The following is a 56,690-nucleotide window of genomic DNA, read 5'->3' on the forward strand; positions in this document are numbered from 1 at the left end:
CGTCGGAGATATCGGTTGGATATGGCTTACGAGGCTTCATCCGTATACGTTATCGTGACAAGGGCAAAGTTCATAACACGCTCTAGAGCAGGTCCATCGGCAACCATTAATACCTGAGCGTTGACCACAGCGCCGGGCAGTCGAATGTCACCCGTTGGTCGAGGGCGCGATGCCCTCACCATTGCGCGCTTACTTGCGCGCTGCATCGCTCTTGTCACGGATCGCCTTGAACTCCGAGCCGTCCTGCCAGCTCGGCCACTGCCGGCCATTGGCCAGCGCCACGCCCACGTCGTAGACCAGCGTGGTGTCGGCCGCGTGGCCGCTGGCATCCCACTGCGGGGTCCAGCGATCGCAGGGCTGGTGATAGCACTCGGCAAAGTATTTATCGCGCAGCGCCTTGCCGGCCGCCACACCGCCTTCGAGCATGTCCAGACCGGGGCCTGCAGTAATCGCCGGCACACCCATGCGTGCGAACGCGAAATGATCGGCGCGGTAGAAGAAACCCGCTTCCAGATTCGGATCCGGCGAATAGCTGCGTCCACGCGCCTTGGCGGCCTGTTCCAACTCGCCTTCCAGCGAGACGCGTCCACGTCCCCACGAGGCGATATCGCGGGTGAGGCCATCCGGGCTGAACATCTCCATGTTGAGCACGGCCACGGTCTTGTCCAACGGCGCCAGCGGATGCGCGGCGTAATAGTTGGCGCCAAGCAGGCCCTTTTCTTCCGCTGTCAACGCGATGAAATACAGCGTGCGCTGCGGCTGGGGGCCGGCCGCGAACACGCGTGCCAGTTCCAGCACGCTGGCCACGCCGGTGGCGTTGTCCACTGCGCCACGACGCACGGTGTCGCCGCCGGCATCGGCCTTGCCCACACCGAAGGCATCCCAGTGCGCGGAGAAGATCACCGTCTCGTCCGGATGCTGGCTGCCGGTGAGCTTGGCCACCACGTTATGGGTGACCACGCGCTCGCGCTTGAGCTTGAAGTCCACCGACAGCTTGGCATCGCCCAACACGATCGGCGCGAAATCGCGCTGCTGCGCACGCTGCTTGGCCTGCGCAAAATCCAGCCCGACGCGCTGGAACAGCGACACCGCCAACGCCTGCTGCATCCAGCCGCGCACCGGCACATGCTGCGCCTTCGCATCGGCATCGCTGCGTTCGATATCGAACAACGGCGACAGGCCCGAACTCTGCACCGTCGCCCAGCCATACGCGGCCGGCGCGGTCTCGTGCACGATCAACACACCGGCAGCGCCGCGGCGCGCAGCTTCTTCGTACTTGTAGGTCCAGCGGCCGTAGTAGGTGACCGCCTTGCCATCGAATGCGCCAGGCTGCAGTGCTTCGAAGTCGGCATCGTTGATCAGCACCACCGCGATCTTGCCGTGCAGGTCCACGCCCTTGTAGTCGTCCCACTGCCGCTCCGGGGCGCTGATGCCGTAGCCGACGAACACCAGCGGTGCATTTTTCAAGGCCACCGCATCCAGCGGACGCAGACTTTGCAAGGTCACATCGGTGCCATTGACCAGGGTCTGGGTCTTGCCGCCGACACGCAAGCTGGCGCGCACCGGGCCATCCACCTGCGCGCGTACCAACGGTACTGCCTGGGTCCAACCGCCCTGCTCGCCGCCCGGCTGCAGGCCTGCCGTCTTGAACTGCTCGACCAGGTAATCCACGGTGCGCTGCTCACCGGCACTGGCCGGCGCGCGCCCTTCGAATTCATCCGATGCCAGCAGGCGCACATGCCGCGACAGCGCCTCGGCATCGATGCCGCCGCCGGGCAGATCGTTGGCGGCCTGCGCCACGCCTCCCACAAACAGGCAGGCGGACAACAACAGGATGCGCATCGGATTCACGGGGTGGCCTTGCAACAGATAGATGACACACAGTTTACAAGCGTGCGGCCGACACCGGAGCGCTAGGACACGAGAATGCATTCGATCGCATGGACTGCATGCCTTGCTAAAGCGCGGGAGGCGTTTTTTCATTGAAGCCAGCGCGCAGGCAGCGTTATCGAGAATGTCTCATTGCGCCAGACGCCGATGAAACAGATCACGCGCAACATTTTTTCCTACGGTGTGGATGCGTCGTGGGCAGAGCGGCTGAGCTGCGGCTTGGCTGCAGGGCCCTTGCCCGCCCACCATCGCAGGACACGCCGCAAGTACATCCATGTAGGCTCTTACGCGGCATCCATGCCGCGTAAGGTCCCGCGACGGTGGGCAGGCAAGGACCAGTCGAGATGGTCGGTATGCATGGCTATTCGAAATCCCGCTTATCGTGGGAGTGATTGGACACTGCGGATAGAGCAGTTGCAGAGCGATTGATCTGCCGCTTTGCTGCAGGGCCCTTGCCCGCCCACCATCGCAGGACACGCCGCAAGTACGTCCATGTAGGCTCTTACGCGGCATCCATGCCGCGTAAGGTCCCGCGACGGTGGGCAGGCAAGGACCAGTCGAGATGGTCGGTGTGCATGGCTGTTCGAAATCCCGCTTATCGTGGAAGTGATTGGACACTGCGGATAGAGCAGTTGCAGAGCCATTGATCTGCCGCTTTGCTGCAGGGCCCTTGCCCGCCTACCATCGCGGGACACGCCGCAAGTACGTCCGTGTAGGCTCTTACGCGGCATCCATGCCGCGTAAGGTCCCGCGACGGTGGGCGGGCAAGGACCCGTCGAGATGGTCGGTGCGCATGGTTGCAAGCAACGCATGACGTGTGTTTTCGGATAACGCCGCGGCGATCAGCTTCGCAACGCAATACGCAACGCGATCACAGGCAGGCTTTCACCCAATCACCGACCAACTTTATGGTGCGGTGTCCTCACCGATTGCGGGACCGTGTGGCGGCATGGATGCCGCCACCGAGCCTACATGGACGTACTTGCGGCGTGTCCCGCGAGCGGTGAGGGCATCGCGCCCTCGACCAGCCAAGTTTCGGTGCATGGTTGCGAGCAGTGCGCGTTGCGCTGCGGTCTGATTGGCTCTTTTCGATGCGAGCAACGTCACTGCCGTCCCCGACATCACTTCACTTGTCAACCAAGGCGAGTGCGGCCAACACGTTGCAGCCACCGATACAGCGTTCAAGCGATTTTGTCAGCCGCTTCAAGCGCGCTAACTCGTCCGCGTTGTGCGATCCATCCAGCACGCCAGGCCCTGCGCGTTGAGTTCGATATCGGTGGCCAGCAGCTGCGCCACGCTCGCATCGTCCAGGCGGCAACCGTGCAGGCGGGCGCGCTCCAGATACAGCTCACTCAACGCCGCCACCATGCAGCGATGGCGGTCCGCACGCTGTGCGCAGCTCACTGCAATGGCGGTCATCGCATGGATCTGCTCGATCAACGCCTGCGCCAACGGCTCCGGCGATGTGACGCGCCCGTAATGGGTCAGATACATCGCGGCCGGCGCGGTCTCCATCAGCCGCGCGATCGAGTGCAGCATCGCTTCCGGCTCGAACTGCACCGGTGAAGAGGTTGGCAGGATGAAGGCGCCTTGTGCGCTATCGAGCTGGCGATACGACAAGCCGAAGGTGTCGCCAGTGAACCAGCTGCGGCTGCGTGCATCCCACACGCACAGATGATGCCGCGCGTGCCCGGGCGTCTCGATCGTGCGCAGCGCGCGCTCGCCCAGCATCACGGTCTGCCCATCGGCTGCTTCCACCACCCGCTCGGCGGGCACCGGCACGATGGCGCCATAACTGCGCGCCATCTCCGCCTCGCCGTACACCGCGGTGGCACCGGCAATCAGCCGGGTGGGATCGATCATGTGCGGCGCGCCGCGCGGATGCACCAGCACGCGCGCATTGGGCAGGTGCTGCAGCAAGGCACCCGCGCCACCGGCGTGATCCAGATGCACATGGGTCAGGATCAACCACTCCACCTGCGCAGGCGTCAGCCCGGCCGAGTGCAACGCAGCCAGCATGTGCGGCACCGACAGCGAGGTACCGCAATCGACAAAGGCGCCACGTTGCGCCTCGACGATCAGGTACGCCGCATCGAACTGCACACCGCCAAAGCCGGTATCGATGGTCTGGATGCTGGAATCGGCTGTCGCTGTCATTCCTACCCCACGCCTACCCGAGAAACCACAGTGTAGGCGCAGGGCTCCATGCGTGTTGTTAGGCCTCGCGCAACACACGCATTGCGGCAAGGATCACGTCTGTATTCACCTGCGCATGCACGCCCGGCAATTGCAGATCACTGGCCTGCTCGGCCTGTTTCAAGCGTGCAATCAACTGGCCCGCATCGCGCGGCGAGGCGAAGCCATCGCTCTGCAGCAGCAACGCACCGGCGCCATCGTTCAACTTGAAGTAGAACTGCCCGTCGCTCTCGCGATATTGCTTGAACACCGGCGGGGCGACTTTTTCGTCTGCGTCCACGGACGTCGTCGCGGCCTGACTGGAGAGATCGCGCAGACCCACCGCAGCGCGCAGTTCGGCCAGAAACGGCGTGGCGTAGCGCGCGCGCAGACGTGCGCCACCGGCGCGCAGAATCGCCTCGATCTTCGCCGGCTCGGCCATCAGCGCCTCATAGCGCGTGCGCAGCGGCGTAATTTCCTGGTCGATCCGCTCGAACAGCTGCTGCTTGGCATCGCCCCAGCCGATGCCATCGGCAAAGGCCTGCGCAAATGCAGCCGTTTCCTGCGGCGTGGCGAAGGCCTGATACAACTGGAACAGGGCAGAACCCTGCGTGTCCTTGGCTTCGCCGGGCGCGCGCGAATCGGTGAGGATGGAGAACACCAGCTTGCGCAGTTCCTCGCGTGGGGCGAACAGCGGAATCGTATTGCCGTAGCTCTTGCTCATCTTGCGGCCGTCCAGGCCTGGCAACGTGGACACCTGCTCGTCGATCACCGCCTCGGGCAAGGTGAAAAAGTCGCGGCCATACACATGATTGAAGCGCTGGGCGAAATCGCGCGCCATCTCGATATGCTGGATCTGGTCGCGTCCCACCGGCACCTTGTGCGCGTTGAAGATCAGGATGTCCGCCGCCATCAGCACCGGGTACATGAACAAGCCGGCGCTCACGCCCGCGTCCTCGTCCTCGCCCTCGGCGCGGTTCTTGTCCACCGCCGCCTTGTAGGCATGCGCGCGGTTGAGGATGCCCTTGCCGGCCACGCAGGTGAGCAGCCATAGCAACTCGGTGGTCTCCGGCACATCGGACTGGCGATAGAACCACACCGTTTCCGGGTCCAGGCCGCAGGCCAGCCAGCTGGCGGCGATCTCCAGCGTGGAGCGCTGCGTCCGCGCCGGGTCCTGCGCCTTGATCAAGCTGTGCAGGTCGGCCAGGAAATAGAAGCTCTCCGCATCGGCGCCGGCGCTGGCCTGGATCGCCGGGCGGATCGCACCGACATAATTGCCCAGGTGCGGGGTGCCGGAGGTGGTGATGCCGGTAAGGACGCGAGTGGTCATCTGCATGAAGGCCAGGAAGTCAGCGCACAAGTTTAGCGGTTCCGTGCACCGGGCATGGACGCGCCGGTTTTGCATGCGTTATTCCTGGCCGCAGACGCAAAACGGGCCGCATCAGGCGGCCCGTCGTGTGCAGCTGTCGCTCACTTCATCGCATGAGCGCCCTTGCGGATGGCTCAGGTGTCGTCGCGCAGCGACTTTTCGAAGGCGCGCACTTCAGTCTGGGCGCGATCGCGATCCCAGCCGTAGCGCTCCTGAAGCTTGCCCTGCAGATACTCGGCGTTGCCTTCGGCGATCTTGAAATCGTCGTCGGTCAGGTCGCCCCACTTGGCCTGCGCCTTGCCTTTGAGTTGGGTCCACTTACCGGAAATGATGTCAGTGTTCATGCGTTGACTCCGCTTGATGCGGCCGCGATTGACCGTGGCGTCAGGTTGCCGATGGACGCGTTCGCTGCAGATCAAAAGCTGTCAAACCCAGACTCACCGCACTGAACGGTCGCTTACGCTTGCGGTGCACGCGGCGCATGTCGATACACGCAGAACTGGCGCGTCGAACGCAGCAGTTCCCGCAAACATAGGCGAAAAAAAACGGGCCGTGCGGCCCGTTTTTTAAGCATGCAGCGCTAGATCACTTGCGCGCAGCGTCTTCCACTTTCTCGCCAGCGCCCTGCACGTCCTTGCCAGCACCTGCGACGGTGTTGCAACCCGCCAGCATACCGACCGAAAACACCGACAGCACCAGCAGCATAATTGCACGCTTCATAACAAACTCCTTCGTGGGTAAACGGCGACGTGCCGCAGATCAATCAATTCGAACAACAAGATCAAACAAAACCTGGAATCAGCACTTGCCGTCGCTGCAATTATCGGTCTTCTTTTCGACCTTCTCACCTGCGCCCTGCATGTCCTTGCCGGCGCCGGCCATGGTGTTGCAGCCAGTCATCACGCCAGCCGAAAACAGGCCTAGCACCATCAGTGTCAGCAGTCGCTTCATCGGTCTTCCTCAGTTCTGCATTCGGTGCCAACGCACCGCGCTTGGCGCCAAATCTGACTGCGTGGCCGTGGATTTGATGTGAACGTGGCGCGCCGCGTTCAGCAATCGATCAATCTCGCATCAGCGTGGACTTGCCGAACAGGCTCTCCACCAGATCCACCGCCAGCTCGGCGGTCGCGTTGCGGTTGTCCAGCACCGGATTGAGTTCGACGATGTCCAGCGACCCCATACGCCCGGTGTCGGCAATCATCTCCATCACCAGCTGCGCCTCGCGGTAGTTGGGACCACCGGGCACGGTGGTGCCAACGCCCGGCGCGATGCTGGGGTCGAGGAAGTCCACATCGAAGCTCACGTGTAAATGGGTGTCCGCGCTCATGCCCTGCAAGGCGGTCTCCATGGTGCGCTTCATGCCGGCCTCGTCGATGTAGCGCATGTCGTAGACATCGATGCGGTGCTGCTTGATCAGGCGTTTCTCCTCCGGGTCCACCGAGCGGATGCCGATCTGCCGCACCTGCTCGGGCAGCAGGGCCGGCGCGCTGCCGCCCAGATGGGTCAGCGCCTGCGGGCCCAGCCCGCACAGGCAGGCCACCGGCATGCCGTGCACGTTGCCCGATGGCGTCACCTCGCTGGTATTGAAATCCGAATGCGCATCCAGCCACAGCACCCGTAGCGGGCGCCCCTGTTCGCGGCAGTACTTGGCCACCGCCGTGATCGAACCGATGCCCAGGCAGTGGTCGCCGCCGAGCATGATCGGCATGCGCCCGGCGCATAGTTCAGCGTAGCTGGCGTCCATCAGCGCCTGGTTCCAGGCCACTACTTCGTCCAGATGCCGGTAGCCGGCCTGCGGGGCCAGCCAGGGATTGCGCGGGCCATCCAGATTGCCCAGGTCGCGCACCTCCACCCCGCGGCCGATCAAGGCCTCCTGCAAGCCGGCGATGCGCAGCGCCTCAGGCCCCATCCGCGCGCCACGGTGGCCGGCGCCGATGTCGGTGGGAACGCCAATCAGGGAAACCGGCAGGTACTGCGTCGCCATGCATTGCTCCAGCATCGAGAAAGCGCTGAAGTCTAGTCGCCGGCTTGCGCACTGACGCGCGGCAGCGCAGCACAGCGCCCGGCCTGCGTCACCAATCACGCAATCGCATCTGCCACTGCAGCAATCCGAACAGCGGCCGATACACCGTAGCGGGCAAGCGTCGGGCAGATGCGGATGGCATGCGCAAAGGCTGCGGTGTCAGCGTGATCCAGCTCGGCCGGAGCATTACCGACCACCAGCCGCGTTCGCTTGTCAGCTGCGTCGAGAGGTTGATTGCTGCTTCACGTGACGTGGTTGGGCACTTTGTGGCGCATCTGTGCTTTGCGGAATGCGCCTGCCTGCCCGCACAGTTAGACCATGGCTGGAGATGCCGATGTCACTGTCTGCCCGCCAGCGCGGGTCATCAGTGCCATCGACAGGTTTTTTCATCGCGCAGCGCGTTTTGTACAGGGGAGAAGTTCATGCCGCATAACGCCGTCAACCAGGTCGTCAAGGCTGCCGTGGGCGAGGTCGCGCGGGCGTCGCATCAGTACGATCTGCAGCGCATCGGCCGCGAGTTCGCGCAGACCATCGAGCGTGAGCCGGGCATCCGTTTGCTGATGCTGTCCACCGCCGACGGGCGCGCCATTACCGAGCAATCCAGTCTGGATGTGGACGGTCGCCGTCTGGCGGCGATGGCCAATTCGTTTCTGACCCTGGGCGAGACCCTGGCGCGCGAATCCAGTCTGAGCGAGGCCGATTACGCCACCGTCAGCACCCGTGGCGGCCAGCTGGTGCTGATCCGCATTCGCGCCGACAAACCGCTGACACTCACGGCAATTGGCGGCCCACAGCTCAATGCCGCCGCACTGTTGTTCAACGCACGCGACTGCGCCGGCCGTCTGGCCAAGGCCATGGCGCAACCGGCGACCTGAGGCTTGGCATTGTTCGTGCTTGCCTTTCGCGCACCCATTACTCACCGCTTGTAAGGACGTCCCGTGGCACAACTCAATCTGGAACACCTGCATTCAATCGCCGGCTTCGTCGGTGCCGCGCTGGTCGATAGCGACAGCGGCATGGCACTGGGCATGACCGGCGGCACCGATCTCAACCTGGAACTGGCCGCCGCCGGCAATACCGAAGTGGTGCGCGCCAAGCGTCGCATCGCCGAGCAGCTCGGTCTAAACGACACCATCGAAGACATCCTGATCACCCTGGCCCGCCAGTACCACCTGCTGCGTCCGCTGGAGAGCAACGGCACGCTGTTCTTGTACGTCGTGCTGGACCGCGCGAAGGCCAATCTGGCCATGGCCCGTCACGAGCTCAAGGCGTTCGAAAAGACCCTCGACTTCGGTTGATGCCAACCTGGCGGCGCATGCGTCGCCTGTCCGGCCTGCCGGTCTGCACCGGCAGGCGTCGCACTCCAACGCGCCGATGCGGCGCCATGTCATGACCATACCCATTCACGCCCTGCGGGTCGCTACGGCCGGCCTGGACCTGCTGCACACCACGCGCCTGAAACTGGCGTGCTCGCTGCTGCTGGCCGAGCGTGTCGACGTGCAATTGGGGCAATGGCCGCAACACGCGGCCGACGTGGTGGTACTGGGTCTGGAAAGCGCCGACGGCCTGGCCGCATGGCAGGCGCTGCAAGGCCAGCCGATGCGCGTGCTGGTGGTGTCGCGGACACCGGTCGCCGGCGCATGGATCAAGCACGGCGCCACCGTGCGCGAACTCAACGAACACCTGCGCCTGCTGCTGTCCTCGCCGCATAACGTGCAGATCGCCGAACCGGCACTGCTGATCCGCCATTGCCGCGGTGAATTCGGCAACGCTGCAGTGCTGCTACGCCACGCGCAGCTGCACGTCCGTGTAGATCCGGCCAATGCCTGCGTGCAACTTGCGCCCGGCCTGGCGTTGTCCGACCTGGTGGCGGCACTGGATCGCCCCGGTTGGCAGATCGCACCTGACACAACCGATGCCGCGCTGACGCAGCGCATCTCGTTCGAAGCGCTGTATTTCGCCCTGCCCGACCACTTGCGTCCCGCGCTGCCGGCGGTGGAGCCCAGCCATGCGCTGCAGCTGCGGCAATGGCCGGAACTGAGCGCCGAAACCAGCTCGCCCGCACAGTTGCTCGCCATCGCGCATCTGCATGCGCGCCCGTGGCGCGCGCAGGCGCTGGCCAATGCTTGCAAGCTGCCGCTGCAAACGGTGGAATGCCTGTTCGCCGCTGCACTTGCCAGTGGCCTTGCCCAGACTGCGGAGATTGCCGTGCCTGCAACGCAGACTCGTCCGGACAGCAGCAACTCCCGGTTCTTCTCCTGGGTCGCACGTCGGTTCGGCCTCTCTCTCTTTCAGGCGCAGTCATGAGTCTTCCGGCCAACAAACTGGTGTTCGTTGGCGGCATGGGCGCCGGCAAGACCACGGCAGTGCGCGCCATTTCCGACGTGGAGCCGGTCAGCACCGAGATGCCGCTCAGCCAGGATGCCTACGGCGACAAGACCTACACCACGGTCGCACTGGACTACAGCTCGATCGAGCTGGAAGACGGCGAGTTGCTGCACGTGTACGGCGTGCCGGGCCAGAAATACCTGGATTTCATGTGGCCACTGGTTTGCGACGGCGCACTGGGTGTGATCGTGCTGACCAGCGCGCGCGATCCGCAGATGCGTGAGAGCACGCTGGACTTGCTGCGCGAGTTTTCGCAGATCGCACCCGAGGCCAGCCTGGCAGTCGGCATCACCATGACCGACGAAATGGAGGATTTTCTGCTGCCGCCCTTCCGCGATGCACTGGTGGCCGAAGGCTTCCGCATCCCGGTCATGCGCGTGGATGCGCGCTCGGCCACCCAGATCACCTTCCTGGTGAAATCGCTGCTGTCCTATCGCTACACCTCGGCGCACAGCTGATCGGCAGCGCCTGGCGCGCGTACCTGCGTGATCGACACGCAAGGCAAAACAAGGAATCCGGTCACGACGGTGCCTGAAAGGGCGTCACGCGGGGGATGCCGCCTCTAGGGTGGCGGCGACGCGTCCATCTTCCTTGATGCCAGACACGCGACGCGAACGTCATACATTTGAGCGCTTTGCCTGACTTGTTCAGTATGGCGCGCGATCAAAAGCCAGGACATCGGGACGTTCCCGACATCGCGCAGGACATACCCGTGATATCGCGTCGGCAATAGCGGTGGCGATGGGCAGCCAAGCCGTCGCGGCACCATGCGGCTTACGCGCGTAGTTGGGTGCCTGGCTGCCAAGTGGCGCAACCATCTGTGGTGACCGCACACCGCGTAGCCAGTAGCTAGCGACTGTCTTGCTGCTGCTGTTGCACGGCAACTCGTCGAACAGGCAGACATCAAGCAATCTCGACGCGCGCTTCGGCGCACGGCAGCGTCACTGCCCGCGGCGGCAACCTGACCCGCCAGAATCGACAACTGCAGCGCGCCGCAAAGACGCTGCCGCAGTACTGACCTATCGCCACGATCGGATAAAGTAGCGCGATGACAATCGAACTGAAGCCCGGCGGCTTGTTGATCGTGATCGAAGGCATCGACGGCGCCGGCAAGACCACCCTCGCCCGCAGCCTGGCCACCACCCTGGAAGCGGCCGGCGCCCACGTCGTATTGAGCAAGGAGCCGACCAACGGCCCCTGGGGCACCAAGTTGCGTCAGTCCGCCGCCACCGGCCGCCTGAGCGCGGACGAAGAAGCCGAGCTGCTGATCCGCGACCGCCACGAACATGTGGACACCCTCATCGCGCCCGCATTGGCGCGTGGCGAGATCGTGATCCTGGACCGCTACTTTCCGTCGATGGTTGCCTACCAGGGCGCCGCCGGCCTGCCGCTGGACGCGCTGCTGGAACGCAACGCCTTCGCACCGCGCCCGGACGTGCTGCTGCTGCTCGACCTGCCACCGCCCACCGGTTTGGCCCGCATCCGCGCCCGCGGCGACGCCCCCAATCACTTCGAAACCCAGGACAACCTGGAACGCTGCCGCGCCATCTTCAATACCCTGCAATTGCCAGGCAAACACGTGGTGGATGCCAGCGCAGATGCAGACAGCGTGCTACGCCAAGCCCACGCTATCGTCGTTGCCGCACTGGCCGAACGGCTGAGCGACGACGCCGCGCACACCGACGCAGAAAGGGCCGTCCTTGGACTGCTATCGGCCGGTCGCCCGGCCTGATTTGCTCCGCGCGCTGATGCGCAGGCAACAACAAACTGCGCAATACGATTTGCGCGCAACGCGCAACTTATCTAAAGCCCCTCTCCCTGCGGGACAGGGGTTAGGGTGAGGGTACGGCCAACCACAATTCCCGATGAAACCGCTCCTTCACAAAGCGCTTCGCCTCATAAAGGAATCAATATTCCGATAGAGGATGTCGCGTTGGCCCGCACACCCACCGTGCGTGGCAATCGGCTGCAGTGGTAATTGCAGGCGCAGAAAACGCACCCAAACGACGGCACGGCCAGAACAGGTGTGTGCACAAACTTGTGGATCGAAGATGGTGCCGGCACCCGGATTCGAACTGGGGACCTACCGCTTACAAGGCGGTTGCTCTACCAACTGAGCTATGCCGGCAAAGGCCAAGCGCATTGCGCGCCGGTGCGCATTCTAGCGCAGCGCGGAGCAATCTAGCGATCGTTGACGCGTTGCACCCGCGGCGCCCTGCAACGCAGTGGGTGCCGAGGCACTACGCACATCGATCCACCAGCGCGATTGCCCGGTGCCGCTGGGCATCAGCTGCGCGGGAAACCCCGCACTCACCAGGCTCGCCTGACGCCGCTCGGCGCGCTCGCGGCTCTGGTATTGGCCCAGCGCGACGGAGTTGTCCTCGCCTTGCGCAATCACGTAATAGTCGCCGATGCCAGCCGCAGCGATGCGCTTGACCAACGCCTGCGCCGCGGCGCGATCGCCCACGCTGGGCAGCATCACCCGGAACGTACTGACCCCGGCATCCTTGTCTTCGCGCACGCTGCTGCGCGTGGCTTGACCACGAATGCGTGCCAGCGCTGCATCGGCGTCGGCGCGTGCCGGATAGGGGCCCAGGCTGGCGCAGCGCTCTGGTGCGGGCGCGGGTGCGGGAGTCGGCACCGTTGGCGATGTCTTTGGTGCAGCCGCCAAAGCAATCTCGGCCGGTTTCGGAGCGACCTTGATTGTGGCCGGAATCTCGGACGGTACTGGCGATGTTTCAGCCCCTGCGGTGGTAGCCGCAGCTGTCGAAGCGGCCGCCGCCGCTTGTTCCGTTGATGTCTGAGCTGGTGATGTCTGAGCCGGTACTGCTGCCGGTACTGCTGCCGGTGCCGGTGCCGGTGCCGGTGCAACCGATGTTGCTGCCGGCGCAGCGTCTGGAGCTGCTGTTGCTGCCTCTCCCGATATCGCAGCCGCCGCGCCTGTTGCGATGTTCGGCAACACCTCCAACCGTGCCACACCTGCCGGCTGCGCCGGAGCGGCCAACGCGGCCGGTGCCGGCTGCAGGGCCCACCACAACGCCACGCCGGCATTGAGGACGATCAAGACAACGATGAGCGCGCGTACATACATGCAGTGGATTCTACGAGTGGCCGATAACCGCTGGCGAGCGCTCGACGACTCGGCGAGAGCGGCAGGCAGCCAGTGACCCCAGTGTACGAGCGCGACATCCCGATGCCGAGCACCGGCCGCCCGCCTGGCGGCTGCGCGTCGTTCGATCACCGCCCTCAAGGCGTAGGCGCAGACCTCGCCCAAATCGCCAACCCATCCAGCACCAGCGCAGCGCGAAACGTGGCATCGGGCAATAACGGCAGCAACGGTGGCGCGCCACCACCGTGCGCCAGCAAGCGCACCGGTACGCCCAAACTGCGTTGCGCGTGCTGCAGGCTGCGCTCGATCAGCGCCACCGCCGCACCATCGCAACCAGACGCCAGTGCATCGTCGGTGTCGTTGGCCAGCTCCGCATAATTGCCGCCGCTGGCCGGCAATTGCACCGCGCGGGCATGCAGCGCTTCGCGCATGGTGGTCGGCGAGGCGGCGATGCGCCCGCCATGATGCTGCCCATCGGCCCCAAGCAGATCGATGGTCAGCGCAGTGCCCACGCCGGCCACCAGCACCGGTGCCTCGCCACGTGCGCCGAGCAGCGCCAGAAAGCGATCCACGCCGAAGCGGCTCGGGTCCGCATATGCAATCCGGATGCCGGCGCATTCGGCCGCGGTGCGCACGATCCGCACCTGCTCGAAGCGCTCGTGCAGGCAGGCGAGCATGCGCTGCGTCAACGCCGGCGCAGCAACGCTGGCCACATGCGCGATGCGCCCGGTCGGCAGCGCCGACAGTGCGGCCGCATCCATCGCCTCGGCGCCGTGCGGCCACGCCTGCACATCGCCGGCGCGATCTCCCTGTAGCAGGGCGTACTTGAACCGCGAATTTCCCAGATCGAACAACCACTCGCTCATGCAGGTCTCACGCTCACTTCTCCGGAGTGGAACAGGCGCACCGTCTCGCCCAATTGCACCCGCAACGCGCCGTCGGCAGCCAGACCGAGCGCAACGCCGTGATGCCGGGTGCCAGCTTCTTCGACCTGTACCGCGCGGCCACACAACACGTCCAAGGCCGCATAGCGACTCAGGAACGGGGCCAGCCCCTGCGCCTCGAACAGATCCAGCGCCGGCAGCAGCCCGGACAACACCGCCGCCACCACGGTATCGCGCGAGACCGCACGGCCCGCAAGCGTATCCAGATCCACCCATGGCTGGTCGATCGCAGCAGCCGCCGCGGCCGGCATGTGCACATTCAAGCCCAGCCCGATCACCGCACGCGCATTGCCGGCCATTTCGCCGCCGCCTTCGATCAACAGGCCGCCCAGCTTGCGCTCGCGCGCCAGCAGATCGTTGGGCCACTTCAGCCCGACATCGGCAAACCCGCAACCGCGCAAGGCTTCGGCCACCGCCACACCCACCGCCAGGCTCAGCCCGGCCAGCTGGCCCAACCCACCGCTGAAACGGCGCGAGGCCGACAGATAGATATGCGCACCCAGCGGCGAGGTCCATTGCCGGCCGCGACGGCCGCGCCCACCGGTCTGACGCTCGGCCAGCAGCACCGCCACTCCCTGCTCGGGCGCCGCACGCGCCAGCAAGCTGGTGTTGGTGGATTCCAGCGTCCACGCGACATCGAGTGCAGCCAGGCCCGCCAGCGCATCGCTCGATATGGCCGCACGAATCCGCGCAGCCTCCAGCAGATCCAGCGGCGCGGCCAGCCGGTAGCCGTCGCCAGCCCGCCCCTCGATGTCGACCCCGGCTGCGCGCAAATTTTGAATGCGCTTCCACACTGCCGCACGGGTCAACCCGGCATCGCGCGCCAGCGCATCGCCGGATAGCCGGCCGCTCGCAAGTTTGGCCAGCAACGCGCGGTCATCCACGGCAAGGTCCCCAAATCGATCCGTGAAAGTATGCGCCAAGCCCACCCGGGCGCCCAGCACGGCTTGCGTGAGGGAGTGAAAAGCGCGTTATGATCGCCAACTCACGCCGCTTGCCCTGGATGTGGACGATGCGCCGAATCACGGTTTGCCTGCTCCTGTTATTGGCTCCGCTTGCCGTGCTGGCATCGGACCAACTGGTCGATGGCGACCATGAGAGCTGCGTCAGCATCAATTCGGCTGCGCGCGGCAGGACGCCCAATGGCGAGGCCGCTGCACCGGCACGCGCTCCCGCGCACAAGCCCACCCCGGCCACCGGCGGCGGCGGTAGCGATGGCGACGCGCTGTTCCCACGCATGCGCACGATGCCGCGCTGGCACAGTTTTCTGCCAGGCATGTTCCGCTGATCCAGTGGTTGTCGCGCTGGCTGCGCCGGCCGCCCATCGACATTCCTGATGCGTTATGGCTGCCGGTCTGCAGCGGCTGCGCCTGGGTCGCCGCGCTCGATCCGCCCCGCCAGCACCGCCTGCGCACCCTGGCCGCACAATTCCTGCAGCAAAAAACCATTTCCCCGGTCGATGGGTTGCAACTGCATGCGCACGATTATGTACAGCTGGCGGCCACCTGCTGCCTGCCGCTGCTGGAAATCGGTGCAGTGGGCTGGCGCGGCTGGTCGCAACTGATCGTCTACCCGGACGCGTTCCGCGTGCAGCGCACGCATGTGGATGCGGCAGGGGTGCTGCATGCCTGGGACGACACCCTGATCGGCGAATCCTGGGAGCAAGGCCCGCTGATCGTCAGCTGGGCCGACGTGCAAGCCGACCTGGACGACCCGCAGGCCGGCTTCAACGTGATCGTGCACGAGATGGCGCACAAGCTCGATGCACTCGATGGCGCCCTCGACGGCACACCGCCACTGCCGCGCGATGCACAGCGCGCCTGGGCACGCGATTTCCAGCAGGCCTTCGATGCGTTTCGCCAACGCGTGGATGCAGGCGAAGACACCGAAATCGATCCGTATGCCGCCGAAGCACCGGAAGAATTCTTCGCGGTCGTGAGCGAATATCACTTCTCGGCGCCGCAAGTGATCGCGCGCGTCATGCCGGATGTCGCCGCGCAGTTGACGCGTTTTTACGGGCCCTCGCCGTTTGCTTCTTCAGCGCAGCGCTGAGGGTGTGGTGGCACCAACGCGTTGCTTGCGATGGTTGTCATGCAACCGCTTCGCGCGCGTTGCTCGCACACGCTTGGCCGAATTGAAAACACCGCTGCGCAATGTCGTCCAAATGCCCGCTCGACACTGCTGATTTCAACAGCACGCTGCAATGCACTCACACCAGCCCAAGATCGCGCGGCCTGGCACCGGGAAACACCCGCTCCAACTGCGCTGGCGACAGCCCCCACAATCGACTCAATAGACCGCCGAACAGACTGCGGTAATTGGTAAGCACCGGGTAATCGCGATTCTGCAGCAGCTGCGTTTGTTCGACCGCGACCTGTTCGCCAGCGATACGCCCCCCCTGCACGCCGCCACCCAGCACCCAATACGTCGTGCCGTGCCCGTGATCGGTACCCTTGCTGCCGTTCTCACGAAAGGTGCGACCAAACTCGGAGAGCACCACCACCACGGTGTCCTTCCATGCCGGCCCTAAGGCATCGGCGTATGCCGCCAGCCCTTCGCCGAGATTGCGCAGATTGTTCGCCAACCCACCTTCGATACTGCCCTGGTTGGCATGCGTATCCCAGCCGCCGACATCGACGAATCCCAGCCGGTACTGGTCGCGCATCAGGCTCGCCATGCGCCGGGTTTCGTCGGCGAAGGTGCGCGCACTGGCAGCGCCGCGGCCGGCCTGCTCCATCTCTTCGCGCAGCTGCGTGGTCACCTGCTGACGCAATGCCAGGCCCTCGCGCGCGGCTGCCGCAAGCGGCGTTGCGTCGTACATCTGCGACAGGATCTGCGCCTGCCGCACATCCAGACCGCCTTTGCCGATCCCACGCAACGACACATTGGGCAATTCGCCGCCGCCTTGAAACGTCAGCGGTAGCGAATCGGTAAACGCAATCGCCGGCACCCCGCTGAGCACGCCCGACAAGCGCGCCATGAAACCGGACCGATAATCGCGGCGCTGCCTGCCGGCCTGGCCGGATTCGATATCGTCCTGGGTTTCGAAGTGGCTACGCGACAGATCGTCGGTGCCGGCAAACGGCACGAAGGCCAGCTGCTTGCGTTGCCAGAGCGGCAACAGCGCATCGCGCATCACCGGGTTGAGACCCCATTGCGTATCCAAGGCAATAGCGCTCTTTGGATTGGCAGCATCCGGCCGCGCAATCGCCAGAGTCGGGCGCGCCTGATAATAAAAATCGCTGGCATGCGGTACCAGCAGATTATTGCTGTCGTAGCCGCCACGCAGAAACACCACCAGCATGCGCGCACTGTCGCGTGGCGCGGCAAACAGACGACCGGACCACGGCAGACTCGCGGCCGCTGCAGAGGCAAGCAGAAATTGACGTCGTTGCATGGTGCACTCCTGCGGCGATAACCGTTCGGCGATTGTTGAATCAGCAGTCGTTGAATCAGCGGCCGCTAGATCAGCGATAGTTGAAGTCCGGCGATGACAGCAAAAACCCGTTCCACTCCGCCGGCGAACGCGCCTGGCCCAACGCCTCATGCGTGCCGCTGGAAAGCGACGGTGCAACCCAGCGATACGATGGACGCGTATCGATCTGCGTCAGCACAGGAATTGGCGTGTCGTTATCGCCATCGAAGCGAAACAGTTGCTTGGGTCCTGCGCCCAGCGAACGCGCCACTTCGAAGCGTCGCGCCAGTTGCCCGGAGCTGGTCCACGCCTGCGATTGCAGCGACCATCCATCGGGTGTGATGCGCCCGAACACCGGCTCGCCGAGTTGCTGCACCCAGCTCACCATCGGCGCGGCGTTGACCACCGGTTGATCTTCGTACGCCAGCCGCATCGCCGAGACCACAAACCGATTCGGATCCTTGAACTTGCGCGGCTGCGCCTGCGCAAATTCCGGCGCGTCCAGCATGGCCTGCATCACCTTGGCGATATCGCCATCACTGCGTTGGAAGGTCTTTGCCATGCGCGCGACCAGTGCGGACGGTGGCTTGTCGCTGACGAAATACTCGGCCAAGCGCTGCGACACAAACTGCGCGCACGCCGGTTGCCGTACCAACAGCTGCACTGCACGTTCGATCTCATCCAGACCGCCAGCGGCGATGCGCTGGCCCAGCAAGGTCTTGTCGCCGGGTTGATGGCGCGCAGGATTGAATTCGAACAGGCCCTTGCGCACGACCTGCGCCTGCCCCGTTGTTGCAGCGGTTGGTACTGGCGGCGCGCCTTCGGCCTTGATCGGTACCAGACCGGCGCCGGTCAGTATCAGCGCCAGTTGCTGCACATCCTGCTGGCTGTAGCCGCCATGCACGCCCAACGTGTGCAACTCCATCAATTCGCGCGCGTAGTTTTCGTTGACCTTGCCTTTGGCATTCTTGGCGTTATCCAGATATTCCAGCATCGCCGGGCTTTCCAGCGTCGCCATCACCAGGTCGGCGAACTTGCCGGTGGCGTGCGGACGAATCGCGTTTTCCATGTAGTCGGCCGCCATCCATTTCACGCGCCCCTTGTCGGCATACACGCTGAAGTGATTGAGCCAGAACCACACCAACTGCTCGCGCAGCTGCGCCGGCGCATACACCGCACGCAGCAATTGCGCCTGACGCGCCTGGGTCAGCATCTGACCGCCACGCGCCTGCCAGGCCTTGCGCAAGGCAGCCTTCTCATCGCCATCGGGCAGCGTTTGCAGACGGATCTTGTCGGCCTCGTATTGCGTCAGCAAGGTCACCAATGGCGTGTGCAGCGCATCGAACTGCTGCAGTTGTGCACGGAGCGGCGCTGGCAATGCGGCATCGTCGCTGGCTTGCAACAGCAGTGCGCCGTAGCGCTTGGGGCCGAGCCGCTGCAGCTGCGCCGCGCTATCGGCATCCACGCCGTAGGTGGCACGCTGCAACCAGCGTGTCTGTGCTGGCGTCAATGGCGCTTCGGCGGCACTGCACGACAGCACGACGACGCAGCCCGCCAACAGCAACGGCACGCGCCATCTGCGCTGTCGAGGTGTCCGGACGGAAAGTGCAGTGACCCACCGTGCCTGTGCAACGCGCTCGAACATGCAGTTCTCCATCGCAACGGCCTGCAACCGGCCCAGTATGGTCAAGTCAACGCGTGAGGCGTTAAACGGTTGTCGGAGCGTGGCGCGACATTGGCCACAGGTTCATCCCGCAACGCATGCCGGTCACAATCCCGGCGGCAAGGTCACATCGAAGCGGGCGCCGCCCAGTTCCTGCGAGCGCACCACCTGCAATTCGCCGCGGTAGGCCTTGATCAGGTCCTGCACGATCGACATGCCGATGCCGTGACCCTGCACGCGTTCGTCGCCGCGCACGCCACGTTGCAGAATCTTGGCCACATCTTCCGGCGCAATGCCGGGACCATCGTCTTCCACCGACAGGATCAATCCGGCGCGGCGGCTCCCGGTGGTGGGACCTGGCTGCGCAGTCAACAGCACGCGGCTGCGCGCCCACTTGAAGCCGTTTTCCAGCAGATTGCCAAGCAGCTCCTGCAGATCGCCCGGCTCACCATGAAAACGCGCTTCAGGCGAAATATCGAATTCGCACAGCACGCCTTTGACCGAATACACCTTCTCCAGACCGCGCACGATTTCTTCGGCGGTCGACTCGATCGGCAACGGCGCGGCAAACAGCTTGTGCCCGCTGGAAGCCGCACGTGCGAGTTGGTAAGACACCAGGTCGTTCATGCGCCGCAGCTGCACGTCCATTTCCTCGTGCAGATCGCGCTCGGACTGACCGCTGTCCAGTTGGGTGCGCAACACGGCGATCGGCGTCTTGAGGCTGTGTGCCAGATCGGCAAGCGTATTGCGCTGACGATCCAGGTTGTCGCGCTCGCTTTCGATGAAGGCGTTGATGCTTTCGGTCAGCGGCTCGAGTTCGCGCGGATGCTGCTCGCTCATGCGCTGAATTTCCCCGCGCTGCACCTTGGTCAACTCGTTGATGACCCGCCGCAGCGGTCGCAGGCTCCACTGCAGAATGAAGGCCTGCAGCACCAGCAGCACCACGCCGGCACTACCGAGATAGAACCACACCGCGCCCCGGAACACGCGCAATTGCGCGCCCATCGAGCGCGCGTCTTCCATCACGTAGATGGTGTACGGAATCTCGCCGCCGTGTTCGCGTTCGACATAGCTCACGCCCAGTCCGTAGCGGTACAACTCGCCCAGACTGCCGTCGATCTGGGTCATCTCCAGCGGGCCGATGAACTCTTCCTGGCGCGGCTCGAGCATGCGCCCGTGCGGAATGTTTGGCCCCTCGGCCGACATCGACGTCCAGCTTTCGTCCGGGCGCACGACTTCGACATACAGCCCGCCGCCGGGCACGTCGAAACGTGGATCAGGCGGTTGGCCGCCGATGTACAGCGAGCCATCGCGGACGAAATCGATATTGGCGGCATACGCCGAGGCATAGTTCTTCAGCCGCTCGCGCAGATTCTTTTCGGCAGTGTCGGCGAACGCCACATCCAGCGCGTAGCCTGCCAGCGCCAGGAAGGCCACCAGACTGAGGCTGGCAGCCAACAGCTGGCGGGCCTGCAGGGAGCGCGGCCGCCAGCGTTTGTACCACTTGGAGCGCACCGACACCCTATCTTCCTGTTTGCCGACGCGCGGACTCAGCCTTCGGTACGCGGGATGGCGAAGCGGTAGCCACGACCACGCACGGTCTCGATCGGCTTGAGCTCACCGTCGGGATCGAGCTTCTTGCGCAGGCGACCGATAAACACTTCCAGCACGTTCGAATCGCGATCGAAATCCTGCTGATAGATGTGTTCGGTCAGATCGGCCTTGGAGACCAGTTCGCCGGCATGCATCATCAGGTACTCGAGCACCTTGTATTCGTAGCTGGTCAGATCGACATTGGCGCCGTTGACGCTCACCGTCTGCGCTGCCAGATCCAAAGCGACCGGGCCGCACTCCAGGGTCGGCTTGCTCCAGCCTGCCGCGCGCCGCAGCAACGCGTTGACGCGCGCCAGTAGCTCTTCGACATGGAACGGCTTCACCAGGTAATCGTCGGCGCCCTGCTTGAGGCCTTCGACCTTGTCCTGCCAGCTCGAACGCGCGGTCAGGATCAGCACAGGGAATTTCTTGCCCTCGTCGCGCAGCGCCTTGATCAGCTCCATGCCCGACATCTTGGGCAGGCCAAGGTCGATGATGCCGACGTCGAACGGCACTTCGCGGCCCATGTACAGACCTTCTTCGCCATCTTGTGCAGCGTCGACAGCAAAGCCTTCACGCTTCAGGCGCGCGGCAAGTGTCTCGCGCAGCGGAGCTTCGTCTTCGACCAAAAGGATACGCATGCACTCTCCCTAGTTACGTTGTCGGCGGGTGCCGGGGAATTTATGAGACTGAACGCAGAACTATCTACGTTTACTGGTTATCGTCGCGTGGTGGCGCATCTGGCGGCGCCGGGCGACGCGGCGGCGGGGGCTGCATCTGTTCCGATTCGTAGACGGTGTGCACGCGCCCGTCCAACATGTACTTGACCCGGTTGAGATTGCCACCGTCGAACGGCACACGTTCGGCGCTGAGGATCTGTCCACCGGTGGACCGCTGCACCTGCCGAATGGTGTCCGACAGCGTGCGCCCGTTGCCGCGGGCTGAGGGCGGTAACGCCTCACGGCCCGAATGCCCCATCGGATAGCCCTGACACCATGCCGACGGCGCCGCCATGGCGACCCAAAGGGCAACCAGGACAACATGGCTAGCGCGGCAGAACGGCTGGGTCACAAACGAATCCTAGCGGGTTGTTCAGGAACATTCAAAATTCGTGAAACCGGCCATGCGTCACAGCGTGGTCGAGCCCGAGAATAGACCCAAATTCTTGATTTTGGGGGGTGAATCCGATCTGAACTTTTAAGCTTCGTGTTAACGCGGTTCAGTGAAATGAACGCGATTTGAGGCCGAAAGCCTTGCCTGCGCTCGCTCTCACGGTCGTGGCTGCCGCGCTGTGAGCTAACAAATGCGGCCGTTCAAGAGCTGGTTCAGGCTCTGCAAGTGCCGGACCACTCTCAGGCGACAACGCGCCAGGCGTGCGTGTCGGTACGCTGCAATGCCTGCTCGACCAGGTCCCACCCGGCGCCGGAGCGGTGTGCGCCCTCGCTCAGCACCTGGCGGAATGCGCGTCCGCCGGGCTTCCCATGGAAGAGTCCCAGAACATGTCGGGTGATGTGCTTCAGCGCCAGCCCTTGCTCCAGCTGGGACTCTACATAGGGCTGCAGCGCGCGTAGCAATGCCTCGCGCGATTGTTCCGGGCGCCGATTCAGTGCCGCGTCCAGGCAGTGCAGCACATAAGGGTCGTGGTAGGCCGCACGGCCGAGCATGACGCCGTCGGTGTGTTGCAGGTGTTCCAGCGCGGTGTCCACCGCAGCGATGCCACCGTTGATAACCACCGGCAATTGGGGGCGTTCCTGCTTGAGGCGATAGGCCCAGTCGTAGCGCAGCGGCGGCACCTCGCGGTTTTCCTTGGGCGACAGGCCCTTGAGCCAGGCGTTGCGCGCATGCACCACCACCATGGCAGCACCGGCCGCGACGACTTGATCGACAAAACTGGCGAACACCAGGTAGTCGCCATCGTCGTCCACGCCCAGGCGGCACTTGATCGTGACCGGCAGCGTCGTTGCCGCGCACATGGCGGCAACGCACTCGCCCACCAGCGCCGGCTCGCGCATCAGGCAGGCGCCAAAACGCCCGGCCTGCACGCGATCGGACGGGCAGCCGCAATTGAGGTTGATCTCGTCGTAGCCCCACTCCTGCGCGATCGCTGCAGCCTGCGCGAGCAGGGCCGGTTCACTGCCGCCCAGTTGCAGCGCAAGTGGATGCTCGACCGGATCGAAGCCGATCAGCCGCGTGCGATCGCCGTGGATCACCGCGTTGGCGTGCACCATCTCGGTATACAGCCGCGCGGAGGGCGCCAGCAGGCGATGGAAGACCCGGCAATGGCGGTCGGTCCAGTCCATCATCGGGGCGACGGACAGACGCAAGGAGGCGGCGTAACGATCGGCGGAAGCGGTCATCGACAAATTGGCCGCCGTGAGCGGCCATCGGAATGCAGAGCAGGATCAACAGCTTACACGGGCACCGATGAATCTGCCGCAGCGCATGAGCCATGCCGAAGCTCTTGGCTGTCAGATCTTGCTGGTGGATCAGCTGTTCGCAGCGTCATGCGATCGACAGCCTATCGACAGGCGAAATTCGAACACGATGCAGGTGCTATGGATTGCGCTGGAGGCGCGATTCGGCACCCAGCATCACGGCCACATCTGCCGTCGGCGCGGAGAACGACTTCGCGCTAGCGCTGTTTTTGTTCCAGCTCGCCAAATCCTAGCGCTGTCGAGCGGCATCGCTATTTGCCGGCATCGCGCCGTCTCAGCGGTGGCGTGGGCCAGTTTGGCCGGCTGAGTCTGGCCGTGGGTGTAGCGGTGGCCGAGCAGGATGCTACTGTCCCTGGCGGCGCCCGCCCCTGTCGAGCGAACGCGCTACATCATTGCTTACAAGCAGGATTTCTTGCGTCCACTGCTGGCGTCAGCGCGATTGCGCGCGTCGCCTGGACGTGAGCAACACTTACGGGTTGCGGAAACCGACGCGCTCTTCGGCAGTCAGCGGCTTGCCGAGCGCGTGGTAGGAGGCGACCAGCGTGATCAGGGCGGTACCCAGCACGGTGTAGAAGCTCCACGAGGTAGCGAGGACATGCACCTGGCCAAACACCAGCGCCACGACGGCGGTGGCGGTGCACAGCACCATGGCGAGCAGGGACATCAGGAAAGGGATGGAAGGATCGAGCTTCATGGTCCGGGGGTTCCAAGGTGCGATAGCTTCAGCATCGGCGTTGCCCGCGCTTTCTTGAACTGTTTTCTGCGGTTTTTTCCAATGAATTTCAAGCAAGTCAGCGCGCGCTCAGATTTATGTCAAAGCCTTGGCGCACAAAGGTTTCAGCGTCAGAAAATTCCTGACGTGGTGGCAGAAAAATCACCACCACCGCCAGAGTTACAACGCGCGCGCGGCAGAAAACCGGCGGCCGCGGAGAAGCTCTTTTTCGACTCTCGGCAGGCCGATGGCGACCGCGCCGATGGACCGGCCGATGTGCATATCTACGACGGGTGGCGCAGGGGCTCCTGAGAACCGGAAGATCTGGTGATCAAGACCTGACGACTGTCGGAGAGCTTGGATGATGGTCGCCGCTGCGTGCGGCTGCCTGCGTGCGCTACAACGCGCCGCAATGGGTACTGGTCCTCTCGGCGCGGAGAACAAGGCGCAGGTTTACCAGAGCGGAACTGTGCCGCCGCCGCTGAGCGCTTGCTGGGTACTACCGAAGGATTCGCCAAAGACGTCACATGCCGGGAGTGCGCGACGCTCGGGCAGCACCTGCCGGCCGAGCATGCTCAACGCTGTGCTGCCTCAACAGGTGCCGTGGGGCTGTAGGCGCTGGCTGTGCCGCACCTGCGGCAGTTCAGCAAGCAAGGCACGCGGAGCGCACCCTGGCATCACCAGTGTGCTTTCAGCGCGCCGGCGCGGTGGCGAACTCGCCGCGTTGCAGCTTGGTCACATCGTTGCCCTGCCCGTCCTTGAGGCTGAGGTCTGCGCCTTTGGCAGCCAGATCCTTGAGGACATCGGTGCGTTGAAACAGTGCCGCGTACATGGCCGCGGTCTGGCCGGCATTGTTGCGCTGGTCCGGGGCGCAATCAGCCTGCATCAACCGTTTGGCGATGCCCAGCTCGCCCTTGAAGATGGCGCCCATGAGCGCAGTGTTGCCGCGTTTGTCCTGCGCACAAGGGTCGGCGCCGGCATTGAGCAACTGCTCCACCGCCGGGCGCTGGCCGTGATAGGCGGCCAGGATCAAGGCGGTGTAGCCCTTCTCGTCGCGGGTATTGAGGTCGTAATGCGAGCGGATGAACTCGGCGAGCATGTCCTGCCGACCTTCGCGTGCCGCATCGAAAAAATACTCGCGCAACTGCAGCTTGATCTGCGCAGGATTGGTGGTCGCATTCGTGGTACTGGCAGGGACAGACGCGGGTGAAGCAGCGTTGGCAGCCGCAGACAAGGTGCCGAGCATCAGAAATAGCAGGGTGCGCATGTAGCTCTCCCGAAAACGAGGACGGCACCGCGGCACAGGCCGCGATGCCGTCGGGTGGATCACTCCTGCAGGCTGGAGGCCAACTGCTTGACGCGGGCCAGGTCACCCTTGGCAACGCGGGTCACGCCGGTGCCGTATTCGGGGTCGGCCTTGTACAGGAACGACAGCATCAGATGCTTGCTCTCGGTGTCGGTAGTGGCCAGCGACTCGCCAAAACTTTGCACCAGGTCGGCACGATCCTTCTTGCTGTAGGACCGATACAACTCGCCAGCCTGCTTGAAGTTCTGCTCGCGGGTGATCTTGGCCTGCTGAGTGGTGCCCGACAGCGGCAGCTCGCTGTAACGCGCAGCGGTGTCCTGCGGACGCGGCTCCAGGCGGCTGGGCTCGTAATTCACGCCGCTGGTGGTGTGCCCGGTGTTGGCTTCGCCGTCCTGGTTGCCGTTATTGACGGCCACACGCGGGCGGTTGACCGGCAGGCTCAGGCCGTTGGTACCGATGCGATACAGCTGGGTGTCGGCGTAGGAGAAGATACGGCCCTGCAGCAGACGGTCTTCAGACGGCTCGATACCCGGCACCAGATTTGCCGGCGCCATCGCCACCTGCTCGGTTTCCTGGAAGAAGTTGTCCACGTTCTTGTTCAACACCATCTGGCCGACCTTCTGCTCTGGCACATCCGGCCAGATCTTGGTGGCATCCAGCGGATCGAAATCGAACTTGGCCAGGTCTTCCGGCTTGAGCACCTGCACGTACAGGTCCCACTTCGGGAAGTCGCCCTTCTTGATCGCACCGACCAGATCGTTGGTCAGGTGGCTGTAGTCCTTGGACTGGACGGCAGCGACCTGCTTGGGATCGAGGTTCTTGATGCCCTGCAGCGTCTTCCAATGGAACTTGACGTAGTGCACTTCACCCTGCGCATTGACCAGCTTGTAGGCATGCACGCCGTTGCCGTCCATGAAGCGATAGCCGGCGGGCGTGCCTTCGTTGGAATACAGGAGCGTCAGCGTGCGCGTGCTTTCGGGCACGTGCGAGAAGAAATCGAAACGACGCGAATCGTCATCCAGGTTGGTGCGCGGGTCCGGCTTGAACGCGTGGACCATGTCGGGAAACTTGATCGCATCGCGAATGAAGAAGGTGGGGAAGTTGTTGCCGACCAGATCCCAGTTGCCTTCGCTTGTGTAGAACTTGGTGGCGAAGCCGTGCGGGTCGCGCAGCGTTTCCGGCGAATGGTTGCCGTGCACCACCGAGGAGAAGCGCACGAACACCGGGGTCTTTTCGCCGGCGCTGAACACCTTGGCCTTGGTCAGGCTGGACAGATCGGCAGTGGCGGTGAACTCGCCTTTGACGCCGGTGCCGCGCGCATGCACCACACGCTCCGGGATGCGCTCGCGATCGAAGCGCTGCAGCTTCTGGATCAGCTGCACGTCCTGCAGCAGAGTCGGGCCATTGGCTCCGGCGGTCTGCGAGTTCTGGTTGTCACCGACCTTGGCGCCGTTGTCGCGGGTCAGAACGGATTGGGCGAAGACCGGCGGGGCGATCAGCGTCGGGGCTAGCAGGGCTAGCACCATGAGGGATCCAGGGCGCATGGCGTCAGCTCGTTTGAAGGAACTGAATCATGGCCAGCAGGCCGAAGTGTGAGAAGTCGTTAGTTATGATCGCAGCGATAGGCGAACGTGATGATGACTGTGTAGCGTGATATGCATCGCCAAATATGCGGGCACCAGGTTGCAGATAACGGCATTGCCAATCTGATGCGTGAACTGACGAACTACGTATTGCATCACGCAAGCGCGCATGACGCTTCAAGCAATGCTGCGTCGCAAGGTTCGATTAGCCAATCAACCAATCACCCGCTTGAACGGCGGCAGCGCGTCGATAATGCGTTTGCCGTAGCGACGCGTCAGCAGGCGTGAGTCGAGGATGATCACGCGGCCGTGGTCGTTGGAACTGCGGATCAAGCGGCCGGCGAATTGCGTGAGTGTGCGCAGCGCGTGCGGGATGGCGATCAGGTTGAAGGCGTTATGACCCCGGCTTTCCAGCCATTCGCTCAAGGTCGATGTCTGCGGGTCGGTCGGCACCGCGAACGGCACCTGGGTGATGACCACGGTGGTGCAGGCGTCGCCGGGTAGATCCAACCCTTCGCCAAAAGAATTCAAACCAAACAGCACCGAGCCCTCGCCGGCGGCAATGCGGCGCATGTGTTCGGTGATCAGTTGCGACTTGTTGCCCTCGCCCTGCACCAGCACGCGGTTGCGCTGCGCCAGCGGCATCAGGTCGGCGACCTTTTCCATCTTCCAGCGCGAGGTGAACAGCACGATGCTGCCTTTGGCGGTCCAATCGAGTTCGCGCACCAGATAACGCGCGACTTCCTTCGGGTGCCCTTCGCGGTCGTCGGGGGTGACCGGGAAATTGGGCACGATCAACTCGGCCTGATTCGGCAGATCGAACGGCGAGGCCAGTGAGGCCATTTCGGCGTGATCGGGCAAGCCGTTGTCGATGGCGAAGGATTGAAAATCGCCGCCGCCGGTGAGCGTGGCCGAGGTCATCACCACCGAATCCACTTCGTTCCAGATCATGGTGCGCAACACTTGCGCAGCCGACACCGGCGAGCAATGGCAGATCAGATCGCCATCGCGCGACAGGGTGATCCAACGCGCCATCGGCGGCTGGCCTTCCTTGTCTTCGCGTCGCCAACCGCTCCACAGATTGTGTTGCTGCTCGGCCATTTCCAAGGCCATGCCGAGACTGCGCTGCAGGCGTTCGCGTGCGGAATCGTCCTGCTTGCCCTTGGCGATCGCACTGTGTGCGGCATGCACCCAGTTGAACAGCGCGCGGGTTTCTTCGCCGAGTTCTTCGATCGCCGGGCCCCACTGCGGCGGCAACTTGCCGTTGGCCGCGCGCCACAGCGGATCGCGCTCGCCGGGCTCGGGCTTCCACACATGTTCGACTTCGGTGTGGAAGGCCTTGAGCAATTTGGAGACGCGCGCGGCGACCTCGATCGCTTCGTTGGGCAGCAGGTTGCCGATCTTGTCCTTGTCCACCGCGCGGTATGCGGCGGCGATGAGAATCTGCAACCGGCCGGTGCGCCTGGCCATTTCGTCCAATGGCAGATTTGCCGCGCCCTGGTCGATTGCCACGCCGGCGATGTGATGGCCTTCGTCGAGTACCAGCAGCATATCGGCGGGCGGGGCGATCAACGGCTGGCCGTTTTCGGCATCGCCCAGCGACAGCGACGACAGCAGCAAGGCGTGGTTGGTGACCACGATCTGCGCCTCGCGCACATCGGTGCGCGCCTTGAGCACCGGGCACTGCGCGGCGTAGCTGCAGCGGCGGCCTGCACAACCGGAGGCAGGCGTGGTGATGCGCATGCGCAGCGGTACCGAGACCTGTTCGGGCGCGTCATCCAGGTCGCCGTTCCAGGTACGCGCGGCGTAGGCCTTGGCCAGACGTTTGGCCAGATCGGCATCGACGGGACTGAGCGGGCGGTCGTACAGCGCCTGCTCGTCTTCGAACATGGCGTTCTGGCTGGTGTCGCCTTCGAGTTCAGCCGCATTCCGGGTGCACAGATAGCGCGTGCGGCCCTTGGCCAGTGCCACGGTCGCTTCCAGGCCGGTGGCCTTGAGGAAGGCCGGGATATCGCGCTCCACCAGCTGCGATTGCAGCGCCACGGTGCCGGTGCTGATCACCAACTTTTTCTTGGTAGCCAGGGCGATCGGCACGCCAGCAGTGAGATAGCCCAGGCTCTTGCCGACGCCGGTGGGCGCCTCGGCAATGCCGATGCCGCCGGAGGTGGCAAGTGCGCGCGAGACCAGGCCGATCATCTGGCTCTGCGCCCGCCGCGTGGCGAAGCCGGGCGTGTTGGCCTGCAGCTTGGCGTAAGCCTCGCGGATGCTGGCCTTGACCGGATCGGTCAGGCTGCGCTGGGGAGGGACGGGCGCCGACGGCGCGGCCGGTGGGGCGACTTCACTCATCGCGCTATTTTCGCACGGACCGGCGCAGCGGCTGCGACCGGCGTGCGGAACAACTGAACGCGGTTGTCTTTACCTAAGAGTGTCCATCAAAACTACTGCGCAGTTTTGTTCGCCACTCTAGGTACGTCGCGGCCAGGCGTAGCGCGCCCACACCACGCCGATCACCACCATCGCCAGGCCCATGACCAGCATGCCGGCGCCCACACCGGTCGGCCCGAAGCGTTCGTACAAGCTGCCGCCCCGGTTGACCGCCGCCAGGTTGTCTGGATACAGCAGCATCCAGATGCCTTGGCCACTGCTGACCAGGCCGACCACGGTCAGCCCCAGGGCCTTGATCGGAATCATGGCCGCTCGCTGGCTGCGGGCGGTGAGCGTTGCAGGCTGAGCGCCAGCGTCCACACCAGCACGCCGATGCCCACGGCCTGCACGGCCATCAGCACGAAATGTGCGACACCGACCACCATGCTGATCTGGCGCACATTGCCTTGTTGCAGCAACAGCATCGGAATGGCCTGAAAGGCGACTTCAGCCAGCAAACAGCCCAGCAGCACCCACAGCGCGGCCAGCCCGGCGCGCCGCAGCGACCCGCGCTGGGCACGCCACAGCAGCACCAGCCCCAACAGCAAGGCGATCAGCAGCGGCACGCGCGACAGCAGGCTGGTGACCAGGGTCAGCAGGATATCGGTGACGGTCACGCTGCCCACCTCAGTCGGCGCTGATCAGGACAGCATCGCGTGCGCGCAGCGCGGCGTAGACCGGGTTGGTGTCCGGGCGCACGCCGTGCCATAGCGCGAAGCTTTCGGCCGCCTGCTCGACCAGCATGCCCAGGCCGTCGATGGCGTAGCGGCATTGCGCCGCACGTGCCCAGGCCAGGAAGGCGATGGCGGTTTCGCCATAGTTGAGATCGACCGCTGCGGTGAGGCTGTTGACCAGCCCCAACGGCAGCGAGAACGCACCAGCGTCGCGATCGCGCCCGGCGGCCGTGGCGTTGACGATCAGCTCGAAGTCGCCCAGATCGCGCAGGTCTTCGATATAGCGCGACATCACCCGCGCCGGTTCGCCCAGCGCATCGCACAACGCATCGGCGCGCTCGGGCGAACGATTGACCACCACCATTTCGGTGATGCCCGCTTCCAGCAATGCCGGCGCCACGCCGCGTGCGGCGCCACCGGCTCCCAGCAGCAACACGCGACGACCGCGCAGATCCAGCCCGTGGCGGTCGGTGAGATCGCGCACCAGGCCGGCGCCATCGGTGTTGTCGCCCTGCCACTGGCCGTCGTTGCGCACCAGCGTGTTGACCGCGCCAGCCAGCCGCGCGCGGTCGCTCAGGCTGGCCGACAACGCACAGGCGGCCTCTTTCAGCGGCAGCGTGACGTTGGCGCCCTTGCCGCCTGCCTCGGCGAAGCGCTCCAGCGCGGCGGTGAACTCCTCCGGCGGCGCATCGATGGCGGTGTAGTCCAGCGCAATGCCGGTCTGCTTCCCGAAGTCGGCATGGATGGCCGGCGACAGCGAATGGGCGACGGGGTGACCGAACACGGCATAACGGGATACGGGCATGAAACGTTCTCTGGTTGACTAGACTGTGCGCGACTTTAGGCAGGAACACCGCATGCAATACCGATGGACGCTGCTCGCGCTGGCGGCAAGTTTACTCTTCGTCCCGGCTGCGTCGGGGCTTGCCGAGTTCGGCATCGAAGGCATGGGCGTGGTCTCCACGCCGGCCAACGAAGCACGTGCCACGTTGAGCCCGGACGGCCAGCGCATCGTCTGGGCCAGCGACCGCGCCGGGGGGGCCGGCGGTTGGGATCTGTGGCAGGCCCAGCTGAGCGGCGGGCGTTGGCAGAACGCGCAGCCGCTGCCGATCAACACCGCGCAGGACGAGACCTCGCCATTGTTCAGTGCCGATGGCCGCTGGCTGCTGTTCGCCTCCACCCGGCTCGGCGGTGCCGGTGGCGCGGATCTGTATCGCGCGCCGGTGGATGCGCAGGGCGGGATCGGTGCAGTGCAATCGCTGGGCGCGGTGGTCAACAGCCGGGGCAACGAGCGTTCCCCGACACTGTCGCTGGACGGCACGCGCCTGCTGTTCGCCAGCGATGGGCGCGGCGGTGCCGGCGGCATGGACGTGTTCGTGGCACGTTGGGACGGGCAGGCCTTCGTTGCACCGGCGCCGTTGAGCGCCATCAACAGCGCTGCCGATGAGCTGGATGCGACCTGGCTCGGCGATGGGCGCGGGCTGGTGTGGGCGCGCGGGCAGACAGATGGGCCCAGCCAGTTATTGCTGGCGACGTGCAAGAACGGGCATTACGGCGCGGGCCAGGCGTTGCCGCTGTCGTTCAACGGTCCGCAGGAACGCACCTTCGGGGCGGTGGTGGATGCGGCCAAGCCGGGCGAGTTGCTGGTGACGGGCAGCGCGCGTGCACCGCGTGCCGGGCAACTGGATATCTACCGGATGAAGGCGCCGGCGGTGGATGGGGATGCCAGTTGCCGTTGAGGGTGCATGGATGCGGGAAGTGAGACTGAGAGCGGCTGACAAAACTTACGTCACGCCGGTCCGTTGCAGGGGGGATGATCCGGGTCTTCGCTGCAGGGTGGCTGAGCTGCGGCTTGGCTACCGATTTGCGGCAGGGTCCTTGCCGGCCTGGCATCGCTGGGCACACCGCAAGTAAGGAGCGTTTAGACAATGCAGATGGATCACTTGTAGAGCCGATGATCTTCGACTTGGCTGCAAGGCCCTTGCCCGCCCACCGTCGCGGGACACGCCGCAAGTACGTCCGTGTAGGCTCTTACGCAGCATCCATGCCGCGTAAGGTCCCGCGACGGTGGGCAGGCAAGGACCAGTCGAGATAGTCGGCACGCATGGTTGCAAGCAAGGCATGGTGTGTTGTTTGGATAACGCTGCGGCCGATTAACTTCGCAACGCAAAACGCAACGCGATCAACAGGTAGGCCTTCATCAAACTACCGACCAACTTTCTGGTGCGGTGTCCTCACCGATTGCGGGACCGTGTGGCGGCATGGATGCCGCCACCGAGCCTACACGGACGTACTTGCGTCGTGTCCCGCGAGCGGTGAGGGCATCGCGCCCTCGACTCACTAGCTTCTGACTGTATTAAATAAAATTCGGCTAGGGCTGCGATGCAGTGGTCATGACCGCGCTCAATACACATCGCGCCGATAACGCCCCGCTGCGGTCAACGACTCCAGTCGCGTTTCGCCCAAAATCTCGCGTAGCGCGGCATCGACTTCGCGCGCCATGCTGTCCAGGCTGCCGCAGACGTACATCACCGCGCCGTGATCGATCCAGTGGCGTAGTGCATCGCCGGCTTCGCGCAGTTGATGCTGCACATAGCGCTTGTGCGCCTGGTCGCGCGAGAACACCCAATCCAGTTGGTGCAGATGACCACTGCGCTGCCAGGCCTGTAGTTCGTCGGCAAACAGCCGATCGTGCGTGGCATGACGTTCGCCGAACAGCAGCCAATGCCCGTGTACGCCTGCGAGTTCAGCCTCGCGCAACAAGCCGCGCAGGCCGGCGATGCCGGTGCCATTACCGATCAACATCATCGGCGCGTGTTCGACACGATGGAAACCGGGATTGGTGCGCAGACGCGCATGCACGGGCGCGCCCACAGGCGCATGGCAGATCAGCCAACCCGAGCCCAGACCGGGGCTGCCATCGGCGCAGGTGGTCAGGCGCACCACCGTAGTCGCAGTGCCATCGGCCGGCACGCTGGCCAGTGAGTAATCGCGGGTGGGGAGCCAGGCGCAGGCATCCAGCCACGTTTGTGGATCGGGAGTGGAGGCCGGCGGCGTTGTTGGCGGTTCCGGCAACACGCGCTCGGCAGCGGCTTGCTGCAGCGGCAGCAGCTGCGCGTGCACATGCACCAGCGCATCGGGCTGCAGCCCCCATGCGGCCAGACAGGCGCACACCTGCACGTCGGCATGCGCGGGCTGCACTTCGAGGATATCGCCAGCCTGCCAGTGCACATCGGCCGGCGGATGCAGATCGATGCGCCAGATCGGCGCGCCTTCGCTGCCCGGGTTGAGGTGGGTGCGCGATGACAGTGTCCAGTGCATCAGCGTCGGCCGCGTCAATGGGACGGCGGCAACCGGTGCGCCGGCGATCTGCCCCAACTGCGCATGCCACTGCGCCAGGGCCTGCGGATCGGCGTTGTCCATTTCCACTGCGGGGAACAACGGCTGCGCGCCCTGCGTGTTCAACCATTGCTCGATGCGCCGCGAAAACCCGCAAAACTGCGCGTATTGCCGGTCGCCCAGCGCAAGCACCGCATACGCCAGCTGCGGCAACGCCAGTCGCTGACGCAGCAACTCACGCTCGAAACCGCGCGCCGCGTCCGGCGGCTCGCCATCGCCGAAGGTACTGACCACAAACAACGCATGCCGGGTGCCTTGCAGGTGCTGCGCGTCCAGCTGCGCCAGCGAGCGCACCTGCACCGGCAGACCGGCGGCCTGCAAATGCCCGGCAGCCTGCCAGGCAAGGCGCTCGGCGAATCCGCTCTGACTGGCGAATCCGATCAACCACGGCTCGGCCTGCGAGGCCGCCGGTGCACTGTGCAATACAACGCGCGCGGCGCGCAGTTCGCGCTTCTTGCGGCGGCGATCCAGGTAGAGCATCCAGCCGGTGACGAAGAACACCGACATGCCGACACTGGCCAGCATCACCACGATGCGACCCGGCAGACCGAAGAAACTCCCCGAATGCAGCGGGAACATGCTGACCAGCAACTGCTGACCGTACGGCAGCAATGCGTAGTCCTGGCATTTCAGCAGAGTGCCGCTGGCCGGATCGATTTCCAGATTGTCGTAAGCACGATCGTGGTCGGGATTGTCGGGCAGGAATCGCGCGCTCAGCGGTTGCCCGATACGAGGAGGAATACGCAGATCCAGCGCAGAAATACGCGTGGCCGGAATGGAATCCAGAGTGCGCTGCACGGCTACGAAATCCACCGTGGCCGGCCGATGATCGCGCCCGTCGCCACGCATCGCCGGCTCGGTGCCGAGCAAGGCCACCATGCCATCGCGATACCAGGTGTAGGACCAGGTCAGCCCGGTCAACGCAACCAGCAGATACACCAGCAGACACCAGGTGCCGAACACCCCGTGCAGGCTCCACAGAAAACTGCGCCCCTGCCGCCGCCATTCCACCGCCCACCAGGTGCGCAGACTCCACCAACGTCGCGGCCAACGCAGATACAGGCCCGATGCGCAGAAGAACAGCAGGATCAAGGTGCTTGCACCGGTCACTGCCTGACCGCGCTTGCCGGCAGTCAGATGACGATGCAGATCTTCGATAAATGCAAACGCACCGCTCAACCGGGGAGCGGCAACCTGTTCGCCAGTATAAGGATCGAAATACACCCGCCCGCCACCTTTGCCGGCCAGGCGTGCGGTGGACGGACGCGCGCCGGTGGGGTCGATCAGCATGCGCGTGACCGCCTGCTGCTGGTCCAGATCGAGCTTGCGCAGCAATGCATCGATCGGCAACGGCCGCTCGCCTGACGCATGCCGCTGTGCCAATTGCGCGATGGCCGGATTGGCCAACCGCACGATCTCGTTTTCGAACGACATCAACGCGCCGGTCAACCCCATCACCGACAGCACCAGCCCGGCGGTGATGCCGAGCAACCAGTGCAGTTGGAACAGAACGGTCTTGAACACGCGCGAGCAGCCTGGAGCAGTAGGCTCGCCATTGTAGATGAGAATCGTTATCGCAGTTGGCGCACGGCTGGCGGTGCCGCGGCATTCGAATTCCGGCAAGCCACGCTTGATTACTGCTCGATCACCACCGTCATCCGCGTGCGTACTGGCTGCACGGGAATCAGCCCTCGCGCAACCAACGCGCCACTTGCGGCGCGAAATAGGTCAGCACGCCATCGGCGCCGGCGCGCTTGAAGGCCATCAACGCTTCCAGCACGCAGCGGCGCTCGTCCAGCCAGCCGTTGGCGGCGGCGGCCTTGAGCATCGCGTACTCGCCGCTGACCTGATACGCGAAGGTCGGCACACGGAACTCTTCTTTGACCCGCCGCACCACATCCAGATACGGCATGCCTGGCTTGACCATCACCATGTCCGCGCCTTCTTCCAGATCCAGCGCGATCTCGCGCATGGCCTCGTCGCTGTTGGCAGGGTCCATCTGATAGGTGGTCTTGTCGGCCTTGCCCAGATTGCCGGCGCTGCCCACCGCATCGCGGAACGGGCCGTAGAACGCCGAGGCGTACTTGGCCGAATACGCCATGATGCGCACGTTGAGATGGTCCTGCGCATCGAGCGCGCGGCGGATCGCACCGATGCGCCCGTCCATCATGTCCGAGGGCGAAATGATGTCCACGCCCGCTTCTGCATGCGACAGCGATTGCCTGACCAGTGCCTCGACGGTGATCTCGTTGAGCACATAGCCCTTGTGATCGATGATGCCGTCCTGGCCGTGCGTGGTGTACGGATCCAGCGCCACGTCGGTCATGATGCCCAGCTCGGGGAAACGCGCTTTCAACGCCCGCACCGCACGCTGCGCCAGGCCGTCCGGATTCCAGGCTTCGGCCGCGTCCAGGCTCTTACCGGCCGGGTCGATCACCGGGAACAGATCGATCACCGGAATACCCAGTTCCAGCGCGTTTTCCGCCTCGCGCAGCAACTCGTCCAGCGACAGGCGTTCCACGCCCGGCATCGACGCAATCGGCGCACGGCCGGATAACTCATGCACGAACACCGGCCAGATCAAATCGTCAGTGGTCAGCGTGTTTTCGCGCATCAATCGACGCGAAAACGCGTCGTGGCGCATGCGGCGGGGACGGTAGTGGGGATGGGCCATCGTGGGCTCCTGTCAGCAGCCGGCAAGTTTACGCCCGCCCTCTGTCGCTGGACGTGCTGCGACGCTGTGTCGCAGCGCTGCAACGGGTTAGATCACCCCACCGCCCAGGCCCAGGCGGATCACCCCGACCACGATCACCACGGCATTGAGCAGCAAGCCAGTCTTGGCACGCCCGCGGTTGCCGGCCGCGGTAAACAGCAGCGCGATCGCCGCGATCAGCGCGCCCACCGCCGCAAACGGAATCAGGAACCAGTTGCCCCAACCCAACAGGGGGATAAAGGCCAGAACCATCCACAGCAACGCCACAATGCCCCACAGCAGGCTGATCAATCCCACGTGTCACCTCGTCATTCATAGAAGGCCTGAGCTTAGCGCCGCGCCCGCCAACACGCAGTGGGCAGGTGGTCACCCTGACCAATGGCGGCTTGGCGGCAGCCTCACATGGGCATGGCTAGGGTGCGGCAAAGTCCGGCACGATTCAGTCCGGGCGCCGGATCATCGCTGTCACTGTCCTTCAACAGGGGCTTCACCATGAACAAGCATGTCGTCATCGTCGCTGGGCTTGCCATGCTCCTGGCCGGCTGCGCCAGCAGCTCCAAGGTCATGCTGGGCAAGGCGCGTGCGCCGATCGACCCGGCGCAGGTCCAGGTGTACTCCAATGCCCCGGTCGGCTCGGTGGAGATCGCCCAGCTCGAATCCACCAGCGCCGCCGGCTTCGGCACCCAGGGCCAGACCGATGCCGCCGTCATGCGGCTGAAGCGCGAAGCCGCCAAGCTCGGCGCCAACGGCGTAGTCATTGTGGGCGTAGGCTCGGAACGCTCCGGCGGCGGCTTGTCGGTGGGCGGCGGCAGCTACGGCGGACGCGTCGGCGGCGGGCTGGGGATCGGGATCCCGACTACGCAGAAACGCGCGGCGGGTATGGCGATCTGGGTGCCTGCGGGGGTGGGTAATCCCACCAGTCCGTTGCCTGCGCGATAAAAGCTTTCTTTGGGTTCAGATATTCCGGCAAACGACCGGCATCAAAGGTGCTGGTCGTTCTTGTTGGCCAACTAGTGCGCCCACCCTGCGCCTGCCTGTAGTGAAACCCAAAATCGGATGCAGTATCCTCCGGGAGCAACTAGGTTGGGACCGGCTAAGCACTCGCTTGCTGTTGTCTCGGTACCACGCTCGTAGTCACTGATCTTGGCTGAGCGCAACTCTTCACCTCAGTCATCTAAGGAATAGTCATGAAAAGCTGGATATGGATGTTGATGTTGGCGATGTGTTTCGTTGGACAAGCTGCGGCTCAAACCAAGGGGGTCAAGCTTGTCTGCCGATCCGATGACCCATTTGTCTTCTGTACGCAGGGTTGCAAAGATCAAGACAAGAATTGGACACCGATAGATCCAATTAGCGCTACCTGGGTCGCTGTACCTGGCTATTGCCTTTTCCCCAGTCCATCACCCTGTTGTGCAGGTCCAGTGTGCCTTCAGGCTTGGACTCCAACTGCCATTGCAGCTCTTAAGCAATATCAAAGCATTTGCCCTCAAGCAAAAAAACAGGGCAAGTGGACGGGGCAGCAGCGACCCGAGAATGTTCCATTTTCTCACTGAGTACATATGCTCACTTGGTGGTTCTGCAAATACAGCAGGGTGTAAAGCTTCGACGATGCGGACGACTTATCAAACGTGACTTTTCCTAAAGGGAGTTATGTTTGTTGTATCGAACCATCGCAATACTGCTTTAATGCTGCTGCAAGCATGAACGTTACAAATCACCACATCGGCGCGGCCTTCAGGGCCGCGCCTTCGTTTATTCAGCATCCGAACCACTCACAACAACCAGCTCAGCAAGAAACCCCGCTGCGATTACTTGCGCTGCGCCGGAACGAACTGGGTTTCCACCGCCTTGGCCAGTTGGTCTGGTGGCAGCAGGCCCTGGTCGAGCAGGAAGTTGTTGAAGGCCAGGCGGTCGAACTTCTTGCCTAGCGCTAGTTCGGTGCGCATGCGTAGCTCGAGGATGCGGGTGTAGCCGTAGAAGTAGCTGCCGGCCTGGCCGGGCGCGCGGACGGTGTAGCGGTCCAGTTCCTGGCGGGTCATGGCGGGGGAGAGGCCGACGTCGTCTTCGAGTACCTGGCGGGCGCGTTCGCGGTCGATCAGGCCGAGGTTGAGCATGGGGTCGAGCATGGCGCGGGCGGCGCGCAGCAGGCGGAACTGCAGGGCGATCAGCTGGCCGTCGAGTGGTTCGTACGGGACCATTTCGGCTTCGGCATACAGCGCCCAGCCTTCGACGTTGACCGAGTTGAACGCGAACATGCTGCGCGCTAGCGAGACGCCGCGTTCGACCATGGCGGTGAACTGCAGTTCGTGGCCGGGGCGGCCTTCATGTGCGCTGAGCGTCCAGGCGGCCGAGCCGAAGTTGAAGTCGTCGTACTGCTCCTTCTTGGCGCCGTCGGCGGTCGGGTTGCCCAGCGGCAGTACGAACTGGCCTTGCTGGCCGGTGTTGCCGATCAGCGGTGCGGGCAGGAAGTGCGGTGCCGGTTGTGCGGCGCTTTCGGCGGCGCTGCCCAGGCGCATCTGCATCGGGCGCTTGGGCACATCGACGATGCGCTGCTGACGGATGATCGGGTCGATCTGGTCGATCACGCCGCGGTAGTGGGTTTCCAGCTGGTCATCGGCGATGGTGTTGCCCTTGAGCGCGCGGATCACCTGCACGTAATCGCTGCCCTGCACGCCCTTGGCCTTGGCCACCAGCGGTGCGAGCTGTTGCATGACCGAGCGGGTTTCCATGAATTCCAGCTGCGCGCGCTGGATCAACTGCTGCGGGGCGATATCGATGCCGACCTGCTTGAGCTGGAAGGCATACAGCGGCTCGGGCAGGCGGGTGTCCTTGCGCGCCTTGGGCAGCACGCTAGTGCGGGTCCAGTTGGCGTAATCCTTCAACTGGGTGGACATTGCCTTGAGCGCCTCGTCGGCCCCGGCGATCTTGTACTTGGCGAACAGTTCACCGATGCCGGCGACGTAGGTATCCACGTTCGCCAGTGCCTGCTCCACTTCGCGTTCGGTTGGCTGCAACAAGGCCTTATTGCCAAGCTGTTCTTCGTAACGCTGGCGGGCCAGCGTGGTGGTGGGCGTGCTGCCCGGCACCAGGCCGACGTAACGCTTGAGGCGGTCCAGCGCCTTTGCGCGGCGCTCGGGCACGGTCTGGTCGGACAACAACCCGTTGAGGCCACTGAAGACCAGCTCCGGGGCGTCGTTCCAGGGCAGCAGATAGCGCTCGTTGAGCTCGCTGCCTTCGATGTTCTGTTCGGCTGCGCCGATCATGATCTGCAGATCCTGGCGCACGTTGGCATCGCGCTCGGTCGCCAGCTTGGCCTGCAACGCGGCACGCGCCTTGCGCATCGCATCGCGATAGCGCGCGGCATTGTCTGGGCCCAGGTCGATGACCTGGTCGTCGTAGCCGGGCACGCCGAAGAAACTGGCGTATTCGGGCTGAAACGGGGCCTGCGCAGTGAGCAGGATCTGCGCGTAGCCGTTGCTGGTCTGTACCCAGGCCGGCGTCGGGCGTTGGGCCGGCGCGGCCTTGGTCGTCTGGCTCTGGGCCGGGGCTTGGGACACCGGCAACGCGGTGCCCAGAACGAGCGCGACAGCAACGACAAGTGGTTTCATGAAAGGCATCTGCAAAGAGAAGTAGCGCGACCCTACCCATCTGCGGCGGTGGCGGCAATGCGTCTTAGGTCATGGCTGGCAAGGCGGCGGCGCGGTGGGCAACAGACTGATCGGATCGGCCTGTGCGCTGGCGAACGTCAACGTCTGGTAGGTCCAGCGGCCGTGCCTGCGTGTGGCGTCCACTTGCACACTGCCCTGCCCGCGCGGCCCGTGCAGGCCAACACTGAAATGCGCTTCTCCTAGTGGACCGACGTAACTGACGCTGCCGTCGGGCAGAAAAGCCTCGTCGATCGGCGTGCCCAGCGCTTGCATCACCCGTGTATCGGAGCGCGCGATGTGCAGCGCACCGCTGTACACATCGCTGGACTTCACCGCCCCGGTGATGACGTAGACCAGCGCGCCGACCACCAGCGCCAACACCACAAACAGCGCCAGCCCGATGCCGGGCACGATCCATTTCCAGTTGCGGCTCCAGAACTCGGGTGCTCGCACCCCGCGTTGCGGTGACCCTGGAATCGGTGGCGGGAGTGACATGGCAGATCCTTTGCAGTGCGGTGTGCAACGGTTGACGAGAGCAGCTGTCCGCAACCACGCGTGCCTGTCAGTTGCACAAGAATGCCGACCCAGCGCCGCTGGCGGAAGAACGGCAGACGTTGCGCCGACGCGGTGGCGCTTGCGTGTGATGGCCACAGGTGTAGCGCACCGCATCGATCACGATGAACACCAAGGCCTCAGTGAGCTGGCTGCGGTAACCGCGCAGCCAGCCGATGTCTGGATTACGGCATCAAGCAGCGCTGGATGAAGGCCTCTGCGGTCTTGTAACGATGCAAGGCAGTGCTGCCGGACAAGCCGTGTTTGGCACCTGGATAGGTCATCAATTCGAATTCGGTGCCGCGCTGCTGCAGGTCGCTCATCAGCGCAGTGGAATTGGTGAACAGCACGTTGTCGTCGGCCATGCCGTGGATCAGCAGCAGCTTGGCGCGCAGGCCGTCCAGATGGGTGGCGATGCGTGCGTCGCGGTAGCCGTCGACGTTGCCGGCCGGCAGGTCCATGTAACGCTCGGTGTAGTGGGTGTCGTATAGCCCCCAATCGGTGACCGGTGCGCCGGCCACGCCGCAGGCATACGCATCGCTGTGTTTGGCGAGCAGCATCAAGGTCATGTAGCCGCCGTTGGACCAGCCCTGCACGCCGATACGGGTGGGATCGACCCAGCGCTGCGCCTTGAGCCAGGCCACGCCTTGCAGCTGGTCGTCCACCTCGACAGTGCCCTGCCTGCCGTACAGCGCGCCACCGAAGTCGCGGCCGCGTCGCGGGGTGCCGCGGTTGTCCAGCGAGAACACCACGTAACCACGTTGCGCAAGATATTGATCGAACAGCGCATCGCCACGGCTTGGCCAGGCATCAAGCACGGTCTGCGCGGCGGGGCCGCCATACACGTACACCATCACCGGATAGCGCTTGGACGGGTCGAAGTTGTCCGGTTTGATCAGGCGATACTGCAGCGGCGTGGTGCCGTCGGCAGCGGTGAGCGTGCCGAATTCCACCGGGCGCTGCGCGTCACGGTATCTGGCATACGGGTGCTGCGGATCGGCCAGATCGTTCTTCAACAGTGTGGCGATTTTTTCGCCATTGGCGCGAAACAGCTCGATCTGCGGCGGCGTGGCGGTGTTGGACCAGCTGTCGACATACACGCTGGCATTGCCGGCGAAACTGGCGGCGTGCGTGCCGTTGGTTTTTGAACGTTTTTCGATCGCACCGCCGGCCAGCGGCACGGCGTAAATATGGGCCTGGGTCGGCGATTCCTTGCTGGCGGAAAAATACACCGTGCCGGCTTGCTCATCGACGGCAAGCAGTGCATCGACCACCCAGGCGCCGGAGGTCAGCGGCGTGAGCGTGCGGCCGTCTTCGGATGCCACATACAGATGCTCGTAGCCGCTGCGCTCGGAGTTCCAGACAAAGCGGCCGTCCTTGAGAAAGCGCAGGTCGTTGTTGAGCGGCACCCAGGTCGGCGAGGTCTCGGTGATGAGCACGCGTTGCTTGCCGCTGGCCAGCGTGGTTTCGATCAGCTCGAGGGTTTTCTGATCGCGCGACTGGCGTTGGAAGGTCAGCCGTTGCGCATCGCGCCAGTCCACGCGGGCAAGATAGATATCGGGGTTGTTGCCCAGATCGACCCAGCGTGGCGTCGCACTGGCACGCGGTGCGATCACGCCCAGTTGCACAACCACATTCGGCTGACCGGCCTGCGGATAGCGCTGTTCGATCACCTCGGTGTGGTCGGCATAGACTTCCGGGCGTTTCTGCACCGGCACGCCGGATTCGTCGATACGCGCGAAGGCAATCGCCGAATCGTCCGGCGCCCACCAATAGCCGGTGTGGCGATCCATTTCTTCGTCGGCGACGAACTCGGCCACGCCATTGCCGATGGTCTCGCTGCCATCGCGAGTGAGCTGCAGCTGTTTGCCGCTGGCCAGATCGATCACCCACAGATTGCGTTCACGCACGAAGCTGACAAAGCCGCCTTTGGGCGAGAGCTTGGCGTCGGTGGCGAAGCCTCCGCCGTGGGTGAGTTTGCGCACCGCCGCCGCGCCGGTCTTGCGCAGGTCGTACAGATACAACTCGCCGCCGAGTGGGAACAGCAACGCGTGCGCATCCGGCGCCCATTGATAATCGACAATGCCGGCGAAGGCGGCGATGCGTTGGCGTTCGCGGCGGGCCTTTTCGACATCGCTCAAGACTTCGGTGCCGGGCAACACGACCTTGGAATCGACCAGCAGGCGGGTCTGGCCGCTGGCGATGTCGTACTCCCACAGATCCAGTTGATTGCGGTCGCTGTCCTTGCCGCGCAGAAAGGTCACGCGCGAACCATCGGGGGCGACCTTGGGTTTCATCAGCGTCGGGCCGGACAGCGGCAACGGGCCGGTGATGGCGTCGAGGGTGAGTTTTTCGGCGTGGGCGGTGGTGATCGTGCTGAGCATGAGGGCAAGGGCGGCGAACAGGGAACGCATCGAAGATCCTGTCTGAAGACTGCGCACAGGATGCGGGCGCGTGGGGTGCTTGAGAAGCGCGGCGGCTGATGGCGCGCGTGGACGTCCTGTCATTTTGTGCACGCGACGCTAAGGCGCGCGGACCGTACCCTCACCCCAACCCCTCTCCCGGGGGGAGAGGGGCTTTGTGCAGATGCGTGTGTTGATTGGCTACGCGTTCTGCAACGCTACTGCGCGTATCGCGGCCTTCAGCGCTTGCCGAACAGGTGCTTGCGCTCTTCCTCGCCCAGCGGCTTGCCGGCGTTTGGGTTGACCTGGTCCTTGAGCGCATAGGCGCGCTGCGTGGCCGGACGCGCGGCGATGGCGTCGTGCCAGAGCTTGAGATGCGGGAAGGCAGCGTAGTCCGGCTTGAGGTCGCCATAGACCTCGATCCAGGGGTAGCTGGCCATGTCGGCGATGCCGTACTCGGGGCCGGCCAGGAACGCGTACTCGGCCAGGCGCTTGTCGAGCACGCCGTGCAATCTGCGCACTTCGGCGTTGTAGCGCTCGATCGCGTAGGGAATCTTTTCCGGCGCATAGACGTTGAAGTGGCCCATCTGGCCGCTCATCGGCCCCAGCCCGCCCATCTGCCAGAACAGCCATTCCAGTGCGGCGATGCGGCCACGCGCATCGCGCGGCAGGAAGCGGCTGGTCTTCTCGGCCAGGTACAACAGGATCGCGCCGGATTCGAACACGCTCTGCGCGGGTCCGCCATCGGCCGGTGCGTGGTCGACGATCGCCGGCATCTTGTTGTTGGGCGATATCTGCAGGAAGGCCGGCTCGAACTGTTCGCCCTTGCCGATGTTGACCGGCTTGAGCGTGTAGTCCAGCCCGGCTTCTTCCAGGAACAAGGTGACCTTGTGGCCGTTGGGGGTGGGCCAGTAATACAGGTCGATCATCGGGTGCTCCAGTTCGCAAAGGGTTTGCACGCAGCTGCGTGCCGTGGCGTTCGATGGTACGACCAAGCCCGCTACCAGCGCGTGCGCTCGCGGTGGCGCCGAGTGGAACGATGTGTGACGCGATTGGGTCGCGACCGATGCTGCAGTGCAAATTGACTTCGTTAAGCCTGCGCTAACAAATGCGTGATTGTTTCATCGACCTTTGCCGGGCCTAACTTGGGGCCGGCTTTTTTTCGCTTGGGGAAGAAATCATCGTGAGAGAGCTCCGCACCCTGCCGCGCACGCGGCGCTTGACGTCTGCCTTGTTGTTCGCATTGTCGACGCCGCTGGCAGCGCAAACCGCGCCGGCGCCGCAGTCGGCCTCGACCGTCCCCGGCTCCAGCCAGGCCGACCCCGCCACGCTCGATACCGTGCAGGTCAGCGGTATTCGCGGCAGCCTCACTTCGTCGATGAACGTCAAGCGCGATGCGCAAGGCATCGTCGACGGCATCGTGGCCGAGGACATCGGCAAGTTCCCCGATACCAACCTGGCCGAGTCGCTGCAGCGCATCAGCGGCGTGTCGATCAACCGCTCGCTGGGCGAAGGCTCGCGCGTGACCGTGCGTGGCGTCGGCCCGGACTTCAACCTGGTGCTGTTGAACGGCCGGCAGATGCCCGGCGCCAGCATCGAAGAATCCAACGCCTCCAACTCGCGTGCGTTCGACTTCGCCAACCTGGCGTCCGAGTCGATCTCCGGCATCGAGGTGTTCAAGACCAGCCGCGCCAGCACGCCCACCGGCGGCATCGGTGCCACCATCAACATCAAGACCGCCCGGCCGCTGGACAACCCGGGCATGCATGCCAATGTGGGTTTGAAGGGCGTGCACGATGCGTCCAACGAGAACCTGCCGGGCCGCCTGCAGGGCGATGCGCTGACGCCGGAAATCTCCGGCATCTTCAGCAATACCTCGGCCGATGGACGCTTCGGCGTATCGCTCAGCGGCAGCTATCAGGAACGCGACTTCGGCTACAGCCAGGTCGGCGTGCCCAACGGCTGGCGCTCGTTTCGCGGCGATTCCACCGCCTACGGCACCATCCCGCAGCCGGGTGCGCCGGGCTCGGAGAACATCGTCAACCGCCCCGGCCCGAACGACATCTACTCGGTGCCGCAGAACCTCAACTACCGCGTGGTCGGCGTTGAGCGCCAGCGCACCAACGGGCAGTTGGTACTGCAGTACAAGCCGCTGGACAACATCACCACCACGCTGGATTACACGTACTCGGAAAACAAGATCCAGCAGCAGCGCAACGAGATGTCGGTGTGGTTCAACTACGGCCCCTCGGCCAGTGCCTGGACCAACGGTCCGGTGGCCGGCCCGATCACCTACTCGGAATTCGTTAACCCGGCCACCAGCGATCTGGCCACCGCCGGCTCCAACGCGGCCACGCGCAACCAGAACAAGTCGCTGGGCTTCAACGTGGATTGGGCGGTGACCGATCAGTTCAAGCTCAACTTCGACATCCACCGCTCCACCGCCGAAGCCGGCGCGGACAGCCCGTACGGCTCGAGCAATTCGCTGGGCGTCTCGGGCTTTTACCGCGGCACCTCGGTGGTGGATTTCAGCAAGGATTTCCCGGTGTTGCAGCAGCAGTTGGGCTTCGGCCTGAACGGGCTGGACCCCTCGCGCACGCTGGTCACCGGCTCGGCGTTCCGCAACAGCTACATGAAGTCGGAGATCGACCAGGCCCAGGTCAACGGCGACTTCACCTTCGAAAATTATTCGCAGTTGAAGTTCGGTATCGGCAGCACCGAGGTCAAGAACCGCTCGGCGTTTTCCAACGTGCAGCGCGATACCTGGGGCGGCAACGGCACCGCGGCCGATTATCCGGACGATCTGTGGATTCCGAGCTCGTTCGCGCAGTATTTCGATGCGATCGACGGCAGCGGCAATCCGGCGCAGTTCAATCAGTTGTTCCTGTTCGACTTCGAGCGCGCCCGCCAGGCGGCCGCGCAAGCTGCGGGCGATGAAGCGCTGTACCGCATCTCGCCAGTGTTCACCACCGACCGCCGCGTGACCGAAAAATCCAAGAACGCCTACCTGCAGTGGAACAACAGCTGGGACGAGTTGCGCGTGCCGATCAGCCTGGCCGCCGGTGTGCGCTACGAAGAAACCAAGGTGGACGCGCAGGCACTGGTGCCGGTGGCGGTGGGCATCGACTGGGTCGCCAACAACGAGTTGCCGATCCGCCTGGCCGATTCGGCGTTCGCCAGCGGCAGCGGCAAGTACGAGTACTGGCTGCCCAGCCTGGACCTGAGCTTCAAGCTCACCGAGGACCTGGTGCTGCGCGGCAGCTACGGCGAAACCATCGGCCGTCCCGGTTGGGGCGACATCCAGGGCGGGCAGACGCTCAACCAGATCGCGCGCCTGGAAGGCGGCACCGGCCAGGAAGGCAACCCCGGCCTGAAGCCGCTGCTCTCGCACAACATCGATTTCTCGCTGGAGTGGTACTACAGCGATGCCAGCTACGCCTCGGTGGGCTTCTTCCGCAAGAACATCGACAACTACATCGGGGTGACCACGCGCAACGACACCGCGCTGGGATTGAATACCCCGGTGGGCGGTGCGTACTGGAACGAAGCGCTGGGCAACGGCTGCGCCTCGGCCGACCTGACCTGTATCCGCAACTACATCTTCCGCAACCGCGGCGGCGCGCCCGGCGTGGTGCGCGGAGCCGACGATGCCAACGGCAACGCCACCGGCGTGATCAGCGGGCAGCCCGGCGACCCGGTGGCCAATTTCGCCATCACCGCGCCGGCCAACCAGCGCTCGGCCTCGCTGGACGGTTGGGAATTCAACCTACAGCACATGTTCGGCGACAGCGGCTTTGGCGTGTCGGCCAACTACACCATGGTCGACTCCGGCCTGACCTACAACAATGCAGTGATCGGTGAGCAGTTCGCGCTGGAAGGCTTAAGCGATTCGGCCAACGTGGTCGGCTTTTACGACCGCGACAAGTGGCAGGTGCGTGCGGCCTATAACTGGCGCGACGAATTCCTGGCCGCACGCTTCGACGGCAGCGGCCAGCCCAATCCGGTTTATACCGAAGCCTACGGCCAGCTGGATCTGAGCATCGGGTATCAATGGAACGAGAACCTGTCGTTGAGCCTGGAGGCGATCAACCTCACCGACGAGGTGCAGCGCCAGCATGGCCGTCACCCGAACCAGATCGTCTATGCCACCCAGACCGGCCCGCGCTACATGTTGGGCGTGCGCTACAAGTTCTGGTGAGGCAGCGCGTTGGTCATGCAGTGATGCGCTTTTAAGCGCTCTCGGCAGCGAGTCTACCGGAGCGTCTCGCACGACGCTCTCTTTGCGTTTCCCGGATGTGTTGCATCCGGGACTTGCCACACCGAAGCAACTGTCCAAGCATGGGCCACGCGCCCCGCGTGATGTGTCACTTTCCCCCATGACCAATGCCGTGTTGTTGAACAATCTCGATCACCGCGATCTGCGCGTGATCACCACGCACGGCGCCGCCTTCGGCGATGACGTGATGTCGGCTGCGACGTTTCCGCAGGAATTTCGCCAGCTGCAGGCGCAGTACCCGATCGTGTTCCATCGCAGTGGCGAGCGCAGTTTTCAGCCGCTGGCGTTGCTGGGCCTGCGCCTGGGCGAAAACCTGTTTCTGGACGGTGCACGCTGGGATGCGCCGTACGTGCCGCTGGCGATTCAGCGCCAACCATTCCTGATCGGCGAGCAAGCGGACGGGCCGATGGTGCACGTGGATCTGGACAGCCCGCGCATCAGCCGCACCGACGGCGAGCTACTGTTTCGCGAACACGGCGGCACCAGCGAGTTTCTCGACCGCATCAGCCAGGTGTTGCGCACCTTGCATGATGGCCTGGCGGCGAGCGAGGCATTCGTCGCACGCTTGCTCAGCTACGATCTGCTGGAACCGTTCGTGTTCGAGGCCACGCTGGAAAACGGTCTGGAATGCCGCCTGGCAGGGCTCTACGCGGTGCACGAAGAACGCCTGCGCGCGCTCGACGATGCGGCATTGCTCGAGTTGCACCGGCACGGCGATCTGGAACCGCTGTACATGGCGGTGGCCTCGATCGCGCAGTTCCGCCATCTGCTCGACCGCATGCAGCGCCGCCATGCTGGCTGAGCCGCGCGCCATCGAAGAATTGCACGGACTGGACCCGCAACAGCTGGACCCGGCCGTGCTGCGCTCCACCAAGCCGCTGGTGCTGCGCGGGCTGGTCCGCGACTGGCCACTGGCGCAGGCCGGCGCCACCTCTGCGCAGGCTGCGGCTGCGTATCTGCGCGGTTTCGATCGCGGCGAAGCGGTGGTGGCGCAGGTCGGCCCGCCGGAGATCGGTGGGCGCTTCTTCTACAACGCGGACATGAGCGGCTTCAACTTCCGCCCCGAGCGCGTGCCGCTGAGCGTCGTGCTGGAGACCTTGCTGCGCGATCTGCATAAGCCGCAGCCACCGGCGATCTACGTCGGCTCCACCACGCTGGACACCTACCTGCCCGGCCTGCGCGCGCATAACCCGATCGCCCTGCCGCAGAGCGAACCACTGGCCAGCATCTGGATCGGCAACCGCACCCGCATTGCCGCCCATCAGGACCTGCCCGACAACCTGGCCTGCGTGGTCGCCGGGCGCCGCCGCTTCATCCTGTTTCCGCCCACGCAATTGGCCAATCTCTACATCGGCCCGCTCGACCTCACCCCGGCCGGGCAGCCGGTCAGCCTGGTCGATATCGCCGCGCCGGATCTGCAGCGTTTTCCACGCTATGCGCAGGCGCTGGAACACGCATTGGTGGCCGAGTTGGGACCGGGCGATGCGTTGTTCATTCCCAGCATGTGGTGGCATCACATCGAAGCGCTGGAGTCCTTCAACGTGCTGGTGAATTTCTGGTGGCGGCAGAGCCCGGCCTATATGGATTCGCCGATGAACGCGCTGATGCTGGCGCTGCTCACCATCCGCGACCTGCCAGCCGAGCAACGCGCGATCTGGCAGGACGTATTCGAGCATTACGTGTTCGATGCCAACGCGCACACCGCCGCGCATGTACCGGAGGCGGCGCGCGGCGTGCTGGCACCAATGGACGAGACCCGTGCCCGCAGCCTGCGCGCACGCTTGCTGCAACGCCTGAATCGCTGAGGATTTCATCATGTCCGACACCCACGCTTCCGACCCACGACAGCGCCCGGTGCGGCGCGTCGTCATCGCCGGTGGCGGCACTGCCGGCTGGATGGCCGCTGCGGCCTTGTCGAAAGTGCTGGGCAAGCAATTGCAGATCACCGTGGTGGAATCGGACGAGATCGGCACGGTGGGCGTGGGCGAAGCCACCATCCCCAGCCTGGTCACCTTCCACCGCCTGCTGGAGATCGACGAGGCCGCGTTCATGGCCGCCACGCAGGCCACCATCAAGCTCGGCATCGGCTTCGAGCATTGGCGCGATGTCGACCGGCACTACATCCACTCGTTCGGCCATACCGGCACCGATCACTGGAGCGCGGGCTTCCAGCATTTCTGGCTGAAAGGCCGGCAGCGCGGCGTGGCGCGCGACTTCGGCGACTACTGTCTTGAGCTGCGCGCCGCGCAGGAAGGCCGCTTTGCGCATCTGCCCAACGGCGGCATGAATTACGCCTATCACCTGGATGCCGGTCTGTACGCGCGCTTCCTGCGCCGCTTCAGCGAAGGCTTCGGCGTACAACGTATCGAAGGGCGCATCGGTCACGTGGAGACCGACGCGCATAGCGGCTATCTCACTGCGCTGACGCTGGAAAACGGCACGCGGGTGGAAGGCGATCTGTTTCTGGATTGCACCGGCTTTGCCGGCCTGCTGATCGGCAAGACGCTGGGCGTGGGCGCCGACGATTGGTCGCACTGGTTGTTTGCCGACAGCGCGCTGGCGGTGCAGACCGAATCGGTTGGTGCACCGGTCCCCTACACCCGCTCGCGCGCCGATCAGGCCGGCTGGATGTGGCGCATTCCGCTGCAGCACCGGGTGGGCAACGGCATCGTGTATTCCAGCCGCTACATGGACCAGGACAGCGCTGCGCAGGTCTTGCAGCGCAATCTCACTGGCCGCGCGCTGACCGAGCCACGCGCGTTGCGTTTCACCCCGAACCAGCGGCATCGGGTGTGGGAAAAGAACTGCGTGGCGCTGGGCCTGGCCAGCGGGTTTCTGGAGCCGTTGGAATCGACCAACATCCATCTGATCCAGCGCGGCATCATCCGCTTGATGCAGACCTTTCCGCAGGTCATCAACGATAGCGATATCGCCGAATACAACCGCCAAGCGGCCGAAGAAATCACCCATATCCGCGATTTCGTGATCCTGCACTACCACGTAACCGACCGTCGCGACACGCCGTTCTGGCGCGACTGCGCGGCGATGGAGATCCCCGACACGCTGCGGCATCGGGTGGAGCTGTTCCGCCAGAGCGGGCGGGTGTTCCATCAGGCCAACGAACTGTTTGCCGAGAACTCGTGGGTGCAGGTGATGCTGGGCCAGGGCATTACGCCCAAGCAGCACCACCCGGTGGCCGACCTGATGGGCGATGCCGAACTCAATCATTTTCTTGAGAACATCCGCACGCGGGTCGATGCGGCGTTGGTGCGGCTGCCCGCGCATGCGGACTTCCTGCGGCGCTACTGCCCCGCTCCGCCGCTGCCCGAGCCGGCGACGCGGCTGCCTGCCACTCCGGTACTCGCAACCCCGGCGGCATGACATTACGCCCGACCTCGGCGCACCCCTTGGCTTAGACCGCCCCAGCAATGCTAGATTGCCGCTTTGCCGTCCATTGCGGGAACAGTGGCCGGCGCTCGCCGCAGCAACGTTATCTATCGCACTCGGGGTAAGGGGGACGCATGTTGGATCTGACACAGGGCCGTATGGCACGCCGGATCGCGCCAGTCATTTTGCTGGTTGGCCTGGCCGCTTGCTCCAAGCAGGAAGACAAGGCCGCCACCACCGCGCCGGCCACCGGCGCCACGCCTGCGGCACCGGCCGCCGCGCCCACGCCAGCCACTGCGGTATCGCCGCAGGTGCAGTCGATGGCCGCCGACCAGCTGCGCGCATCGGCCACCAAGGCGCTGCAGGACAACCGCATGTACGCCCCGGCCGGCGACAACGCGGTGGAGTACTACTTGGCACTGCGCGAGAAGCAGCCGCAGGACGCCACCGTCAACAGCGCGCTGACCGACCTGATGCCGTACACGCTGATCGCCGCCGAACAGGGCATCAGCCGCGAAGAATTCCCCGAAGCGCAGCGCCTGATCGCGCTGATCGAAAAGGTCGACCCCAAGGCACCGGCACTGCCGCGCCTGAAGACCGGCCTGGACGCGGGCATGAAGACCGCCGCCAACCGCTCCGAGCAGGCCAAGAAGCTGGTCGAAGACAAGGCCAAGCAGGCCGCCGAACAGAAGCGCCTGGCCGAGCAGCAGACCCGCGAGGCGGCCGCTGCGCAGCAGATCGCCGCGCAACAGGAAGCCGCACGTCAGCAGACCGCCGAAGCCGAGCGCCAGGCCGCGGCGCGCCGTCAGGCCGAGAGCCCGGCACCGACCCCGGCCGCCCCGCGCCCGGCACCGGCTGCTGCGCCCGCCGCTGCCGCCGCTCCAAGCGCGCAGTCGTTGCGCCCGATCAGCACGCCGGCACCGCGCTATCCACCTGAAGCGCTGCGCGCCGGCACCTCCGGCGAAGTGCTGGTGGAACTCACCGTCGGCACCGACGGCTCGATCACCGCCTCGCGCGTGCTGCGCGCCCATCCGCCGCGCGTGTTCGACCGCGAAGCCCTCAACGCGGTCAAGCGCTGGCGCTTTGAGCCGGTTGCCGCACCGGTGACGACGCGGCGTACGTTGTCGTTCAATCCGGGTGGCTGAGTGGTCGAGTGGTTTGCGGGTGGCTGAGTGAGTGAGTCCGCTGCTTGTTGGTCGCTAGTGATCGACCGATGGTTGATGGTCGTTGATCATTGGTCGATGGCTGCTGATGATTGATGCACTGCACTCTCGGCAAATGCCGGACGCCAAACAAAAAGCCCGCAGCGATGCGGGCTTTTTGTTTGGCTGGTCATCCGTACCCTCATCCGCCCTTCGGGCACCTTCTCCCGAAGGGAGAAGGATTAAAGCCCCTCTCCCGTCGGGAGAGGGGTTGGGGTGAGGGTACGGCGGCGAAGTGGACATCACGAACTCGATAGACAACAGCCACATTGCACACAAATATCAACAATCGTAGCTGCGCATTCGCACCAGCAATCCGTAGCCTCATCCGGCGCTGCGCGCCACCTTCTCCCGGTGGAAGAAGGAACATCAGCCGGAAATCGCCAATCGCTCCTGGTGGTACCGCCGCACCGCCGCGTACCACAACACCGCCGCTACGCCGAAGCCAGCCAACAGATACACCGCCCAGGTCTGCGCGTTGATCTGCTCATGGCGTATCACCTTCAACAGCATCTGGTTCTGCGCCAGGAACGGCACCGCGAAGTGCCATAACTGCGTCTTCAGCGGATACGCCATCAACGCATAGCCCGGCAACATCGGCAGCAGCAGTAGCCAGGTCATGTGCGCCTGCGCTTCCTTCATGCTATTGGCGGCAGCGGCCAGGTAGGTCAGCAGCGAGGTGCCCACGAACAGCATTGGCACCAGGATGAAGAGCATCTGCAACATCGGCAAAAAACCGACATTGAGCTGGCGCCCCAGGTTCGAGGTGGACAACTGCGCACTCAGCTTGAACGCCAGCAGCGTGAGCAACAACGACACCATGCCGATCACGCAGGCGGCGGCGATCTTGCCGCTCACAATCGCGCTGCGTGGCGCCGGCGTGGCCAACAATGGCTCAAGCGACTGGCGTTCGCGCTCGCCGGCGGTGGCATCCAGAATCAGCGAGGCGCCGCCCAGGAACGAGGTGATCACCAGCAGCACCGGCAGCAGCATCGCCATCATCTGCCCACGCTTGGCGTCGGCGGTGGCCAGGTCCTGCGCGGCGATTTCCAGCGGCCTGCCCACCTGCGCATCGATGCCGCGTGCCAGCAAGCGCAATGCACCGACCTGCTGGCTATAGGCGCTGAGCGCGGCCTGCAGCCGCATGGCCGGCACGTCGGCCTCGCGCCGCGTGCTGTCCTTGATGACCTCCACCAAGGCCGGGCGGCCGGCACGCCAGTCCTCGGCGTAGCTGTCGCTGATGCGCAGCGCCACATCCACCTCCTGGGTGCGGATTGCGGCGGTCAGATCGGCAGGCGCGGTGACCGCGTTGAGTCCTTGCGCGGCCAGAAAACGCACCAGATTGGGCGCGTTCTCGCGACCGAGCGTGGGGATCTCCAGCGGCTTGTCGATTTGCGTGCGCACGCGGCTTTCGCTCAGTGCACCCATGCCCAGAATCAGGATCGGGTACAGCAATGGCGACAGCAGCAAGGCCAATGCCAGCGTGCGGCGATCGCGGCCGATATCGCGCAGCTCCTTGCGCAGTACCGTCCACAGGGTGGACAACAACGATGTGGTGCTCATGCGTGCAGTCCCTCGTCCGAGCCGATCGCCTTGACGAAGGCGTCTTCCAGATTGTCTTCACCGGTGGCGGCGCGCAGTTCGTCGGCGCTGCCGCAGGCCACCACGGTGCCCTTGGCGACGATGACGATGCGATCGCACAGCGCCGCCACCTCCTGCATGATATGGCTGGAAAAAATCACGCAGCGCCCCTCTGCACGCAACTGCTGCAGAAAGCCGCGCATCGCGCGCGTGGTCATGACGTCCAGGCCGTTGGTGGGCTCGTCGAGAATCACGTTGCGCGGGTCGTGCACCAGCGCGCGCGCAATCGCGGTCTTGGTGCGCTGGCCCTGGCTGAAGCCTTCGGTCTGACGATCGAGAATGTCGTCCATGTCCAACGCGGCCGACAGCAGGCGCGTGCGCTCGGCAATCAGCGTGCGCGACATGCCATGCAACTCACCGAAGTAAGCGATGTTCTCGCGCGCAGTCAGTCGCTTGTAGACGCCACGCGCATCCGGCAACACGCCGAGCGCGCGGCGCACCGTGACCGGGTCGCGGGCGGCGTCCACACCATCGACGGTCACGCTGCCCTGGTCGGGCGACATCAGTGTGTAGAGCATGCGCAAGGTGGTGGTCTTGCCGGCGCCGTTTGGGCCGAGCAGGCCGGTGATCTGGCCATCGGCGGCGCTAAAACTCACTCCGTCAACCGCCTTCACCAGCCCGGTCTTGGTCTTGAACGATTTGTGCAGGTTGTCGACGACGATCATGCGAGCGCCTCCGTGGCGTGGTCGGTGCGGCTCATGGTTCCCATCCGTTGAACGAGGTAAACGCGGGCACGTTGTTGAGATCGGCAACGCAGCGCGTATCCAGCGCACCGGCATTGGCGGTTTCGATGAACTGCGCCATCAGCTTGGGGATGCACCCCAGTGCCATGACGCTGTGTCCCTGCCCGGGCGCAACCAGATGCCGCCCATTGGGCAGTCCCTTGAGCACGGTGTCGGCGTAGCGTGGCGGCGTGACCGGATCCAGCTGACCGGACAACAGCAAGGCCGGCACCTGCGAACGCAGCGGCGCGGTGAAATCGGCGGCGCGCTTGCCGCTGGGCCACACCGGGCATGCGGCAAAGACGCTGCGCGGGACATCCTCGCCCAGCAGCAATGCCTGGTGCTCGGGTGCGGGACGATAGCGGTCGGCATCTTCTGCGCACACCACCGACCATTGCATGGGCTGGTTGATCTGCATGTCCATGTGCGACAACGCCATCAACGGCGCGTAGCGACCTGCAGCGGCTTCATCCAGCACCAGCGGCAGCAGGGCAGCGCTCTGCGGTGCGTAGGAGAAGGTAAAGGCCAGGCCGATCACCGCGTCGGCGGTCACCCGATCGCGCTTGATGACGTTGGTGCGCAAATCGCGGTACTCCACTTCCGGCGATTCGGTCTTCAAGCGGTCCATGACGGTACGCAGCTGCCTGCGCACATCGGTGGGAAAGCGTGCACGACAGGCCGCGATGGCACGGCATTGTTCGGACTGCAGGATCAAAGCGTCTTCAAACGTGCGTGCGAACTCACCGCTGATCACCAGATCGCTGGGCGCAACGCCATCGAGCACGATGGCGCGCGTTTGTGCGGGATAGCGTTTGGCATAGTGCTGCGCCACGCGCGTGCCGTAAGACACACCGATCAGGTCGATGCGTGGCGCACCCAGGGCGGCTCTGACGGCATCCAGATCGCCGATGGCTTCGGCAGTGGTGTAGTAACGCGGGTCGGTATGGCGTTGCAAGCCTTCCGCACATTGCTGCGCATAGGCCTTCAATTCTTCCGGGCTGGACGCCATGCCGGCCTGCAACGGCTTGCCGTCGGCAGTCTCGCACCGCAGGGGGTGAGATCCCCCGGTGCCGCGTTGATCGACCAGAAAAATGTCGCGGTTTTTGCGTACCTCGCGTAACGCAGCCGCTGCGATGGCGGCAGCCTCGGTCGCCGATTGCCCCGGCCCACCGGCGATGAAGAACACCGGATCCGGCTTGTTGCCTGCGCCTGCATCGCTTTCCAGCCAGGCAATCTTCAGGTCGATCCTGCGTCCTGTCGGTGCGGCCGGGTTTTCCGGCACGCGCAGGCTTGCGCACTGCGCTTCGATATTGCCGGCCGCGCTGCCGGAACTCAGCGTGCACGGGACGAATTGCAGCGTGCCGTAGCGATTGGCTGCGGCCGTGCCGGTCTGCGTGGTTGCTGCACGTGGCTGCGCGCTGCCGGGTGCAGTTGCGCCAGCCTTGGTTGCAGCAGGCGCATCTTTCGCAGGTGTGTTTTCAGCAAGTTTGTCTGCACGCTGACATCCGGCAGCCAGCATCGCGATCAGCAATGCCGCTACCACTGTGTGTTGCTTCACCATGTTCACCATCTCTCCTGGTATCCCCTATTCCCTGACGCCGCAGCCGGTCGGGTGTGACCGCTGCGACTACTGCCCGTCTTCAAACAGAAACACGTGCTCGATCGATTCCCCGAACAAACGCGCGATACGAAACGCCAGCGGCAAACTGGGATCGTACTTGCCGGTCTCCAGCGCATTGATGGTCTGCCGCGACACGCCCAGCCGCTCGCCCAATTCGCCTTGCGACCAACCGCTGGCCTCGCGCAATTCGCGTACCCGGCTGTTCATTGAAAGCGACGTGCGTTGATGCTTTTGGTGATGCCGTAAATTCCGCACAACAGCGGAAACACCCACAACATCGCCACCGTTGCGGGGATGTCGATCAGCTCGGCGGCCTGCAGAAACCCACCGGTCATGTACGCGCCGCTGACCAGGCCGGCGGCAATGGCGATCGACTCCAGTTCGATCCGTCGCTGCATCTCGTCCGAGTCGCGCACGTAGCGCGCCACCGCGCGGATCACCAACGCCACCAACACCGCGGGCAACAACGCGATCAGCACACGCGCCCAGTTCGGATCCACGTGGGCCAGCAGGTATTTCCAGACCAGCATCACCACCACGTACAACATCATCGGCACGCCGAATTCGCGCTGATAACGCCGCGCCAGTGCCGGGCGCGCACTGTCGCCCATGCTGCCGCGCGACAGCCAAAACAGCAGCGCCAGCAACAGGCACGACACGCCCGCACCTGCACACAACCCGGCAAGGTAAGCGCTCAGTGGCAGCAGCCGCCAATGGCCAAGCGCACCCACTGCGATCAAGCCCAACCCCAGGCAGAGCGCGACCAGCGCGTTGCGGTTGTAGCTGGTCATGAGCTGCGCCTCTTCTGCACTGTTGCGCTCGATAACGGGCCAACGTACCCAGTCTCGTCGCAGCCGCGCATCAACCGCTGCGCCGGCCACGCCTGTGTGCAATCCGATTGCCAATGTTGCTGATGCATCCCTTTCACCTGTCAAGTCAACTTGACAGGCACGATGCGCTTGACGTGGCTAGCTGTCAAGCACCCTTTACACGTCCGGCGACACGCGGGCTGCCGTGTTTGCCGATTCAACGACGGCGAGAGGAGATGCATCCACATCCCGTCCGCAGCGCTGCACCGGAGCTGGGTTACGCTCCCTGATCGAATACTGGTGGGAGCGATGATGCGTCTGAAGATTTTGTTGGCAATCGCATTGAGTAGCTGCATGGCGACCTCGGCAGTGGCGCAAGAGATCGCACCTGCGCCGCGCACGATCCAGGTGGATCTGGCTACCGCCAGCGGGCCGGTCGACCGTTTCTACGATCTATCGATTGGCTCGGACTTCCCCGGCACCTTGCTCCGCAGCGACACCCAGGCACACCTGGTTCCGGCCGTGCAGGAGTTGGGCTTTCGCTACATCCGCTTCCACGACGTGTTCCATGACGTGCTCGGCACGGTGAAAGACGTCGACGGAAAACTCGTCTACG

At 64.4% G+C, this 56,690-nt stretch carries 51 protein-coding genes and 1 tRNA gene (1 of these 52 running past the window's edge); 16 read left to right on the forward strand and 36 right to left on the reverse strand.

Going from position 1 to position 56,690, the window contains the following annotated elements:
* Positions 1 to 189 precede the first annotated feature (189 nt).
* The 7 genes from XcyCFBP4188_RS13265 to rocF all read right to left on the reverse strand — a co-directional run bounded on the left by XcyCFBP4188_RS13265 (position 190) and on the right by rocF (position 7,418).
* Positions 190 to 1,842 carry a M28 family metallopeptidase gene (locus XcyCFBP4188_RS13265; RefSeq protein WP_006448809.1) on the reverse strand — a complete coding sequence of 551 codons (1,653 nt, stop codon included), beginning with the start codon at positions 1,840 to 1,842 and terminating at the stop codon, positions 190 to 192.
* Between the two features lie 1,260 nt (positions 1,843 to 3,102).
* Positions 3,103 to 4,047, reverse strand: coding sequence for an MBL fold metallo-hydrolase (locus XcyCFBP4188_RS13280; RefSeq protein WP_006451344.1), 945 nt, complete (start codon positions 4,045 to 4,047; stop codon positions 3,103 to 3,105).
* Between the two features lie 58 nt (positions 4,048 to 4,105).
* On the reverse strand, positions 4,106 to 5,395 hold the full coding sequence (locus XcyCFBP4188_RS13285; RefSeq protein WP_043909456.1) for a tryptophan--tRNA ligase: 1,290 nt from the start codon (positions 5,393 to 5,395) through the stop codon (positions 4,106 to 4,108).
* Positions 5,396 to 5,568: 173 nt separating this feature from the next.
* Positions 5,569 to 5,778, reverse strand: a complete 210-nt coding sequence (locus XcyCFBP4188_RS13290; protein ID WP_006451342.1) for a CsbD family protein — start codon at positions 5,776 to 5,778, stop codon at positions 5,569 to 5,571.
* A gap of 241 nt (positions 5,779 to 6,019) precedes the next feature.
* Positions 6,020 to 6,154: an entericidin A/B family lipoprotein gene (locus tag XcyCFBP4188_RS13295; RefSeq protein WP_006451341.1), complete on the reverse strand. Its 135-nt coding sequence runs from the start codon at positions 6,152 to 6,154 to the stop codon at positions 6,020 to 6,022.
* Positions 6,155 to 6,232: 78 nt separating this feature from the next.
* A complete protein-coding gene (locus XcyCFBP4188_RS13300) occupies positions 6,233 to 6,385 on the reverse strand; it encodes an entericidin A/B family lipoprotein (RefSeq protein ID WP_104592289.1) in 153 nt (50 codons plus the stop codon).
* A 109-nt stretch (positions 6,386 to 6,494) separates the two neighbouring features.
* A complete protein-coding gene (rocF, locus tag XcyCFBP4188_RS13305) occupies positions 6,495 to 7,418 on the reverse strand; it encodes an arginase (RefSeq protein WP_046931980.1) in 924 nt (307 codons plus the stop codon).
* A gap of 461 nt (positions 7,419 to 7,879) precedes the next feature.
* Between rocF and XcyCFBP4188_RS13310 the strand changes: the two genes are divergently transcribed.
* The 5 genes from XcyCFBP4188_RS13310 (at position 7,880) to tmk (ending at position 11,577) form a co-directional block, all read left to right on the forward strand.
* On the forward strand, positions 7,880 to 8,332 hold the full coding sequence (locus tag XcyCFBP4188_RS13310) for a roadblock/LC7 domain-containing protein (protein ID WP_006452080.1): 453 nt from the start codon (positions 7,880 to 7,882) through the stop codon (positions 8,330 to 8,332).
* A 63-nt stretch (positions 8,333 to 8,395) separates the two neighbouring features.
* Positions 8,396 to 8,755, forward strand: coding sequence for a roadblock/LC7 domain-containing protein (locus XcyCFBP4188_RS13315; RefSeq protein WP_006452081.1), 360 nt, complete (start codon positions 8,396 to 8,398; stop codon positions 8,753 to 8,755).
* A 91-nt stretch (positions 8,756 to 8,846) separates the two neighbouring features.
* Positions 8,847 to 9,764: a hypothetical protein gene (locus XcyCFBP4188_RS13320; RefSeq protein ID WP_043910206.1), complete on the forward strand. Its 918-nt coding sequence runs from the start codon at positions 8,847 to 8,849 to the stop codon at positions 9,762 to 9,764.
* Positions 9,761 to 10,303, forward strand: coding sequence for a GTP-binding protein (locus tag XcyCFBP4188_RS13325; protein WP_006452083.1), 543 nt, complete (start codon positions 9,761 to 9,763; stop codon positions 10,301 to 10,303). Before XcyCFBP4188_RS13320 ends, XcyCFBP4188_RS13325 begins: the two co-directional genes overlap by 4 nt.
* 590 nt (positions 10,304 to 10,893) lie before the next feature.
* Positions 10,894 to 11,577: a dTMP kinase gene (gene tmk / locus XcyCFBP4188_RS13330; RefSeq protein ID WP_104592290.1), complete on the forward strand. Its 684-nt coding sequence runs from the start codon at positions 10,894 to 10,896 to the stop codon at positions 11,575 to 11,577.
* A 320-nt stretch (positions 11,578 to 11,897) separates the two neighbouring features.
* Here tmk and XcyCFBP4188_RS13335 read toward each other — a convergent pair.
* The 4 genes from XcyCFBP4188_RS13335 to birA form a co-directional block, all read right to left on the reverse strand.
* Positions 11,898 to 11,973 (reverse strand) — tRNA-Thr (locus XcyCFBP4188_RS13335).
* 33 nt (positions 11,974 to 12,006) lie between these two features.
* A complete protein-coding gene (locus XcyCFBP4188_RS13340) occupies positions 12,007 to 12,936 on the reverse strand; it encodes an SPOR domain-containing protein (protein ID WP_104592291.1) in 930 nt (309 codons plus the stop codon).
* Positions 12,937 to 13,091: 155 nt separating this feature from the next.
* Complete coding sequence (locus XcyCFBP4188_RS13345) at positions 13,092 to 13,820, reverse strand: type III pantothenate kinase (protein WP_006452090.1); 729 nt, start codon at positions 13,818 to 13,820, stop codon at positions 13,092 to 13,094.
* The gene (birA, locus tag XcyCFBP4188_RS13350) at positions 13,817 to 14,827 is read right to left on the reverse strand and encodes a bifunctional biotin--[acetyl-CoA-carboxylase] ligase/biotin operon repressor BirA (RefSeq protein ID WP_306345380.1); all 1,011 of its coding nucleotides are present in this window, start codon (positions 14,825 to 14,827) and stop codon (positions 13,817 to 13,819) included. Before birA ends, XcyCFBP4188_RS13345 begins: the two co-directional genes overlap by 4 nt.
* 44 nt (positions 14,828 to 14,871) lie before the next feature.
* Between birA and XcyCFBP4188_RS13355 the strand changes: the two genes are divergently transcribed.
* The gene (locus tag XcyCFBP4188_RS13355) at positions 14,872 to 15,186 is read left to right on the forward strand and encodes a hypothetical protein (protein WP_006452093.1); all 315 of its coding nucleotides are present in this window, start codon (positions 14,872 to 14,874) and stop codon (positions 15,184 to 15,186) included.
* Between the two features lie 8 nt (positions 15,187 to 15,194).
* A complete protein-coding gene (locus XcyCFBP4188_RS13360; protein WP_104592292.1) occupies positions 15,195 to 15,950 on the forward strand; it encodes a M90 family metallopeptidase in 756 nt (251 codons plus the stop codon).
* A gap of 157 nt (positions 15,951 to 16,107) precedes the next feature.
* Here the strand turns inward: XcyCFBP4188_RS13360 and XcyCFBP4188_RS13365 are convergent, their stop codons facing one another.
* The 7 genes from XcyCFBP4188_RS13365 to XcyCFBP4188_RS13400 form a co-directional block, all read right to left on the reverse strand.
* Positions 16,108 to 17,295, reverse strand: a complete 1,188-nt coding sequence (locus tag XcyCFBP4188_RS13365) for a DUF1501 domain-containing protein (RefSeq protein WP_043910215.1) — start codon at positions 17,293 to 17,295, stop codon at positions 16,108 to 16,110.
* Between the two features lie 70 nt (positions 17,296 to 17,365).
* Positions 17,366 to 18,958, reverse strand: a complete 1,593-nt coding sequence (locus XcyCFBP4188_RS13370; protein WP_043910228.1) for a DUF1800 domain-containing protein — start codon at positions 18,956 to 18,958, stop codon at positions 17,366 to 17,368.
* A gap of 123 nt (positions 18,959 to 19,081) precedes the next feature.
* A complete protein-coding gene (locus XcyCFBP4188_RS13375) occupies positions 19,082 to 20,452 on the reverse strand; it encodes an ATP-binding protein (protein ID WP_172839287.1) in 1,371 nt (456 codons plus the stop codon).
* A gap of 74 nt (positions 20,453 to 20,526) precedes the next feature.
* Entirely contained in the window at positions 20,527 to 21,210 is a 684-nt protein-coding gene (locus tag XcyCFBP4188_RS13380; RefSeq protein ID WP_002808458.1) for a response regulator transcription factor, read from the reverse strand.
* Positions 21,211 to 21,280: 70 nt separating this feature from the next.
* Positions 21,281 to 21,583, reverse strand: a complete 303-nt coding sequence (locus XcyCFBP4188_RS13385) for a hypothetical protein (protein ID WP_043910217.1) — start codon at positions 21,581 to 21,583, stop codon at positions 21,281 to 21,283.
* 338 nt (positions 21,584 to 21,921) lie between these two features.
* Positions 21,922 to 22,926 carry a tRNA dihydrouridine(20/20a) synthase DusA gene (gene dusA / locus XcyCFBP4188_RS13390; RefSeq protein WP_006452099.1) on the reverse strand — a complete coding sequence of 335 codons (1,005 nt, stop codon included), beginning with the start codon at positions 22,924 to 22,926 and terminating at the stop codon, positions 21,922 to 21,924.
* A 547-nt stretch (positions 22,927 to 23,473) separates the two neighbouring features.
* Positions 23,474 to 23,698 (reverse strand): hypothetical protein, encoded by a 225-nt coding sequence (locus XcyCFBP4188_RS13400; RefSeq protein ID WP_006452100.1) that lies wholly within the window; start codon positions 23,696 to 23,698, stop codon positions 23,474 to 23,476.
* Between the two features lie 81 nt (positions 23,699 to 23,779).
* On the opposite strand from XcyCFBP4188_RS13400, the gene XcyCFBP4188_RS23205 reads away from it, so the two are divergent.
* Positions 23,780 to 24,028 (forward strand): hypothetical protein, encoded by a 249-nt coding sequence (locus XcyCFBP4188_RS23205; RefSeq protein WP_174705844.1) that lies wholly within the window; start codon positions 23,780 to 23,782, stop codon positions 24,026 to 24,028.
* 379 nt (positions 24,029 to 24,407) lie between these two features.
* On the opposite strand, the gene XcyCFBP4188_RS13410 is transcribed toward XcyCFBP4188_RS23205, so the two are convergent.
* The 6 genes from XcyCFBP4188_RS13410 to aroE all read right to left on the reverse strand — a co-directional run bounded on the left by XcyCFBP4188_RS13410 (position 24,408) and on the right by aroE (position 30,508).
* Positions 24,408 to 24,983, reverse strand: coding sequence for an ankyrin repeat domain-containing protein (locus tag XcyCFBP4188_RS13410; RefSeq protein ID WP_006452101.1), 576 nt, complete (start codon positions 24,981 to 24,983; stop codon positions 24,408 to 24,410).
* 59 nt (positions 24,984 to 25,042) lie between these two features.
* Positions 25,043 to 26,548 carry a catalase KatB gene (gene katB / locus XcyCFBP4188_RS13415; protein WP_006452102.1) on the reverse strand — a complete coding sequence of 502 codons (1,506 nt, stop codon included), beginning with the start codon at positions 26,546 to 26,548 and terminating at the stop codon, positions 25,043 to 25,045.
* A gap of 270 nt (positions 26,549 to 26,818) precedes the next feature.
* Positions 26,819 to 28,951, reverse strand: a complete 2,133-nt coding sequence (gene dinG / locus XcyCFBP4188_RS13420; RefSeq protein WP_006452103.1) for an ATP-dependent DNA helicase DinG — start codon at positions 28,949 to 28,951, stop codon at positions 26,819 to 26,821.
* A 117-nt stretch (positions 28,952 to 29,068) separates the two neighbouring features.
* Entirely contained in the window at positions 29,069 to 29,296 is a 228-nt protein-coding gene (locus XcyCFBP4188_RS13425) for a hypothetical protein (RefSeq protein ID WP_006452104.1), read from the reverse strand.
* Positions 29,293 to 29,655 (reverse strand): hypothetical protein, encoded by a 363-nt coding sequence (locus XcyCFBP4188_RS13430; protein ID WP_006452105.1) that lies wholly within the window; start codon positions 29,653 to 29,655, stop codon positions 29,293 to 29,295. The genes XcyCFBP4188_RS13425 and XcyCFBP4188_RS13430 overlap by 4 nt, the downstream gene beginning before the upstream one ends.
* 1 nt (position 29,656) lies before the next feature.
* Positions 29,657 to 30,508 (reverse strand): shikimate dehydrogenase, encoded by an 852-nt coding sequence (aroE, locus tag XcyCFBP4188_RS13435; RefSeq protein ID WP_006452106.1) that lies wholly within the window; start codon positions 30,506 to 30,508, stop codon positions 29,657 to 29,659.
* 52 nt (positions 30,509 to 30,560) lie between these two features.
* Between aroE and XcyCFBP4188_RS13440 the strand changes: the two genes are divergently transcribed.
* A complete protein-coding gene (locus XcyCFBP4188_RS13440; protein ID WP_006452107.1) occupies positions 30,561 to 31,442 on the forward strand; it encodes a TolB family protein in 882 nt (293 codons plus the stop codon).
* Between the two features lie 664 nt (positions 31,443 to 32,106).
* Here XcyCFBP4188_RS13440 and XcyCFBP4188_RS13450 read toward each other — a convergent pair.
* The 3 genes from XcyCFBP4188_RS13450 to XcyCFBP4188_RS13460 all read right to left on the reverse strand — a co-directional run bounded on the left by XcyCFBP4188_RS13450 (position 32,107) and on the right by XcyCFBP4188_RS13460 (position 36,106).
* On the reverse strand, positions 32,107 to 34,626 hold the full coding sequence (locus XcyCFBP4188_RS13450) for a PepSY domain-containing protein (RefSeq protein WP_104592308.1): 2,520 nt from the start codon (positions 34,624 to 34,626) through the stop codon (positions 32,107 to 32,109).
* Between the two features lie 160 nt (positions 34,627 to 34,786).
* The gene (hemB, locus tag XcyCFBP4188_RS13455; RefSeq protein WP_043911233.1) at positions 34,787 to 35,776 is read right to left on the reverse strand and encodes a porphobilinogen synthase; all 990 of its coding nucleotides are present in this window, start codon (positions 35,774 to 35,776) and stop codon (positions 34,787 to 34,789) included.
* A gap of 87 nt (positions 35,777 to 35,863) precedes the next feature.
* Entirely contained in the window at positions 35,864 to 36,106 is a 243-nt protein-coding gene (locus XcyCFBP4188_RS13460) for a hypothetical protein (RefSeq protein ID WP_006453133.1), read from the reverse strand.
* Between the two features lie 201 nt (positions 36,107 to 36,307).
* On the opposite strand from XcyCFBP4188_RS13460, the gene XcyCFBP4188_RS13465 reads away from it, so the two are divergent.
* Positions 36,308 to 36,754 carry a hypothetical protein gene (locus XcyCFBP4188_RS13465; protein WP_006453132.1) on the forward strand — a complete coding sequence of 149 codons (447 nt, stop codon included), beginning with the start codon at positions 36,308 to 36,310 and terminating at the stop codon, positions 36,752 to 36,754.
* A gap of 869 nt (positions 36,755 to 37,623) precedes the next feature.
* Here XcyCFBP4188_RS13465 and XcyCFBP4188_RS13475 read toward each other — a convergent pair.
* From XcyCFBP4188_RS13475 to XcyCFBP4188_RS13490, 4 genes are all read right to left on the reverse strand, one after another.
* On the reverse strand, positions 37,624 to 39,423 hold the full coding sequence (locus XcyCFBP4188_RS13475; protein WP_104592295.1) for a DUF885 domain-containing protein: 1,800 nt from the start codon (positions 39,421 to 39,423) through the stop codon (positions 37,624 to 37,626).
* A 69-nt stretch (positions 39,424 to 39,492) separates the two neighbouring features.
* Entirely contained in the window at positions 39,493 to 39,957 is a 465-nt protein-coding gene (locus XcyCFBP4188_RS13480; RefSeq protein ID WP_046932202.1) for a cytochrome c oxidase assembly factor Coa1 family protein, read from the reverse strand.
* A 242-nt stretch (positions 39,958 to 40,199) separates the two neighbouring features.
* Positions 40,200 to 42,428 carry a S9 family peptidase gene (locus XcyCFBP4188_RS13485; RefSeq protein ID WP_167393548.1) on the reverse strand — a complete coding sequence of 743 codons (2,229 nt, stop codon included), beginning with the start codon at positions 42,426 to 42,428 and terminating at the stop codon, positions 40,200 to 40,202.
* 227 nt (positions 42,429 to 42,655) lie between these two features.
* Positions 42,656 to 43,345 (reverse strand): glutathione binding-like protein, encoded by a 690-nt coding sequence (locus XcyCFBP4188_RS13490; RefSeq protein ID WP_104592297.1) that lies wholly within the window; start codon positions 43,343 to 43,345, stop codon positions 42,656 to 42,658.
* 254 nt (positions 43,346 to 43,599) lie between these two features.
* Here XcyCFBP4188_RS13490 and XcyCFBP4188_RS13495 point away from each other — a divergent pair, with 254 nt between their 5' ends.
* The 5 genes from XcyCFBP4188_RS13495 to XcyCFBP4188_RS13515 all read left to right on the forward strand — a co-directional run bounded on the left by XcyCFBP4188_RS13495 (position 43,600) and on the right by XcyCFBP4188_RS13515 (position 51,224).
* The gene (locus XcyCFBP4188_RS13495; protein WP_104592298.1) at positions 43,600 to 46,614 is read left to right on the forward strand and encodes a TonB-dependent receptor; all 3,015 of its coding nucleotides are present in this window, start codon (positions 43,600 to 43,602) and stop codon (positions 46,612 to 46,614) included.
* A gap of 178 nt (positions 46,615 to 46,792) precedes the next feature.
* Positions 46,793 to 47,494: a SapC family protein gene (locus tag XcyCFBP4188_RS13500; RefSeq protein ID WP_162498337.1), complete on the forward strand. Its 702-nt coding sequence runs from the start codon at positions 46,793 to 46,795 to the stop codon at positions 47,492 to 47,494.
* Complete coding sequence (locus XcyCFBP4188_RS13505) at positions 47,484 to 48,497, forward strand: cupin-like domain-containing protein (protein ID WP_006453125.1); 1,014 nt, start codon at positions 47,484 to 47,486, stop codon at positions 48,495 to 48,497. The genes XcyCFBP4188_RS13500 and XcyCFBP4188_RS13505 overlap by 11 nt, the downstream gene beginning before the upstream one ends.
* Positions 48,498 to 48,507: 10 nt before the next feature.
* A complete protein-coding gene (locus tag XcyCFBP4188_RS13510; RefSeq protein WP_006453124.1) occupies positions 48,508 to 50,073 on the forward strand; it encodes a tryptophan halogenase family protein in 1,566 nt (521 codons plus the stop codon).
* A gap of 140 nt (positions 50,074 to 50,213) precedes the next feature.
* A complete protein-coding gene (locus XcyCFBP4188_RS13515) occupies positions 50,214 to 51,224 on the forward strand; it encodes an energy transducer TonB (protein ID WP_104592299.1) in 1,011 nt (336 codons plus the stop codon).
* Positions 51,225 to 51,650: 426 nt separating this feature from the next.
* Here the strand turns inward: XcyCFBP4188_RS13515 and XcyCFBP4188_RS13520 are convergent, their stop codons facing one another.
* The 5 genes from XcyCFBP4188_RS13520 to XcyCFBP4188_RS13540 are packed head-to-tail and all read right to left on the reverse strand — an operon-like array spanning position 51,651 to position 56,056.
* A complete protein-coding gene (locus tag XcyCFBP4188_RS13520; protein ID WP_104592300.1) occupies positions 51,651 to 52,844 on the reverse strand; it encodes an ABC transporter permease in 1,194 nt (397 codons plus the stop codon).
* Positions 52,841 to 53,587, reverse strand: coding sequence for an ABC transporter ATP-binding protein (locus tag XcyCFBP4188_RS13525; RefSeq protein WP_006449486.1), 747 nt, complete (start codon positions 53,585 to 53,587; stop codon positions 52,841 to 52,843). The genes XcyCFBP4188_RS13520 and XcyCFBP4188_RS13525 overlap by 4 nt, the downstream gene beginning before the upstream one ends.
* Before the next feature lie 31 nt (positions 53,588 to 53,618).
* Complete coding sequence (locus XcyCFBP4188_RS13530) at positions 53,619 to 55,211, reverse strand: alpha/beta hydrolase (protein WP_043907788.1); 1,593 nt, start codon at positions 55,209 to 55,211, stop codon at positions 53,619 to 53,621.
* Between the two features lie 60 nt (positions 55,212 to 55,271).
* Entirely contained in the window at positions 55,272 to 55,472 is a 201-nt protein-coding gene (locus XcyCFBP4188_RS13535) for a helix-turn-helix transcriptional regulator (RefSeq protein ID WP_006449488.1), read from the reverse strand.
* Positions 55,469 to 56,056, reverse strand: coding sequence for a hypothetical protein (locus tag XcyCFBP4188_RS13540; protein ID WP_006452475.1), 588 nt, complete (start codon positions 56,054 to 56,056; stop codon positions 55,469 to 55,471). Before XcyCFBP4188_RS13540 ends, XcyCFBP4188_RS13535 begins: the two co-directional genes overlap by 4 nt.
* Positions 56,057 to 56,386: 330 nt before the next feature.
* On the opposite strand from XcyCFBP4188_RS13540, the gene XcyCFBP4188_RS13545 reads away from it, so the two are divergent.
* A protein-coding gene (locus XcyCFBP4188_RS13545) for a GH39 family glycosyl hydrolase (protein WP_043910581.1) crosses the window boundary here: on the forward strand, positions 56,387 to 56,690 show its 5' end (the start). It continues 1,268 nt past the right edge of the window; only the first 304 of its 1,572 coding nucleotides appear in the window; the start codon lies at positions 56,387 to 56,389; its stop codon lies off the right edge, out of view.

The sequence above is a fragment of the Xanthomonas hortorum pv. cynarae genome, assembly GCF_002939985.1.
Classification (GTDB): Bacteria; Pseudomonadota; Gammaproteobacteria; order Xanthomonadales; family Xanthomonadaceae; genus Xanthomonas; species Xanthomonas hortorum_D.

What these genes read in the sequence shown, in the direction of transcription:
- XcyCFBP4188_RS13265 (WP_006448809.1), bottom strand. Translation starts at nt 1,842, where the DNA reads ATGCGCATCCTGTTGTTGTCCGCCTGCCTGTTTGTGGGAGGCGTGGCG.
- XcyCFBP4188_RS13280 (WP_006451344.1), bottom strand. Translation starts at nt 4,047, where the DNA reads ATGACAGCGACAGCCGATTCCAGCATCCAGACCATCGATACCGGCTTT.
- XcyCFBP4188_RS13285 (WP_043909456.1), bottom strand. Translation starts at nt 5,395, where the DNA reads ATGACCACTCGCGTCCTTACCGGCATCACCACCTCCGGCACCCCGCAC.
- XcyCFBP4188_RS13290 (WP_006451342.1), bottom strand. Translation starts at nt 5,778, where the DNA reads ATGAACACTGACATCATTTCCGGTAAGTGGACCCAACTCAAAGGCAAG.
- XcyCFBP4188_RS13295 (WP_006451341.1), bottom strand. Translation starts at nt 6,154, where the DNA reads ATGAAGCGTGCAATTATGCTGCTGGTGCTGTCGGTGTTTTCGGTCGGT.
- XcyCFBP4188_RS13300 (WP_104592289.1), bottom strand. Translation starts at nt 6,385, where the DNA reads ATGAAGCGACTGCTGACACTGATGGTGCTAGGCCTGTTTTCGGCTGGC.
- rocF (WP_046931980.1), bottom strand. Translation starts at nt 7,418, where the DNA reads ATGGCGACGCAGTACCTGCCGGTTTCCCTGATTGGCGTTCCCACCGAC.
- XcyCFBP4188_RS13310 (WP_006452080.1), top strand. Translation starts at nt 7,880, where the DNA reads ATGCCGCATAACGCCGTCAACCAGGTCGTCAAGGCTGCCGTGGGCGAG.
- XcyCFBP4188_RS13320 (WP_043910206.1), top strand. Translation starts at nt 8,847, where the DNA reads ATGACCATACCCATTCACGCCCTGCGGGTCGCTACGGCCGGCCTGGAC.
- XcyCFBP4188_RS13325 (WP_006452083.1), top strand. Translation starts at nt 9,761, where the DNA reads ATGAGTCTTCCGGCCAACAAACTGGTGTTCGTTGGCGGCATGGGCGCC.
- tmk (WP_104592290.1), top strand. Translation starts at nt 10,894, where the DNA reads ATGACAATCGAACTGAAGCCCGGCGGCTTGTTGATCGTGATCGAAGGC.
- XcyCFBP4188_RS13340 (WP_104592291.1), bottom strand. Translation starts at nt 12,936, where the DNA reads ATGTATGTACGCGCGCTCATCGTTGTCTTGATCGTCCTCAATGCCGGC.
- XcyCFBP4188_RS13345 (WP_006452090.1), bottom strand. Translation starts at nt 13,820, where the DNA reads ATGAGCGAGTGGTTGTTCGATCTGGGAAATTCGCGGTTCAAGTACGCC.
- XcyCFBP4188_RS13355 (WP_006452093.1), top strand. Translation starts at nt 14,872, where the DNA reads ATGATCGCCAACTCACGCCGCTTGCCCTGGATGTGGACGATGCGCCGA.
- XcyCFBP4188_RS13365 (WP_043910215.1), bottom strand. Translation starts at nt 17,295, where the DNA reads ATGCAACGACGTCAATTTCTGCTTGCCTCTGCAGCGGCCGCGAGTCTG.
- XcyCFBP4188_RS13370 (WP_043910228.1), bottom strand. Translation starts at nt 18,958, where the DNA reads ATGTTCGAGCGCGTTGCACAGGCACGGTGGGTCACTGCACTTTCCGTC.
- XcyCFBP4188_RS13380 (WP_002808458.1), bottom strand. Translation starts at nt 21,210, where the DNA reads ATGCGTATCCTTTTGGTCGAAGACGAAGCTCCGCTGCGCGAGACACTT.
- XcyCFBP4188_RS13385 (WP_043910217.1), bottom strand. Translation starts at nt 21,583, where the DNA reads ATGGCGGCGCCGTCGGCATGGTGTCAGGGCTATCCGATGGGGCATTCG.
- dusA (WP_006452099.1), bottom strand. Translation starts at nt 22,926, where the DNA reads ATGACCGCTTCCGCCGATCGTTACGCCGCCTCCTTGCGTCTGTCCGTC.
- XcyCFBP4188_RS13400 (WP_006452100.1), bottom strand. Translation starts at nt 23,698, where the DNA reads ATGAAGCTCGATCCTTCCATCCCTTTCCTGATGTCCCTGCTCGCCATG.
- XcyCFBP4188_RS23205 (WP_174705844.1), top strand. Translation starts at nt 23,780, where the DNA reads ATGAATTTCAAGCAAGTCAGCGCGCGCTCAGATTTATGTCAAAGCCTT.
- XcyCFBP4188_RS13410 (WP_006452101.1), bottom strand. Translation starts at nt 24,983, where the DNA reads ATGCGCACCCTGCTATTTCTGATGCTCGGCACCTTGTCTGCGGCTGCC.
- katB (WP_006452102.1), bottom strand. Translation starts at nt 26,548, where the DNA reads ATGGTGCTAGCCCTGCTAGCCCCGACGCTGATCGCCCCGCCGGTCTTC.
- dinG (WP_006452103.1), bottom strand. Translation starts at nt 28,951, where the DNA reads ATGAGTGAAGTCGCCCCACCGGCCGCGCCGTCGGCGCCCGTCCCTCCC.
- XcyCFBP4188_RS13425 (WP_006452104.1), bottom strand. Translation starts at nt 29,296, where the DNA reads ATGATTCCGATCAAGGCCCTGGGGCTGACCGTGGTCGGCCTGGTCAGC.
- aroE (WP_006452106.1), bottom strand. Translation starts at nt 30,508, where the DNA reads ATGCCCGTATCCCGTTATGCCGTGTTCGGTCACCCCGTCGCCCATTCG.
- XcyCFBP4188_RS13440 (WP_006452107.1), top strand. Translation starts at nt 30,561, where the DNA reads ATGCAATACCGATGGACGCTGCTCGCGCTGGCGGCAAGTTTACTCTTC.
- hemB (WP_043911233.1), bottom strand. Translation starts at nt 35,776, where the DNA reads ATGGCCCATCCCCACTACCGTCCCCGCCGCATGCGCCACGACGCGTTT.
- XcyCFBP4188_RS13465 (WP_006453132.1), top strand. Translation starts at nt 36,308, where the DNA reads ATGAACAAGCATGTCGTCATCGTCGCTGGGCTTGCCATGCTCCTGGCC.
- XcyCFBP4188_RS13475 (WP_104592295.1), bottom strand. Translation starts at nt 39,423, where the DNA reads ATGAAACCACTTGTCGTTGCTGTCGCGCTCGTTCTGGGCACCGCGTTG.
- XcyCFBP4188_RS13480 (WP_046932202.1), bottom strand. Translation starts at nt 39,957, where the DNA reads ATGTCACTCCCGCCACCGATTCCAGGGTCACCGCAACGCGGGGTGCGA.
- XcyCFBP4188_RS13485 (WP_167393548.1), bottom strand. Translation starts at nt 42,428, where the DNA reads ATGCGTTCCCTGTTCGCCGCCCTTGCCCTCATGCTCAGCACGATCACC.
- XcyCFBP4188_RS13490 (WP_104592297.1), bottom strand. Translation starts at nt 43,345, where the DNA reads ATGATCGACCTGTATTACTGGCCCACCCCCAACGGCCACAAGGTCACC.
- XcyCFBP4188_RS13500 (WP_162498337.1), top strand. Translation starts at nt 46,793, where the DNA reads ATGACCAATGCCGTGTTGTTGAACAATCTCGATCACCGCGATCTGCGC.
- XcyCFBP4188_RS13505 (WP_006453125.1), top strand. Translation starts at nt 47,484, where the DNA reads ATGCTGGCTGAGCCGCGCGCCATCGAAGAATTGCACGGACTGGACCCG.
- XcyCFBP4188_RS13510 (WP_006453124.1), top strand. Translation starts at nt 48,508, where the DNA reads ATGTCCGACACCCACGCTTCCGACCCACGACAGCGCCCGGTGCGGCGC.
- XcyCFBP4188_RS13515 (WP_104592299.1), top strand. Translation starts at nt 50,214, where the DNA reads ATGTTGGATCTGACACAGGGCCGTATGGCACGCCGGATCGCGCCAGTC.
- XcyCFBP4188_RS13520 (WP_104592300.1), bottom strand. Translation starts at nt 52,844, where the DNA reads ATGAGCACCACATCGTTGTTGTCCACCCTGTGGACGGTACTGCGCAAG.
- XcyCFBP4188_RS13525 (WP_006449486.1), bottom strand. Translation starts at nt 53,587, where the DNA reads ATGATCGTCGTCGACAACCTGCACAAATCGTTCAAGACCAAGACCGGG.
- XcyCFBP4188_RS13535 (WP_006449488.1), bottom strand. Translation starts at nt 55,472, where the DNA reads ATGAACAGCCGGGTACGCGAATTGCGCGAGGCCAGCGGTTGGTCGCAA.
- XcyCFBP4188_RS13540 (WP_006452475.1), bottom strand. Translation starts at nt 56,056, where the DNA reads ATGACCAGCTACAACCGCAACGCGCTGGTCGCGCTCTGCCTGGGGTTG.